We start from the raw sequence: 56,146 nt of genomic DNA on the forward strand, positions 1-56,146 counted from the left end.
TGGGCCACCGATAACAAAACGGCCCGTTGGGTTGATGTGGTACTTGGTGGAGGCATTCAGCCATTCTGCAGGCAGAACCGGCTTGATGATCTCTTCCATGACCGCTTCCTGCAGCGTTTTCAGCGAAACGTCTTCGGAGTGCTGAGTCGACAGTACGACCGCGTCGATACCGACGATTTTGCCGTCGTCATACTGGAAAGTGATCTGGCTTTTAGCATCCGGACGCAGCCACGGCAGCGCGCCGTTTTTACGCACTTCAGCCTGACGCTGCACCAGACGGTGCGCGTAAGTGATGGGGGCAGGCATCAGCACGTCGGTTTCGTTGGTCGCGTAGCCAAACATCAGGCCCTGGTCGCCAGCACCTTGCTCAAGCGGATCGGTACGATCGACGCCCTGATTGATGTCCGGGGACTGTTTGCCAATTGCGCTTAATACGGCGCAAGAGTTGGCATCAAAGCCCATATCAGAATGCACGTAGCCGATTTCACGCACGGTGTTACGGGTGATCTCTTCGATATCAACCCATGCACTGGTGGTGATCTCACCACCTACCAGAACCATACCCGTTTTGACATAGGTTTCGCACGCCACGCGCGCTTTAGGATCCTGCTCCAGGATCGCATCCAGCACTGCATCGGAGATTTGGTCAGCGATTTTATCAGGATGCCCTTCTGATACAGACTCGGACGTAAACAGGTGTTTTGCCATGTTTTATTTCACCTAAGGATAATTTGGTAAGCTCAAACTGCTGTGCGGAATGGCCGTAGAAGACGATTCTACCAAGACCGGCAGGTAAATGACACCGGCAGTCTGAGTGTTAATCAGTATAGATGGATTAACATCTGGACGGCTATTTTAGGTCACTTCTTCGCCCGATTTCCAGTTTTTTTTGACTAAGGTCTCACTGTGCTGAAAACGCAGGTGGAAATTTTTCCTGACGGGGCTGGCAAGGCGCGCATTTATACTTTGCATTTTGGGAGTGATGTGGGTATAAAACGCGGCGCGCGGCTCATACAAAAAAGCGCTCGATGATTTCATCGTGTCGCCACTTCCAGCCGGGTTGAGCAGTGAACACTTAGCTTTGGCTTGAGGTTCGTCTTCTGAAGGCGGCCGTGGAGGTGATACCCGATAATGAACTCTCGTTTTCCGCTAACTCAGTTACGCTGTTCTGGCGTGCATCTGTTTCCCGCAACTCGCATTTCTAATCTGCAAACCTGCCGATGTTATACCCATTTCGGTGCTTCTCAGGATTCCAGGGCCGGCCATCCGCTTTGTGAAAACTGAACAAGGGCGCTCTTGTTAATTCAGGAGTTATCTCGTGGTTTCGCCGAACCTTGTCATACAGAGTTCGGTTACGTGTTTTACAATGATATGAATAAGAAACCGGTCGCACGGTCTGAATTTCAGCACACTCTGCTGGAATGCGGGGCCGTTTATGGGTTGTTATCGCGGTGTGACACTGCGATAGTAGTCAACTGTTTTACACTTAATACAAAGAGTTGAGGTTCGCTATGTCTGACGACATGTCTTCGGTTTCGCCTTCGTCAGCGGGCGGACAGGGTGTACTACGTTCTATGCAGGAGGTTGCGATGAGCTCCGAAGAGGCCAGCAAGATGCTGCGCACATACAATATTGCCTGGTGGGGTAATAACTACTACGACGTCAACGAACTGGGCCATATCAGCGTTTGCCCTGATCCTGACGTACCGGAAGCTCGCGTGGATCTCGCCAAACTGGTGAAAGCGCGCGAAGCGCAAGGGCAACGTCTGCCTGCACTGTTCTGCTTCCCGCAGATCCTGCAACACCGTTTGCGCTCCATTAATGCGGCGTTCAAGCGCGCGCGTGAGTCCTATGGATACAAGGGCGACTACTTCCTGGTCTATCCAATCAAGGTAAACCAGCATCGTCGTGTTATTGAATCGCTGATCCATTCCGGTGAACCACTGGGTCTGGAAGCCGGTTCTAAAGCGGAACTGATGGCGGTACTGGCGCACGCCGGTATGACGCGCTCGGTGATCGTCTGTAACGGTTATAAAGACCGTGAATACATTCGTCTGGCGCTGATTGGCGAGAAGATGGGCCACAAGGTCTATCTGGTTATCGAGAAGATGACGGAAATCGCGATTGTGCTGGAAGAGGCCGAGCGTCTGAACGTGGTGCCGCGCCTGGGCGTGCGTGCGCGTCTGGCTTCGCAAGGCTCCGGTAAATGGCAGTCCTCCGGCGGCGAAAAATCCAAATTCGGTCTGGCGGCGGGTCAGGTTCTGCAGCTGGTGGAAATGCTGCGCGAACGCGGTCGCCTGGACAGTATCCAGCTTCTGCACTTCCACCTCGGTTCGCAGATGGCCAATATTCGCGATATCGCCACGGGCGTACGTGAATCGGCTCGCTTCTATGTCGAGCTGCATAAGCTTGGCGTCAACATTGAGTGCTTCGATGTCGGCGGCGGTCTGGGTGTGGACTACGAAGGAACGCGCTCGCAGTCTGACTGCTCCGTGAACTACGGTCTGAACGAGTACGCGAACAACATTATCTGGGCGATTGGTGATGCCTGTGAAGAGAACGGTTTGCCGCATCCAACGGTGATCACCGAGTCTGGCCGTGCGGTAACCGCGCACCATACGGTGCTGGTTTCCAATATCATCGGTGTTGAACGCAGCGAGAATACGGAAGCGACACCACCGCAGGACGATGCGCCGCGTGCTCTGCAAAACATGTGGGAAACCTGGCAGGAGATGCATGAGCCGGGCACCCGTCGCTCTCTGCGTGAATGGCTGCACGACAGCCAGATGGATCTGCATGACATTCACGTCGGCTATTCATCAGGCACCTTTAGCCTGCAGGAACGCGCGTGGGCAGAGCAGCTGTATCTGAATATGTGCCACGAAGTGCAGAAACAGCTCGACCCGAGCAACCGTGCGCACCGTCCGATTATCGACGAACTGCAGGAACGTATGGCGGATAAGATTTACGTCAACTTCTCGCTGTTCCAGTCGATGCCAGATGCCTGGGGTATCGATCAGCTGTTCCCGGTACTGCCGCTGGAAGGGCTGAATCATGCGCCGGAACGTCGCGCAGTGCTGCTGGATATCACCTGTGATTCCGACGGCGCTATCGATCACTACGTGGACGGCGACGGGATTGCCACCACCATGCCAATGCCGGAGTACGATCCTGAGAACCCGCCAATGCTGGGCTTCTTTATGGTCGGTGCGTATCAGGAAATTTTAGGCAACATGCACAACCTGTTCGGTGATACCGAAGCGGTTGACGTGTTTGTCTTCCCTGACGGCAACGTGGAAGTGGAGCTTTCCGACGAGGGCGACACCGTGGCGGACATGCTGGAGTACGTGCAGCTGGATCCGAAAAAACTGCTGACTCAGTTCCGCGATCAGGTGAAAAACACCGATCTGGACGCTGCGCTGCAGCAGCAGTTCCTGGAAGAGTTTGAAGCGGGTCTGTACGGGTACACCTATCTGGAAGACGAGTAACCGTTAATGCCCGGTGGCGCTGCGCTTACCGGGCCTACGGGATACTTGAACCTGTACGAATTAACGGCGATAATTCGCACCAACATGCAGTTTCCGAATCAATCCCTTCCTCGTCGGGTTTAACGACGCGGAGGGGATTTTTTTTCATCTATTTTTAATGCATCGACTCTACATGAGGTCAGGACATGAGCACTTTAGGTCATCAGTACGACAACTCTCTGGTATCTAACGCGTTTGGTTTTTTACGTCTTCCGATGAACTTCCAGCCGTACGACAGCGACGCTGACTGGGTAATCACCGGCGTTCCGTTTGATATGGCAACCTCCGGTCGTGCCGGTGGCCGTCACGGTCCGGCGGCCATTCGTCAGGTCTCGACCAACCTGGCCTGGGAGCACAACCGTTTCCCGTGGAACTTCGATATGCGTGAGCGCCTGAACGTCGTCGACTGCGGCGATCTGGTGTATGCCTTCGGCGACGCACGTGAAATGAGCGAAAAACTGCAGGCGCACGCAGAAAAACTGCTGGCTGCCGGTAAGCGCATGCTCTCCTTCGGCGGTGACCACTTTGTGACGCTGCCGCTGCTGCGCGCGCACGCGAAACATTTCGGTAAAATGGCGCTGGTGCATTTCGATGCCCACACGGACACCTACGCGAACGGCTGCGAGTTTGACCATGGCACCATGTTCTACACCGCGCCGAACGAAGGCCTGATCGATCCAAATCACTCTGTGCAGATCGGTATCCGTACTGAATTCGACAAAGACAACGGCTTCACCGTGCTGGACGCCTGCCAGGTGAACGATCGCGGCGTGGACGACATCATCGCGCAGGTGAAGCAGATTGTCGGCGACATGCCTGTCTACCTGACCTTTGATATCGACTGCCTGGACCCCGCGTTTGCACCGGGCACCGGTACGCCGGTCATTGGCGGCCTGACGTCTGACCGTGCGATCAAACTGGTTCGCGGTCTGAAAGACCTGAATATCGTGGGGATGGACGTGGTAGAAGTGGCGCCAGCGTACGATCAGTCTGAAATCACGGCTCTGGCCGCTGCAACACTGGCGCTGGAAATGCTGTACATTCAGGCAGCCAAAAAAGGCGAGTAATCGGGCTGTTTGACTCGCCATTTTGAAACCGGGCAGTGCCCGTCACCCTCACGTACTCCCGGGTGACGGTGCGCTGCCCGTGTCGTTACTGGCTTTTCTGAAGGGGATTATTTGATCCCGTCTGCCGCCATGCGATCGCGGATATGCTGCGCACGCTCTGCGGACGCCGGGTGATCGTCAAACATTGAGCTTTGACGGCCTTCTTCCAGTTTTGCCAGTTTCTCAAAGCTGGTGGCTAAGCCTGACGGATTGATTCCGCGTTTGCGCAACAGATCGTAGGAGTAGTCATCCGCTTCTGACTCCTGACGTTGGGAAAACTGGGAGTTAACCAGTTTTTCGCCCACATCGCCCAGCTGGGATTGGGACAGACTGCCAACGATACCGCCTGCAGAGGCAGCTGCCGCACGCACGGCATTGGTGCCGAGCGCCACCTGCATACCTTTCTTCACGTGGCCGAGTGCGACGTGGCCCATTTCATGGCCGATCACCGCTTCGACTTCGTTATCCGTCATCATGTCCATCAGCCCGCTGTAAACGCGGATACAGCCGTTCGCCATCGCAAACGCATTCACGTCTTTTGCCATATAGACTTTGTAATTCACTGCCTGGCCATTGATGTTATCGCCCAGCGCGGCGGCAATCTTGTTCAGACGCTGCGCGTAAGTGCTACTGGCCGGTGCGATGGTTGCTTTTCCGTCCATCTCTTTACACGCCTGGTCGCTCAGCGCGACGACCTGCGCATCGCTCAGGGAATAAGCCTGGAAGGCTTCTGCGCCAGAGCTCATCAGACCGTTTGAATCCATATTCTGACAACCGCTCAGCAGGAGCGTCGTACCCAGGGCCAGCACTATTGCACGCATTTTCATGATGTTGCTTCCGTACTCGTTAACTGAAAAAAGTCTGAAAAATGCTCCGGCAGCGAAGCCGCAGTCGCGCTAAGTATAAGGAATATCTGGAGCCCCGGGCGAGTAGATTGCGCAACATGCGAGCGTGATCCAGAGATTTCTTAAAGGGCAAAAGAATGCTCCATGTACATGCTTTGTCGCTTGGGTTACATTGTTGGCACTTTTTTCTGGCATAGCCCAAAACGCGCTGTCGTCAAGGGCGCGGCCTTTAACAGTCCGATCTGGAGTTAAAATGTCCTCACGTAAAGAGCTTGCTAATGCTATTCGTGCGCTGAGCATGGACGCAGTACAGAAAGCCAAATCCGGTCACCCGGGTGCCCCTATGGGTATGGCTGACATTGCCGAAGTCCTGTGGCGTGATTTCCTGAACCATAACCCGCAGAACCCATCTTGGGCTGACCGCGACCGCTTCGTGCTGTCCAACGGCCACGGCTCTATGCTGATCTACAGCCTGCTGCACCTCACGGGTTATGCGCTGCCAATCGAAGAGCTGAAGAACTTCCGTCAGCTGCACTCCAAAACCCCAGGTCACCCGGAAGTGGGTTATACCGCGGGCGTTGAGACCACAACCGGTCCACTGGGTCAGGGTATTGCGAATGCGGTCGGTATGGCGATTGCAGAGAAAACGCTGGCGGCGCAGTTCAACCGTCCAGGTCACGATATCGTTGATCACTTCACCTACGCTTTCATGGGCGACGGCTGCATGATGGAAGGCATTTCTCACGAAGTGTGCTCCCTGGCCGGTACTCTGAAACTGGGTAAACTGGTTGCGTTCTACGATGACAACGGCATCTCCATTGATGGTCACGTTGAAGGCTGGTTCACTGACGACACCGCAAAACGTTTCGAAGCCTACGGCTGGCACGTTGTGCGTGGCGTTGACGGCCACGATGCAGACGCGATTAAACGTGCAGTAGAAGAAGCGCGTGCCGTGACTGACAAACCATCCCTGCTGATGTGCAAAACCATCATCGGTTTCGGTTCTCCAAACAAAGCGGGTACTCACGATTCCCACGGCGCACCGCTGGGCGACGCAGAAATTGCACTGACCCGCGAACAGCTGGGCTGGAAATACGCGCCATTTGAAATTCCGTCTGAGATTTACGCTCAGTGGGATGCCAAAGAAGCAGGCCAGGCGAAAGAGTCCGTCTGGAATGAGAAATTCGCAGCTTACGCAAAAGCCTTCCCGCAGGAAGCGGCAGAATTCACCCGTCGTATGAAAGGTGACATGCCGGAAGATTTCGACGCGAAAGCGAAAGAGATCATCGCCAAGCTGCAAGCTAACCCGGCTAAAATTGCCAGCCGTAAAGCGTCTCAGAATGCGATCGAAGCTTTCGGTCCACTGCTGCCAGAATTCCTCGGCGGCTCTGCTGACCTGGCACCGTCTAACCTGACGATCTGGTCTGGTTCTAAAGCGATCAACGAAGATACCGCCGGTAACTACATCCATTACGGTGTGCGTGAATTCGGTATGACCGCCATTGCGAACGGTATCTCTCTGCACGGTGGTTTCCTGCCGTACACCTCTACCTTCCTGATGTTCGTAGAATATGCGCGTAATGCCGTGCGTATGGCTGCGCTGATGAAACAGCGTCAGGTAATGGTCTATACCCATGACTCTATCGGTCTGGGCGAAGATGGCCCGACTCACCAGCCGGTTGAGCAGGTGGCTTCTCTGCGCGTGACCCCGAACATGTCCACATGGCGTCCATGTGACCAGGTTGAGTCTGCGGTAGCGTGGAAATATGGCGTTGAGCGTCAGGACGGTCCAACCGCGCTGATTCTCTCTCGTCAGAACCTGGCACAGCAGGATCGTACCGAAGAGCAGCTGGCTAACATCGCTCGCGGTGGTTATGTGCTGAAAGACTGCGCAGGTCAGCCACAGCTGATTATTATCGCAACCGGTTCTGAAGTTGAGCTGGCGGTAGCTGCGTGGGATCAACTGTCTGCCGAAGGCGTGAAAGCGCGCGTGGTCTCCATGCCGTCTACCGACGCGTTCGACAAACAGGATGCGGCTTACCGTGAATCCGTACTGCCGAAAGCCGTTTCTGCGCGCGTGGCTGTGGAAGCCGGTATCGCTGACTACTGGTTCAAATACGTGGGCCTGAACGGCGCCATCGTCGGTATGACCACCTTCGGCGAATCTGCACCAGCAGAACTGCTGTTCGAAGAGTTTGGCTTCACCGTTGAGAACGTAGTCGCGAAAGCGAAAGAACTGCTGTAATCGCGTAAACGCCCGGCGGCGAGAGTCTTGCCGGACCCTATAAAAAACCAGGTGGGTAGCAATACCGCCTGGTTTTTTTATGGGGAAAAACTGCCGAAGGAAGAGAGTAGCCGTTAATTTGCGCACTGAGGGTCCAAACGTGGCGCCTGTACTTTGCGATAGTCGCACAGTGGACCTGACGCCACGGATGACGACCAGGGCGAATATGTTTGCGCCGGAGTGGAATAATTCCGCGGTAAATGGCTGAAGAAATGTGACGCAAGTCAGATAAATGGCGAATCCCTCCGGGCGAACGTTCCTTTTATTCCCCGTTTCGCTTATTCTTGCTGAAGCGTTTCAGTCGATTAAATGTTCGACAATTGACCAATCAGTCGCAGTTTGTGACAGGCAAGGATTCCCCTCTGAGCGTAGCTGGATTACTCTTTCAGCCACCTCAATCTCAGGGATAGCCTTGCAGGAGACCTATGACCGTACGCGTAGCGATTAATGGCTTTGGTCGCATCGGACGTAACGTGGTTCGTGCATTATATGAATCAGGACGTCGGGCGGAAATCACCGTAGTGGCTGTCAATGAACTGGCAGACGCGGCGGGTATGGCGCATTTGTTGAAATACGATACCAGCCATGGGCGCTTTGCCTGGGATGTACGCCAGGAAAGAGAGCAACTGTTCGTCGGCGATGATGTGATTCGCGTCCTGCATGAGCGCAGTATTGACGCGCTGCCGTGGCGTGAATTGGGTGTGGATGTGGTGCTGGATTGTACCGGCGTGTACGGCAATCGCGAACACGGCGAGGCGCATCTGGCAGCAGGCGCGAAGAAAGTCCTGTTTTCCCATCCCGGTGGTCACGATCTCGATGCAACCGTCGTCTACGGCGTGAACCATCTCGAGCTGCAAGCCGAACACCGTATTGTCTCTAATGCCTCCTGCACCACAAACTGCATTATTCCGGTCATCAAACTGCTAGACGATGCGTATGGCATCGAATCGGGCACAGTAACCACGATTCACTCCGCCATGCACGATCAGCAGGTTATCGACGCGTATCACCCGGACTTACGCCGCACGCGTGCAGCGAGCCAGTCAATCATTCCGGTGGATACGAAACTGGCGGCCGGAATTACCCGAATTTTTCCGCAGTTTAACGACCGTTTTGAAGCCATTGCGGTTCGCGTGCCGACCATAAATGTCACCGCGATTGACCTCAGTGTCACGGTTAAAAAACCGGTAAAAGCCAGTGAAGTCAACCTGTTGCTGCAAAAAGCGGCACAGGGTGCATTTCATGGTATAGTTGACTATACGGAATTACCGTTGGTCTCAGTAGATTTTAACCACGATCCGCACAGTGCCATTGTCGATGGTACACAGACGCGGGTCAGCGGTGCTCACCTCATCAAAACGCTGGTGTGGTGCGATAATGAATGGGGCTTTGCTAACAGGATGCTCGACACCACGTTAGCCATGGCCGCACAAGGTTTCAGGTAGGGCGCAAAGTGCGCATGCAAAACTTTAAGAATCAACGAGAGGATTCACCATGTCTGTAATTAAGATGACCGATCTGGATCTGGCAGGTAAACGCGTTTTCATCCGTGCCGATCTGAACGTACCTGTTAAAGATGGCAAAGTGACCAGCGATGCGCGTATTCGTGCTTCTCTGCCAACCATCGAACTGGCACTGAAACAGGGTGCGAAAGTGATGGTAACCTCTCACCTGGGTCGTCCGACCGAAGGCGAGTACAACGAAGAATTCTCTCTGCTGCCGGTTGTTAATTACCTGAAAGACAAACTGTCCAGCCCGGTACGTCTGGTTAAAGACTACCTGGACGGCGTTGAAGTGGCTGCAGGTGAACTGGTTGTTCTGGAAAACGTTCGCTTTAACAAAGGCGAGAAGAAAGACGACGAAGCACTGTCCAAAAAATACGCTGCACTGTGCGACGTCTTCGTGATGGATGCATTCGGTACGGCTCACCGTGCTCAGGCTTCTACCCACGGTATCGGTAAATTCGCAGACGTAGCTTGCGCAGGTCCACTGCTGGCTGACGAACTGGAAGCACTGGGTAAAGCACTGAAAGAACCCGCACGTCCAATGGTTGCTATCGTTGGTGGTTCTAAAGTGTCTACCAAACTGACCGTTCTGGATTCCCTGTCTAAAATCGCTGACCAGCTGATAGTTGGTGGTGGTATCGCGAATACCTTCGTTGCCGCTCAAGGTCACAACGTGGGTAAATCCCTGTATGAAGCAGACCTGGTTGACGAAGCTAAACGCCTTCTGACCACTTGCGATATCCCTGTCCCAACTGACGTGCGCGTAGCAACCGAGTTCTCTGAAACGGCGACCGCGACGCTGAAGTCTGTTAACGACATCAAAGATGAAGAGCAGATTTTGGACCTGGGCGACGTGTCTGCACAGAAACTGGCTGACATCCTGAAAAACGCGAAAACCATTCTGTGGAATGGCCCGGTTGGCGTGTTCGAATTCCCTAACTTCCGTAAAGGGACTGAAATCGTGGCTAACGCAATCGCAGACAGCGAAGCGTTCTCCATCGCAGGCGGCGGCGACACTCTGGCGGCAATCGACCTGTTCGGTATTTCCGACAAAATTTCCTACATCTCCACTGGTGGCGGCGCATTCCTCGAATTCGTGGAAGGCAAAGTTCTGCCAGCAGTAGCAATGCTCGAAGAGCGCGCTAAGAAGTAAGCCATTCATGGGCAGGGAAACCTGCCCAAATTTCAGCGTGCTTTTTAGAGCTCGCACCTTTTCTAACGGCCGAAGATACAGGACTACGTAACATGTCTAAAATTTTTGATTTCGTAAAACCTGGCGTGATCACTGGTGATGACGTTCAGAAAGTGTTCCAGGTAGCAAAAGAAAACAACTTTGCTCTGCCGGCAGTTAACTGCGTGGGTACCGACTCCATTAACGCCGTACTGGAAACCGCTGCAAAAGTTAAAGCTCCGGTTATCGTACAGTTCTCTAACGGCGGCGCAGCGTTCATCGCGGGTAAAGGCGTTAAAACTGATGTTCCTCAGGGCGCAGCAATCCTGGGCGCTATCTCTGGTGCGCACCACGTACACCAGATGGCTGAGCACTACGGTGTTCCAGTTATCCTGCACACCGACCACTGCGCGAAGAAACTGCTGCCATGGATCGACGGTCTGCTGGACGCGGGTGAAAAACACTTCGCAGCGACCGGTAAGCCACTGTTCTCTTCTCACATGATCGACCTGTCTGAAGAGTCACTGCACGAAAACATCGAAATCTGCTCCAAATACCTGGCGCGCATGTCCAAAATGGGCATGACCCTGGAAATCGAACTGGGTTGCACCGGCGGTGAAGAAGACGGCGTGGACAACAGCCACATGGACGCTTCTGCACTGTACACCCAGCCAGAAGATGTTGATTACGCGTACACCGAGCTGAGCAAAATCAGCCCACGTTTCACCATCGCGGCATCTTTCGGTAACGTACACGGCGTTTACAAGCCAGGTAACGTGGTTCTGACTCCAACTATCCTGCGCGATTCTCAGGAATATGTTTCTAAGAAACACAACCTGCCGCACAACAGCCTGAACTTCGTCTTCCACGGCGGTTCCGGTTCTTCTGCTCAGGAAATCAAAGACTCCGTAAGCTACGGTGTAGTGAAAATGAACATCGATACCGATACCCAATGGGCAACCTGGGACGGCATCCTGCAGTACTACAAAACCAACGAAGCTTACCTGCAAGGCCAGCTGGGCAACCCGAAAGGCGAAGACCAGCCGAACAAGAAATACTACGATCCACGCGTATGGCTGCGTGCTGCCCAGACTTCTATGATTACCCGTCTGGAGCAGGCATTCAAAGAACTGAACGCGGTTGACGTTCTGTAATTTGAGTTGCTGAAAAGCGTTAAAAAGGTCCGCATTTGCGGGCCTTTTTTTATGCCTTTTCAACGGGCTGCCACGGCCTATTGTGTGATCTGTTTGGCATAATCAGCACTTTTTGTTTACCCTTTACTGACCTGCCTGTCTCCCAGTGAGATGGATTTTTTGTCTGGATTAGCAAAAGGAAGAATGAATGGATGATCTCGGTGTAGTAGATGGCATCAACAACGCGGGCACCTGGCTGGTGCGCAACCAGGCGCTACTGCTGAGTTATGCGGTGAATATCGTGGCGGCGATTGCGATTATTATTGTCGGGATGATCGTGGCACGCGTGGTGTCCAATGCGATCAACCGCGTGATGCGCGCGCGTCAGATTGATGCCACGGTGGCAGATTTCCTCTCCGCGCTGGTGCGCTACGGCCTGATTGCCTTTACGCTGATTGCTGCGCTTGGGCGCGTCGGTGTACAGACGGCCTCCGTCATCGCGGTACTCGGTGCTGCGGGTCTGGCTATCGGTCTGGCCCTGCAGGGTTCACTGTCGAACCTCGCCGCAGGCGTGCTGCTGGTGACTTTCCGCCCGTTCCGCTCCGGTGAATACGTCGATTTAGGCGGCATTGCCGGGACCGTGCTGCAGGTGCAGATTTTCTCCACCACCCTGCGCACCGTTGATGGCCGTATCGTTGTGGTGCCGAACGGTAAAATCATCGCCGGAAACATCATTAACTTTTCCCGCGAACCGGTACGTCGCAACGAACTGTTGATCAGCGTGGCGTATGATTCCGATATCGATAAGGTGAAAGCGCTGCTGACGAATATCATTGAGTCGGATGTTCGTATCATCCAGGACCGCGAGAGAACTGTTCGTCTGAACGAACTCGGTGCTTCGTCGATCAATTTCGTGGTACGCATCTGGAGCAAAAGCAGCGATTTGCAGGAAGTTTACTGGGACGTGCTGGAGCGCATTAAGCGTGAATTTGACGCTAACGGTATTAGCTTCCCGTATCCGCAGATGGACGTGAACTTCAAGCGCGTGAAAGAACACGCGAGCGAATAAATCCGTTCTGACAAACAACGCCCGCGCGTGAATACCGGCGGGCGTTTTTTTATCTCAGTGTCTGGTTAATAATGCTGCTGACACCCTGCATCAACAGTCCCGCATCACTGATTCCTGTGTTTTCCTGCTGAGTGACCCATTCGGCCTGAACCTGCTGGTATCCGGTGGCGGTTTGCCAGGCTTTCAGCTCATCGTTTGTCAGATAATGAATGGTCGCGCCTTCCCGTTTCATCGCGTTGGTCATCTCGGCCAGATTAGCCTCTTGCGCTGCGCCAAGACGTTTCTGCGTAGCGGCGGCCGCACGTCTGATGGCACCGCGATCCTTGACGTCGAGGCTGTCCCACACCGCTTTATTCATCACCAGCAGATATACGTGTCCGAGCCACAGGGAAGGAGAAAGCTGAATATAAGGTGCGGCACGCTCGGCATGAATATCGTGCCCGCTGTCGAGGTTAACCATCAGGCCGTCGAGCTGCCCGTCCTTCAGCGCTTCGGTAATGTGCTCATTCCACGGCATATTCACCGGTTCGCCACCCGCGTTACGTAAAAATGACTGATGCCAGAAACTGGCCGTTCGCCATTTGCTTGCGTTCAACTGATCGAGTTTCACATTGGGTTGGGTGGTGAAAAAACCTACCGGATACCCAAGGAAAAACTGCAGGTTTATCACGTTATTTTTTTCAAGCTCGTTCCCGAACTGGCGATAATCCTTGAAGATGCGCTGAAAGGCTGCAGCCTGGGCATTACCGCTGGCAGGCCCAAGAGGGAAGCTTTTAAATATCTGGTGCCGTGGAAGGAGGTCGGGCGTGTATTCGGGGACGACAGTGCCCATATCCGCAACACCGCCCTGGCTGATGGTCGTTAGTGCGTTATAGCTGGTGGACAGCTCGCCGTTCCAGTGGGCGTCGATTTTCAGGCGACCGAGGGATTCCGTCTCAATCGCTCTAAAAAAAGTCTCTTTTATGAGCCGGGTACGCATGTTTCCGTACGGTTCGTGATCGGTATAGCGTAACGTAGTGGTCGCGCTTGCGGTGGCAGCCCACAAGCAGGTAAACACCCATGCGGCGCAGTAAAGTAAAGCCTTCGCGTTATGCTTCATATCCATTCCTTTGGTACGGTTGCTGATACCTTCAGCATACGCTAAATCCGGAGTTAAAACGTTTGTCAGAATCTCAATACGGCATCATTAGGGTAGCTAATTAGGGATTAATATTATCAATTTCCTCTAATGAAGATCTCGCAGTATAGTCTGCCGTAACGACAATCGCGTAAGAGTATTTCTCCATGTTATCTTATTACTTTCAAGGTCTTGCGCTAGGCGCAGCCATGATTTTACCGCTCGGTCCACAAAATGCGTTTGTTATGAACCAGGGGATTCGTCGACAGTATCACCTGATGATCGCCATGCTCTGCGCCGTCAGCGATTTGCTGCTCATTTGCGCCGGGATTTTTGGCGGCAGCGCGCTACTGATGCAATCGCCGTGGCTGCTGGCGCTGGTGACCTGGGGTGGCGTAGCGTTCCTGCTGTGGTACGGTTTTGGCGCTCTGAAAACCGCCATGAGCAGTAACCTGGAACTTGCCAGCGCCGAAGTGATGAAGCAGGGACGCTGGAAGATCATCGCCACCATGCTGGCGGTGACCTGGCTTAATCCACACGTTTATCTGGATACCTTCGTGGTGCTCGGCAGCCTGGGCGGTCAGCTGGATGTCGAACCTAAACGCTGGTTCGCGCTGGGAACCGTGAGCGCTTCCTTCCTGTGGTTTTTTGGTCTGGCGATACTTGCCGCCTGGCTTGCCCCGCGCTTACGCACCGCCAAAGCGCAGCGCATCATTAATATTCTCGTCGGCGTGGTGATATGGTTTATCGCGTTCCAGCTGGCGAAAGAGGGCATTAGTCACGTACAGGTATTGTTCAACTAAGCGTTGTCTTATGGACAACTGAAGCAGACGCGCTAAGCTTGCTGGCATGCGCCCTTAGGTGGGCACTTCGCAACATGGAGGAATAACAGTGAAGTTTAAAGTGATGGCCCTGGCGGCATTAGTCAGTTTTGGTGCAGTATCGGTACAGGCAAACGAGTTGCCAAATGGACCGCACATTGTCACTTCCGGTACAGCAAGCGTGGACGCTGCTCCCGATGTTGCAACCCTTGCGATTGAAGTGAACGTGGCGGCAAAAGATGCTGCGTCAGCCAAGAAACAGGCCGACGATCGCGTTGCGCAATATCTCTCTTTCCTTGAGCAGAACGGCGTTGCTAAGAAAGACATTAACTCGGCGAATCTCCGCACTCAGCCAGATTACGACTATCAGAATGGTAAAAGCATTCTGAAAGGCTATCGCGCCGTGCGTACGGTGGAAGTGACTGTACGTCAGCTCGATAAGCTGAACTCGCTGCTGGATGGCGCGCTGAAAGCGGGTCTGAACGAAATCCGTTCCGTGTCGCTGGGCGTTGCGCAACCGGAGAAATACAAAGACGAAGCGCGCAAAGCGGCGATTGACGACGCAGTACGTCAGGCAGAGCAGCTGGCTTCTGGCTTCAAATCGAAGCTCGGCCCGGTGTATAGCGTGCGTTACCACGTCTCTAACTACCAGCCAAGCCCGATGGTTCGCATGATGAAGGCCGATGCTGCACCGGTTTCCGCACAGGAAACTTACGAGCAGCCGACCATTCAGTTCGACGATCAGGTGGATGTGGTCTTCCAGCTGGAACCGGCACAGGGTCAGCAGCAACAGCAGGCGCCTGCGCAGTAATCAATGACAAAAAAGCCGGGGTAACCCGGCTTTTTTATTAATCCTGTCTCAACACCTTATGCCCGTAGGCCAGCAGTGCATCGGTGACGTTGCGCATCATGCGGCTCTCCGGCGCAAAACGGTGCCAGTACAACATCCGACGCTGATACAGCCCCGGCGTTAAGTCGATAAGTTCACCGCTCTTCAACTCTTTCTCAATCTGCAAATGCGGGATCATACAGCAGGTCGTCCCCTGACGGGCCAACTGCACGAAGGCTTCAGACGAATTCACGATATGACAGGGCACGCTGCCCGGCGGCAGATCGAAGTTCTGCTGCAAGAACGCCTGATGCATATCGTCGAGATGATCGAAGGCCACGGCAGGGGCTTTCAGCAGCGCGGCACGGGTGACGCCATTCGGGAAATAACGCTCAGCAAACTCTTTTGAGCCGACAAAAAGATAGTCCAGCGCGCCGAGCTGATCGACCAGGCAGCTTGGCAACGCCTGCGGCTGGATACTGACCGCACCCACCACTTCGCCACGACGCAGCCGCTCCTGAGTACGGGTTTCATCTTCCACCTGTAGATTGAGGCGGATAGGCGAATCAGCCAGCACCGAGGAGAGGGCGGGCAGCAGCCAGGTGGCCAGACTGTCGGCGTTCACCGCCAGCGAGAGCAGCAGCGGTGTGGAACCGGTCTGTTCATCGCCGAGCCACTCCTCTTCCAGCAGCTCAACCTGACGCAGCAGGGCCAGCAGCTTCTGCCCTTGTTCCGTCGGACGTGGCGGAACGGTACGCACCAGCAGCGGTTGTCCGAACATATTCTCAAGCTGTTTGATTCGCTGTGATACGGCGGATTGAGTGATGCACAGCTTCTGCGCTGCGCGCTCAAAACCTCGTTCACGAATGACGGCATCAAGCGCCTGTAGTGTTCTGTAATCCGGACGTTTCATTGCGGGGCAGTACTCCTGAATTTTGCTGATTCTGCACTATGACACAAATTTCCCTTTGTGACAGACCAATTCCGACCACATCGGATCTGTCAGGGCTTTGCTCGGTAATGTGACACCGGTCACAGGGACATTCCCTGCCTGCCTGTTCTATAATACGCCCTGAGTTTTCACACCACAGGCAAAAAGATCATGACGCAGGATGAACTGAAAAAAGCAGTAGGATGGGCCGCTCTCCAGTACGTACAACCCGGTACCATTGTCGGTGTCGGTACTGGCTCGACCGCCGCACATTTTATTGATGCGCTCGGCACGATGAAAGGGCAGATCGAGGGCGCGGTATCCAGCTCCGATGCTTCCACGGAAAAGCTGAAAAGTCTCGGCATTACGGTCTTCGATCTTAACGAAGTCGATCGTCTGGGGATTTACGTTGATGGCGCTGATGAGATCAACGGCCATATGCAGATGATCAAAGGCGGCGGTGCAGCCCTGACGCGTGAAAAGATCATCGCTTCCGTCGCGGATAAATTCATCTGTATCGCGGATGCGTCTAAGCAGGTGGATATTCTCGGTAACTTCCCGCTGCCGGTTGAAGTCATTCCGATGGCGCGCAGTGCAGTAGCGCGTCAGCTGGTGAAACTGGGCGGTCGTCCGGAATATCGCCAGGGCGTGGTGACAGACAACGGTAACGTCATCCTCGACGTTCACGGTATGGAGATTATGGACGCCGTGGCGATGGAAAATGCCATTAACGCCATTCCAGGCGTCGTGACGGTAGGGCTATTCGCCAACCGTGGCGCGGATGTGGCGCTGATTGGCACCGCTGACGGCGTGAAAACCATCGTAAAATGATCTGACGGGGGGAGCCTTCCCCCCGCTAAATATTTTTCAAAAGCGAAATTCGGTGACTTGTGTCACGTTTTTTGACCTGTTCTGACGATCCTGCCGCTTTCCTGATTATCCACAGCATTTTCCTCTGACATTTCGCCCTGGATGACTTTTCTTCAGAGTGACGACGCAAACGTTCATATTGCTGCAATAGTTTTTTTTGATATGTTGACGGGAGCGGATTTAAATCCAGCACAACATCAGTTCAGACAAAACAGGGTCGGGTAAATGGCAAAGGTATCACTGGAAAAAGACAAGATTAAGTTTCTGCTCGTCGAAGGGGTGCATCAGAAAGCACTCGATAACCTTCGTGCAGCAGGGTACACCAACATCGAATTCCACAAAGGCGCGCTGGATACTGAGCAGCTGAAAGAATCCATCCGTGATGCCCATTTCATTGGCCTGCGATCCCGTACTCACCTGACTGAAGAGGTTATTGCCTGCGCTGAGAAGCTGGTGGCTATCGGCTGCTTCTGTATCGGTACTAATCAGGTTGATCTGAATGCGGCAGCCAAACGCGGCGTGCCGGTCTTTAACGCACCTTTCTCCAACACCCGTTCCGTGGCGGAGTTAGTGATTGGCGAGCTGTTGCTCCTGCTGCGCGGTATTCCGGAGGCAAACGCCAAAGCCCACCGCGGTGTGTGGAACAAGCTGGCGTCCGGCTCGTTCGAAGCGCGCGGTAAAAAGCTGGGGATTATCGGCTACGGCCATATCGGTACGCAGCTGGGTATTCTGGCCGAATCCCTCGGCATGAATGTCTTCTTCTACGATATCGAAAACAAACTGCCACTCGGTAACGCGACCCAGGTGCAGCATCTTTCCGATCTGCTGAACATGAGCGATGTGGTGAGCCTGCACGTGCCGGAAAACGCCTCCACCAAAAATATGATGGGTGCGGAAGAGCTGGCGCTGATGAAACCGGGCGCACTGCTGATCAATGCCGCTCGCGGTACGGTAGTGGATATTCCTGCCCTGTGCGATGCCCTGAAGCGCAAGCATCTGGCGGGCGCGGCTATCGACGTCTTCCCGACAGAGCCGGCCACCAACAGCGATCCGTTTACCTCTCCGCTGTGTGAATTCGACAACGTGATCCTGACGCCGCACATTGGCGGTTCGACTCAGGAAGCGCAGGAGAACATCGGTCTGGAAGTGGCGGGTAAACTGAGCAAGTATTCCGATAACGGTTCTACGCTGTCTGCGGTGAACTTCCCGGAAGTGTCTCTGCCGCTGCACGGCGGTCGCCGTTTGCTGCATATCCACGAAAACCGTCCAGGCGTGCTGACCGCGATTAACCAGATTTTTGCCGAGCAGAGTGTCAACATCGCCGCGCAGTATCTGCAAACTAACTCGCAGATGGGCTATGTGGTTATTGATATCGAAGCAGATGAAGATGTGGCGGAGAAAGCGCTGCTGAGCATGAAGGCGATTCCGGGCACGATTCGCGCGCGTCTGTTGTACTAATCTGCGGTTTGCTGTGTCGGGTGGCGCTGACGCCTTTCCCGACCTCTCTGGCGAATCCAAATCGTAAGCCGGGTATGGCGTAGCCGCCACCCGGCTTTATTGTTTACCTCACCACTCCCACACTTTCGACGGCGTCACCACTGCGGGCAGCGGAATATCCCATTTCTCCACCGGCAACGCTTTTACGCCCTGACAATCATGGGCATAGCCCACCGGCTGCAAACCATACAGCTGCCAGTTTTGCAGCGTGCGATCGTAAAATCCTCCGCCCATTCCGAGACGCTGACCGCTTTCATCAAACGCCACCAGCGGCGTGATCAGCACGTCCAGTTCGCTTAAGGGGAGGACATCGCGCACGTCGAGTTTGGGTTCGCTAATTTTCAGACGGTTCACCACCAGTTCGCTGTGCGGATGGTAGTGCAAAAACAGCAAATTGCCCGGACTGAACGGGTGCAGCACCGGCAGATAGACCTTTTTCCCGGCGCGCCAGAGTTGTTCGATCAGCGGTTGGGTATCCAGCTCGCCGTCAAACGACAGAAACAGGGCGACGGTATGGGCCATAACCACAGGGGGATACGCCATCATACGGGCGGCAGCGAGCTGGGCGAAATGCGTTTGTTGTTCGGGCGAAAGCGCTCGACGATGTTTACGGATTAACTGACGGATATCTTGTCGGGAAGCAGGGACTTCAGGAAATTGAGTCATGATGCTTGAAGGTAGTAAAGAAGGGGAATCTCCGAGATGCCGCCGCAGGCTGTAACCCTTGAACCCTTGGTTCAAGGTGAATGTGTCGTCATAGTCTTAAGGCTTCTCGGACGAACCGAGCATGCTCACCGACCATGGAGCGCCACATTCTTGTGGTATGAAATATCGGCTCAGGGGACTGGCCCGCTTGCGAACATCTCAGAGAAATTTTGTCTTCACAGTCACTCTACCATAGTCAACTGCAAAGTGTTATTCAAACTTTTGCACCGGCCTTTCGGGGGTGCGACCCTGATCAAGCAGCGCTTGTTCAATGGTCTGTTGGAGCATTTTAATCCGTTGCTCCATGCTCGCCGCGTAGTCGCGGGTCTTCGCTTTTTCCTGAGTTAATTCATAGCTGATGTTCAACGCGGCGATGAAAACCAGCTGCTCAGTATTTGTGACTCTAGTGCGTTCTTTTAGATCTTGCAACCGCTGATTCAAATCATCCGCAGCCTGATTCAAAGCATCCCTTTGTTCAGGCGGACAATTCACTCGCAGCGAACGGCCAAAAATTTGGAGATCGACGGGTTGTGCAGACATGCCACCTTCCTGCTGATTGACTGCGCGACCTTCGCACATGGCCCGGGGGCTGCGAAGGGGCGACACTATAGCTACCCTGATATGAAGATACAAGCCCTTTTCTGGTATCTCCAGGGTCCAAAGTGGTAGCATATCATGAATATTCCTCCAACGATGACGAATGCGCATGTCTATACAGAACGAAATGCCTGGTTACAACGAAGTAAGCCAGTTACTTAACCAGCAGGGCGTGGGTTTGACCCCTGCTGAAATGCACGGTCTGATCAGTGGCATGCTGTGCGGCGGAAACAGCGACAGCTCATGGCAGCCGCTGCTTCATGACCTGACGAACGAAGGTCTGGCCTTTGGTCACGAGCTTGCTGAAGCCCTGCGCAAAATGCACTCGGCGACCAGTGATTCTCTGGAGGACGATGGCTTCCTTTTTCAGCTTTATCTGCCTGATGGCGACGACGTTAGCGTCTTCGATCGCGCCGATGCGCTGGCAGGCTGGGTAAACCACTATCTGCTGGGTCTGGGCGTTACGCAGCCTAAGCTCGATAAAGTTACCGGCGAAGCGGGTGAAGCGATCGACGATCTGCGCAACATCGCGCAGCTGGGCTACGACGAAGACGAAGATCAGGAAGAGCTGGAAATGTCCGTCGAAGAGATTATCGAGTACGTACGCGTCGCGGCGCTGCTGTGCCACGACACCTTTACGCGCTCACAGCCGACCGCACCGGAAGTCCGCAAACCGACCTTACATTAAAAAAAGAACGCACAGGAGGGTGTCATGACTCAACAGGAGTTTCTTCGCCGCCGCCAGGCGCTTTTAGCCCACATGCAGCCGGGCAGCGCGGCACTGATTTTTGCCGCACCGGAAGCCACACGCAGCAATGACAGCGAATATCCCTATCGCCAGAGCAGCGATTTCTGGTACTTCACCGGCTTTAATGAGCCTGAAGCGGTACTGGTGCTGATTAAGAGCGATGACACCCACAACCACAGCGTTCTCTTTAACCGCGTTCGCGATCTGACTGCCGAAATCTGGTTTGGCCGCCGCTTAGGGCAAGACGCCGCGCCAGAGAAACTCGGCGTGGAACGCGCGCTGGCCTTCAGCGAAATCAACGAGCAGCTCTATCAATTGCTCAACGGTCTGGACGTGGTGTATCACGCTCAGGGCGAATATGCTTATGCCGATGAACTGGTGTTTGCGGCGCTGGATAAACTGCGTAAAGGCTCTCGTCAGAATTTATCGGCACCCGCGTCCCTGACGGACTGGCGCCCAATCGTTCATGAAATGCGGCTCTTTAAATCGCCGGAAGAGCTGGATGTGATGCGCCGCGCGGGCGAAATCAGCGCGCTGGCCCATACCCGCGCCATGGAAAAATGCCGTCCGGGGATGTTCGAGTATCAGCTCGAAGGCGAAATTCTTCATGAATTCAACCGCCACGGGGCGCGCTTCCCGTCCTACAACACGATTGTGGGCGGCGGGGAAAATGGCTGCATCCTGCACTACACCGAAAACGAAAGCGAACTGCGTGACGGCGATCTGGTGTTGATCGACGCCGGGTGTGAATATCGCGGTTACGCCGGTGACATCACCCGCACCTTCCCGGTGAACGGCAAATTTAGCCCTGCGCAGCGCGCTGTTTACGACATCGTGCTGGAATCACTGGAAACCGCGTTAACGCTGTTCCGTCCGGGGACCTCTATTCAGGACGTAACTGGCTCGGTGATCCGCATCATGGTGAACGGGCTGGTGAAACTGGGTATCCTCAAGGGCGACGTGGAAGAGTTGATTGCCGACAACACCCACCGCGCGTTCTTTATGCATGGCCTGAGCCACTGGCTGGGGCTGGATGTCCACGATGTCGGCGGCTACGGTCCGGATCGTTCGCGCACCTTTGAGCCGGGGATGGTGTTAACCGTTGAACCGGGCCTGTATATCGCGCCCGATGCGGATGTCCCTGCCGAGTATCGCGGGATTGGTATTCGTATTGAAGACGACATTGTGATCACCGAAAACGGCAACGAAAACCTCACGGCTTCCGTGGTCAAAAAGGCCGATGAGATCGAAGCTCTGATGGCGGCGGCGCGCGTATGAGCGTGATTATTGTGGGCGGTGGCATGACGGGCGCGACGCTCGCGCTGGCCATCTCACAGCTGACGCACGGCCAGTTCCCCGTTCACCTGGTTGAAGCCGTTGCGCCGCAGACGGCGCAGCATCCAGGCTTTGATGCCCGCGCCATTGCGCTGGCGGAGGGGACCTGCCAGCATCTGTCGCGCCTGGGTATCTGGCAGGCGATTGCCGAGTGTGCGACGTCGATCAAAACCGTTCACGTCAGCGATCGCGGCCACGCCGGTTTTGTTACGCTCGATGCCCAGGATTACCACATTAATGCCCTCGGGCAGGTGGTCGAGCTGCACGACGTGGGGCAGCGCCTGTTCCGCTTATTGCAGGATGCGCCTGGCGTGACGCTGCACTGCCCGGCGCGTGTCGCAAGCTTTACCCGCAGTGAAGCGAGTGTGAGCGTGACGCTGGATAACGGCAACGTGCTGGATGGCAAACTGCTGGTGGCCGCAGACGGCTCCCGTTCTGCGCTTGCCACCCAATGCGGTATCGAATGGCAGCAGCAGCCTTACGGTCAGGCGGCGGTGATCGCTAACGTTTCCACCGCTGTGCCTCATCAGGGCCGCGCCTTTGAACGTTTTACCGAGCACGGCCCACTGGCGATGCTGCCCATGTCGGCTGGCCGCAGTTCGCTGGTCTGGTGCCACGCATTGGATGCAATGGATGACGTGATGGCCTGGTCAGATGCGCGTTTTTGCGATGAACTGCAAAAGGCCTTTGGCTGGCGTTTAGGGCGAATCACCCACGCCGGGAAACGCGCCGCCTATCCGCTGGCATTGACCACCGCGTCGCGCTCCGTTTCTCATCGTGTGGCGTTAGTTGGGAATGCGGCGCAAACCCTGCATCCGATTGCCGGGCAGGGGTTTAACTTAGGATTACGCGATGTCATGAGCCTGGCGGAGACGCTGGCGCAGGCATGGCAGGATCGCGACGATTGCGGTGCTTACTCCGTGCTTTGTCAGTATCAGAAACGCCGTCAGGCAGATAAAGAGGCGACCATCGGGGTGACCGATGGCCTGGTGCATCTGTTCGCGAATCGCTGGGCGCCGCTGGTAGCCGGGCGCAACGCGGGCTTGATGGCGATGGAACTATTCATTCCGGCACGCGACGTGCTGGCGCAGCGAACTCTCGGTTGGGTCGCTCGTTAAGGAGTTACTAAGTGCAGAATGTTGATGTTGCCATTGTCGGCGGCGGAATGGTGGGGCTGGCGCTGGCCTGTGGTTTACAGGGCAGCGGCCTGCGTGTGGCGGTGCTTGAATATAAGCCGCCGCAGCCTGTTGCGCAGGACGCACCGCCAGAGCTACGCGTGTCGGCCATTAACGCCGCCAGTGAAAAGCTGTTAACGCATCTCGGCGTCTGGTCAGAGATCACCGCGTTTCGCGCCAGCTGCTACCACGGGATGGAAGTGTGGGACAAAGACAGCTTCGGCCATATCGCGTTTGACGATGAGAGCATGGGCTACAGTCATCTGGGCCATATCGTTGAAAACGCGGTGATTCACCACGCTCTGTGGCGCAAAGCCCAGAGCTGTTCCGACGTCACCCTGATGGCACCCGCGCAGGTGCAACAGATCGCCTGGGGCGAAAACGAGGCGTTTCTGACACTGCAAAGCGGCGATATGCTGACCGCGCGGCTGGTTGTGGGTGCCGATGGCGCAAACTCCTGGCTGCGTAACAAAGCGGATATTCCGCTCACCTTCTGGGATTACCGTCATCATGCGCTGGTGGCGACGATCCGCACGACCGAACCGCACGGCGGTGTCGCGCGTCAGATTTTCCACAACGACGGCATACTGGCGTTTCTGCCGTTAAGCGATCCGCATCTGTGCTCTATCGTCTGGTCACTGGTGCCGGAAAAAGCACAGCAGATGGAGGCGGCGACGCCTGACGCGTTTAATCAGGCGCTGTGCATGGCCTTTGATAACCGTCTTGGGCTGTGTACGCTGGAAAGTGAACGCCAGCTCTTCCCGCTGACCGGACGCTACGCGCGGCAGTTTGCCTCGCACCGTCTGGCGCTGGTGGGCGATGCCGCACACACTATTCATCCGCTGGCCGGGCAGGGTGTGAATCTGGGCTTTATGGATGCCGCAGAGCTTATCGATGAGCTGCGTCGTCTGCATCGTGAAGGCAAAGACATTGGTCAGCATTTGTACCTGCGCCGCTACGAGCGCAGCCGTAAACACAGTGCGGCGATGATGCTGGCGGGGATGCAGGGCTTCCGCGAGCTGTTTGCCGGTAACCATCCGGCGAAAAAACTGCTGCGCGATGTTGGACTGAAACTGGCGGATACGCTTCCCGGCGTAAAACCGCAACTCCTTCGCCAGGCGATGGGGTTAAACGATCTCCCTGAGTGGCTGCGTTAAGCACTAAACGTTAAATTAGACCCCCATCACACTTTCCTCTCCCGGCCTTGGTGCCGGGATGTTTCCCTCGTTTGAAATATTCTAATTCCACGCCTCTTTTCGCATTAGATTATCTAATGTCGTGTTTTTTCCATGACGGAAATTAGCCGCGTTTTTCCACAGAAAATATCAGCCTGTGCTAAATATTGTGAAATTAAAGTTAATTTAATGCGGGGTAAATCGCATTTTGCCAGTGAATAACTCTGTAGGCTTTTCAGCGTTTTTTGGTCATAAGCTAATGTGATGACCCGCTTTAGCTTATGGTTAATCGCCGATTTCGGTGGTAAGTTCAGGGGAAAGAGAACGTTTGCGTCGGCGTCCAGGAGTGATACCGACGCCGGGTTTCGTGGTGAAATTTCGCGCGAAACACAAGATTGCCCCGCTCTGCTAAATCAACGAGGACAAGATGGCTCAACAGACTCCTTTGTACGAACAACACACGTTATGCGGCGCGCGCATGGTGGATTTCCATGGCTGGATGATGCCGCTGCATTACGGCTCGCAGATCGATGAGCACCACGCCGTGCGCACCGATGCCGGGATGTTCGACGTCTCCCACATGACCATTGTCGATCTCTGCGGCAGTCGCACCCGGGAGTTTCTGCGTTATCTGTTGGCGAACGATGTCGCCAAACTCAAAACGCCAGGCAAAGCGCTCTACACCGGGATGCTGAATGCCTCCGGCGGCGTGATTGATGACCTGATCGTTTATTACTTCACTGAAGATTTCTTCCGCCTCGTTGTTAACTCCGCCACCCGCGAAAAAGACCTCTCCTGGATTTCTGAACACGCCGCCAAATACGCCGTTGATATCACCGTACGTGACGATCTTTCCCTGATCGCCGTTCAGGGTCCTAACGCGCAGGCTAAAGCCACTTCTCTGTTCAGCGAAGAGCAGCGCAAAGCGACCGAAGGCATGAAGCCGTTCTTCGGCGTTCAGGCAGGCGATCTGTTCATCGCAACGACCGGCTACACCGGTGAAGCGGGCTATGAAATTGCGATGCCGAACGAGAAAGCCGCCGATTTCTGGCGTGCGCTGGTTGAAGCCGGTGTCAAACCTGCGGGCCTGGGCGCACGCGATACGCTGCGTCTGGAAGCCGGAATGAACCTCTACGGTCAGGAGATGGATGAAGGTATCTCTCCGCTGGCTGCCAATATGGGCTGGACCATCGCATGGGAACCGGCTGACCGCGATTTTATTGGTCGTGAAGCGCTGGAACTGCAGCGTGAGAAAGGCACCGATCAGCTGGTCGGCCTGGTGATGAAAGAGAAGGGTGTGCTGCGTAACGAGCTGCCTGTGCGTTTTACCGATGCCAGCGGCAATCTTCATGAAGGCATTATCACCAGCGGCACATTCTCACCGACGCTGGGCTACAGCATTGCGCTGGCGCGCGTACCGGCCGGGATTGGCGAGACTGCCGTGGTGCAGATCCGCAACCGTGAAATGCCGGTCAGCGTGACTAAACCGATTTTTGTTCGCGCCGGTAAACCGGTCGCCTAATCATTTTTTATCAGGAGAATTCCAATGAGCAATGTGCCAGCAGAACTGAAATACAGCAAAGAACACGAATGGCTGCGCAAAGAAGCCGACGGGACTTACACCGTTGGGATCACCGAGCACGCACAAGAGTTGCTGGGTGACATGGTGTTTGTGGACCTGCCGGACGTCGGCGCGACCGTGAGCGCGGGCGATGACTGCGCTGTTGCAGAGTCGGTGAAAGCCGCGTCTGACATCTACGCGCCAGTGGGCGGCGAAATCGTGGCCGTCAACGACGCCCTGAGCGACTCCCCGGAGCTGGTTAACAGCGAGCCGTACACCGGCGGCTGGATTTTCAAAATCAAAGCGAACGACGAAGCAGAAGTTGAAGCTCTGCTGGATGCAACCGCGTACGCAGCACTGTTAGAAGACGAGTAATTGCTTTTCACCCTCTCCCGAAAGGGGGAGGGGATCCTAATATCACCGCACGTTTAGGAACCATCGCTCATGACACAGACTTTAAGCCAGCTTGAAAACCGTGGCGCCTTCATTGAACGCCACATTGGGCCGGATGCTCAGCAACAGCAGGAGATGCTGAAGACAGTTGGCGCGGATTCGTTAAACGCACTGATCGGCCAGATCGTGCCCAAAGACATTCAGCTCGCCACGCCGCCGCAGGTAGGTGACGCGACCACTGAATACGCCGCGCTGGCAGAACTGAAGGCAATCGCCGGTCTCAACAAGCGCTTTAAGTCTTACATTGGCATGGGCTACACCCCTGTGCAGTTACCGCCGGTGATCCTGCGCAACATGCTGGAAAACCCAGGCTGGTACACCGCCTATACGCCTTATCAGCCGGAAGTTTCCCAGGGACGTCTGGAAGCGCTGCTAAACTTCCAGCAGGTGACGCTGGATCTGACCGGGCTGGATATTGCCTCCGCTTCTCTGCTTGACGAAGCGACCGCTGCTGCCGAAGCGATGGCGATGGCTAAGCGCGTCAGCAAGCTGAAAAACGCTAACCGCTTCTTCGTGGCGGCAGATATTCATCCCCAGACGCTGGACGTGGTCCGCACTCGTGCGGAAACCTTCGGGTTTGACGTGATTGTTGACGATGCGGAAAAGGTTCTGGATCACCAGGATGTGTTTGGCGTGCTGTTGCAGCAGGTTGGCACCACCGGTGAAGTTCACGACTACAGCAGCCTGATTACTGAGCTGAAATCCCGCAAAATTGTGGTCAGCGTGGCCGCTGATTTTATGGCGCTGGTGCTGCTCACCGCCCCTGGCAAACAGGGCGCAGATATTGTCTTCGGCTCAGCACAGCGCTTCGGCGTGCCGATGGGCTACGGTGGTCCGCACGCGGCCTTCTTCGCCGCGAAAGACGAATTCAAACGCTCCATGCCAGGCCGTATTATCGGTGTGTCGAAAGACGCTGCCGGTAACACCGCGCTGCGCATGGCGATGCAGACGCGCGAGCAGCATATCCGCCGCGAGAAAGCGAACTCCAACATTTGTACCTCTCAGGTGCTGCTGGCCAACATCGCCAGCCTGTACGCCGTGTTCCATGGCCCGGTCGGCCTGAAGCGCATCGCTACCCGCATTCACCGTTTTGCCGATATTCTGGCGGCGGGCTTGCAGCAGAAAGGCCTGAAGCTGCGCCATGCGCACTTCTTCGACACCCTGTGTGTGGAAGTGGCCGACAAAGCGGGCGTGCTGGCGCGTGCTGAAGCTGCCGAAATCAATCTGCGTAGCGATATTTTGAACGCAGTGGGTATCACCCTGAACGAAACCACTACCCGCGAAGACATCCAGGCGCTGTTCAGCGTACTGCTGGGTGATGACCACGGTCTGGACGTCGCTAACCTGGATAAAGAGGTGGCGCACGACAGCCGCTCCATTCAGGAAAGCATGCTGCGTGATGACGCGATCCTGACCCATCCGGTGTTTAACCGCTATCACAGCGAAACCGAGATGATGCGTTACATGCACTCTCTGGAGCGCAAAGATCTGGCGCTGAACCAGGCGATGATCCCGCTGGGCTCTTGTACCATGAAGCTCAACGCCGCTGCGGAAATGCTCCCGATTACCTGGCCTGAGTTCTCCGAACTGCACCCGTTCTGCCCGGCCGATCAGGCGGAAGGCTACCATCAGATGATCGGTCAGCTCTCCGACTGGCTGGTGAAACTGACCGGTTACGACGCACTCTGCATGCAGCCAAACTCCGGTGCGCAGGGTGAATACGCGGGTCTGCTGGCGATTCGTCACTATCACAAAAGCCGCAACGAAGGGCATCGTGATATCTGCCTGATCCCAAGCTCTGCCCACGGCACCAACCCGGCGTCTGCGCAGATGGCGGGAATGGAAGTGGTTGTCGTTGCCTGCGATAAAAACGGCAACATCGACCTGGCCGATCTGCGTGCGAAAGCAGAGCAGGCGGGTGATAAACTCTCCTGCATCATGGTGACTTACCCGTCCACTCACGGCGTGTACGAAGAGACCATCCGCGAAGTGTGCGAAGTGGTGCATCAGTTCGGCGGTCAGGTTTACCTCGACGGCGCAAACATGAACGCGCAGGTGGGCATTACTTCTCCTGGTTTCATCGGCGCGGACGTTTCGCACCTGAACCTGCATAAAACCTTCTGTATTCCGCACGGCGGTGGCGGCCCGGGTATGGGACCAATTGGCGTGAAAGCGCACCTGGCACCGTTCGTTCCAGGCCACAGCGTGGTGCAGATTGAAGGCATGCTGACCCGTCAGGGCGCGGTCTCTGCGGCACCGTTTGGTAGCGCATCCATTCTGCCAATCAGCTGGATGTATATCCGCATGATGGGCGCGGAGGGGCTGAAGCAGGCAAGCCAGGTGGCGATTCTGAATGCAAACTACATCGCAACTCGCCTGAAAGACGCTTATCCGGTGCTCTACACCGGTCGCGATGGCCGCGTGGCGCACGAATGTATTCTCGATATTCGTCCACTGAAAGATGAGACCGGGATTAGCGAACTGGATATTGCTAAACGCCTGATCGACTACGGCTTCCACGCGCCAACCATGTCCTTCCCGGTGGCGGGTACGCTGATGGTTGAACCGACCGAATCGGAAAGCAAAGTCGAACTGGACCGCTTTATCGACGCGATGCTGGCGATCCGCGCGGAAATCGACCGTGTGAAACAGGGTCAATGGCCGCTGGAAGATAACCCGCTGGTGAACGCCCCGCACACTCAAAACGAGCTGGTGGCCGAGTGGAACCACGGTTATACCCGTGAGCAGGCTGTCTTCCCGGCAGGCGTGGCGAACAAATACTGGCCGACCGTGAAACGTCTCGACGATGTCTACGGCGATCGTAATCTGTTCTGTTCTTGCGTGCCAATGAGCGAATATCAGTAATACTTAAGCTCTGACAGGAGGCCGGGTAAGGCGTAGCCGCCACCCGGCTTTTTTATTGGGAGAAATATATGGCAATTGCACTGGTTACCGGCGCGAGCCGGGGAATTGGCCGAGCGACAGCCCTGCAGCTGGCAGGCGAAGGCTACACCGTGGCGGTGAATTATCACCACAATATTAAGGCCGCGACGGATGTGATCGCTCAGATTACCGATGCAGGTGGCAAAGCCTTTGCCGTGCGCGCGGATATCAGCGACGAGACGCAGGTGCTGGCGATGTTTGACAGCATTGACCGCGAGGGAGAGCCGCTGGCGGCACTCGTCAACAACGCCGGGATTTTGTGTGAGCAGAGCACCATCGAAAATCTCTCCGCCGAGCGCATCAACCGCGTGCTGGCGACCAACGTTACGGGCTATTTCCTCTGCTGTCGCGAAGCGGTAAAACGCATGTCCTTCAAACATCACGGTAAAGGCGGGGCGATTGTGAATGTCTCCTCGGCAGCATCGCGTCTGGGGGCTCCGGGCGAGTACGTTGATTATGCGGCGTCAAAAGGGGCAGTGGATTCACTCACGACCGGGCTGGCGCTGGAGGTAGCGGCGTACGGTATTCGGGTCAACGGCGTGCGTCCCGGCCTGATTTACACCGATATCCATGCGTCCGGCGGTGAGCCAGGTCGTGTGGATCGGGTGAAATCCGCTTTACCGATGCAGCGCGGCGGCCAGCCTGAAGAGGTGGCGCAGGCGATTGTCTGGCTGCTCAGCGAGAAAGCGTCGTATGTGACGGGCAGTTTTATCGAGTTAGCGGGCGGGAAGTAGTGATAATGCCCGGCGGCGTTGCGCTGACCGGGCTGGAGAGTGCTGGTCGGCGCAAGCTAAGCGCCGACCGGGTATTTAGATGTTCTCGCCGTTGCTGGCAATCACCTCTTTGTACCACGCAAAGCTCTTCTTACGGGAGCGGGACATATCGCCCGTGCCGTCATCGTGCTTGTTCACATAGATAAAGCCGTAGCGCTTGCTGTACTGGCCGGTGGTGAAGGAGACGCAGTCGATGCAGCCCCAGGGGGTGTATCCCATCAGATCCACGCCATCATAGGTCACGGCTTTAATCATCTCTTCCACGTGTGCGCGCAGATAGTCGATACGGTAGTCATCATTGATACTGCCATCTTCTTCGACCTTATCGTATGCGCCAAAGCCGTTCTCAACGATAAACAGCGGTTTCTGATAGCGCTCATACAGCTCGCAAAGGGCATAGCGCAGGCCGACCGGGTCAATCTGCCAGCCCCAGTCGGAGGCTTTCACGTGCGGGTTCGGCACGCTGCCTTCGAAGCCGGAAATCGCGTCACCGGTTCCGCCTTCGGCTTTGACGGCGTTCGTCATGTAGTAGCTGAAACCTAAGTAATCGCAGGTGCCTTCACGCAGGATCTGCTCGTCACCCGCTTCCATGTTGATGGTAAAGCCACGGCGCTCCCACTCGTTCAGCACGTAGCTTGGGTAGTAGCCGCGCAGCTGTACGTCGGTGAAGACATAGCGCTCACGCATGGATTCCTGAGCGAACATCACATCTTCTGGTTTGCAGGAGAACGGATAGAGCGCCACCATCGCCAGCATGCAGCCGACTTTCATTTCTGGATTGATGCGACGCGCGGCCTTCACGGCCAGCGCGCTGGCAACGAACTGGTGGTGCAGCACCTGATACATGGTCTCTTCCGGGTTTTCATGCTCGGTATAGACCACGCCGGAGCAGCAGTAGCCGAACAGCGGTGCGCGCCAGTTACGCTGGTTGTTGATTTCGTTGAAGGTCATCCAGTATTTGACCTTGCTCTTGTAGCGCTCGAAGACCACTTCAGCAAAGCGTACAAAGAAATCAACCACTTTGCGGTTGGTCCACCCGCCGTACTCCTGCACCAGATGCAGCGGCATTTCGAAGTGGGAGAGGGTGATGACCGGTTCGATGTTGTACTTCAGCAGTTCATCGAACATGTCGTCGTAGAACTTCAGGCCTTCTTCATTCGGCTGAGTTTCGTCGCCTTTCGGGAAGATACGCGTCCAGGCGATAGAGGTACGGAAACATTTGAAGCCCATCTCGGCAAACAGCTTGATGTCTTCTTTGTAATGACCGTGGAAGTCGATGGCTTCGTGGTTGGGGTAATATTTGCCCGGTACCACTTCCTGAGTGATTTCACGCGGAACGCCGTGGGCGCCGCCGGTCAGCACGTCGCAAATGCTTGGCCCTTTGCCGCCTTTATTCCAGCCGCCTTCAACCTGGTGCGCCGCTACCGCGCCGCCCCATAAAAAATCTTTTGGTAAGGTGAGTTTTTTCATGTTTGCTATGCTCGTCTTAGGATCTAATGATTTCGAGTCTAGCAAAGCAGAATTAAATGTCACGATATAACAATTAGGCAGGAATGTAATATGTTACATCAAAAAAACAGGGCGTTTTATTCCGCCAGTTTCTTCGCCAGTTTACGGCCAATTGATTCAAGAATATAAATCACCGGAATTTGAGTCGTAATATCGTAGACGCCTGCAATACGGGTTTGCGGCACATGCCAGGAGAGATTAAAGTCCGCCAGTTTTGCCAGGCGCGAGTGCTCGTGGCTGGTGATAGAGAGCACTTTACAGTGATGCAGGCTGAACTGGCTGGCGAAGCGCAGGATCTCTTCCGTTTCGCCTGAGACGGACAAGACAATCGCCAGCGCATTTTTCGCCATATCGTTCGTTACCGGAAAATAAGGATCGTCGATATGGTTACTGAATTTACCGATGTTTGAGAAGAATCTCGCACCATATTTCGCAAGCGATCCGGACGTGCCCGCGCCGACAAAAATAATACGCTCTGACGATAATATAATATCGACCGCCTGCTCTAATAACGCATCAAATTCTTCGTTGTTAACGCTTTTAAAAAAGCTGATAATTTCACTGGTGCCGAAATTCGCCTGCTGCGGTTCGTTTTGTTCTAAATATAATTTAAACCGCACGCGGAATTCGGAATAGCCGTCACAGTTGAGCTTGCGACAAAAACGCAGCACGGTGGTGGTGGACACGCCAGCCGCATCCGCCAGCTCGCGGATGGTCATGTAGGTCACCTTGTCGCGGTTTTTGATGACATAGTTGTAGACCATCATCTCCAGATTGTTGAGACTGGCAATGGCGGAATGGGAGAACATGCTCACAGTGGCTAAACTCACTCATCAGACTTCATCTTCAGGGAATAATAACATGCAGCCTAACGACATCACTTTTTTTCAGCGCTTCCAGGATGACATTCTGGCCGGACGTAAAACCATCACCATTCGTGACGAGTCTGAATCACATTTTAAAACGGGCGATGTTTTGCGCGTCGGACGCTTTGAAGACGACGCCTATTTTTGCACCATCGAAGTGGTGGGAACATCGACCGTCACGCTGGATACGCTAACGGAAAAACATGCTCAGCAGGAGAATATGTCCCTTGAGGCGCTTAAACAGGTGATTGCAGAGATCTATCCGAATCAAAGTCAGTTTTATGTGATTGATTTTAAATGCCTTTGATTAAAACTCACACCTGTTAGGTGAAAATCGTTTTTAATTTAATGATTTTTAAGGACTAATGTGGGATTTGGATTTATTTTAGCTAACAGGTGTTCACTGAAATCATTCTCAGTTAGCATAGTTAAGCGATACATCATGATCTTATGTTTTCCCGGAGTCCTCTATGGTTAGCAAACCATTAACTGCGCAGGGATATTCACTGGCTGAGGAAATAGCCAACAGTATCAGCCATGGCATCGGCCTGGTGTTTGGCATTGTGGGCCTGGTGTTGTTGTTGGTTCAGGCCTTCGACACAAACGCGAACGCGATGGCGATCACCAGCTACAGCTTGTATGGCGGGAGTATGATCCTGCTTTTCCTCGCCTCGACCCTGTATCACGCCATTCCGCATCAGCGGGCAAAACGATGGCTGAAGAAATTCGACCACTGCGCGATCTATCTGTTGATTGCCGGGACGTACACCCCGTTTTTACTGGTAGGGTTAAACTCGCCTCTGTCGCGCGGCCTGATGATTGTCATCTGGAGCCTGGCGCTGCTGGGGATCTTGTTTAAGCTCACCATTGCGCACCGTTTTAAAGTGCTTTCACTGGTGACCTATCTGACGATGGGCTGGCTGTCGCTGATTGTGGTCTATCAGCTGGCGGTGAAGTTAGCGGCGGGCGGCGTAACGCTGCTGGCGGTGGGCGGTGTGGTCTATTCCCTGGGCGTGATTTTCTACGTCTGCAAACGCATTCCTTACAACCACGCTATCTGGCACGGCTTTGTGTTAGGCGGCAGCGTGTGTCACTTCCTGGCGATTTATCTGTACGTCGGACAGGTTTGATTTTTGCCCGGCGGCGTTACGCTTGCCGGGCAAAAAAACTAAACACTCACTCTTCTAACGAATACGGCAGCGGCTCAATGCTCAGGGTGTTGGCATCGTCACGCACGCGGAACACGCTGTCCGGCTCCATGTCGTTATTCATCACCACCTGCACCAGCAGACGACCATCATCCAGCTGTACAGCGGCCAACACAGTGCCCGTACGACGCCAGTTGTCGCCCATTTTCAGCTCCAGATCTTCTCCGGCTTCCGGTACGCGGCTGGCGTGGCCTGCCAGATACCAGAGGGCGCGTTTGTTGGCCCCGCGGAATTTCGCACGCGCCACCATCTCCTGACCGGTGTAGCAGCCTTTCTTAAAGCTGATGCCGCCCAGCGCCTGCAGGTTCGTTGCCTGCGGGATAAACTGCCCGCTGTTAACGGCATCGATAACCGCCAACCCGGCTTCGATGTTCAGGGCCAGCCACTGCTGGCTGTTGTTGAGCTGTGCTTCACCGCGCAGTGCTTCCGTGACGCGCTCGGCGGTGGCCACATCGGTGACCAACAGGAAGCGTTCGGCAGGGTGTTCAAACCACAGAATCGAGGTGGCGCCTTCGCTCACCAGCTGTTTTTCCGCATCCGGCAGTTCATTGAACAGATTTTTCAGCGCCGCGCGCGCCTGGAAACCGGCAACACCCAGCAGAACGTGTTCGTCATCTGCGGCGATAGTAACCTTGGAAAACACCGCATATTTCTTCAGCTCAGTGAGCTGGGCATCGCGCAGGCTGCGGCGTTCGATCAGGGCGAAACCGTCCTGACGACGGAACAGGCGCAGATTGCTCCACATCTTACCTTTAGGATCGCAATGCGCCGCCAGCAGATGCTGGTGCTCAGTCATCTGGCTCACGTCGGCGGTCACCTGGCCTTGCAGATACTTTTCGGCATCCGCGCCGGTGAGGGTCGCCAGCGCCCAGTCATCAAGAGAAATCAGCGTCAGCGGCAGACGCGCAGAGGCGACAGGCTGGCGAGGAGAAAATGGAGTAAAAGCCATAGTGATATCCTGAATTGCATAACGCTTCGATAATGCCTAATGGTAAAAGAGACTGTAGTCATTGCAAGTGCTTTCAGCAGCCCAATTGTGCCTTATCGCTGTTCTTGCGTAGCGCTACGTAGAACAGAGTAATCCGCTTAGATTGCAGGGTTTATTCTGGAAGCGTGCTTCCAGTTGTTCATATTCCAGTAATGAAACAGCAAAAAACACGTTACACTAGAAATCGTCCCTCTTAGAGGTAGAAGAAACGTTAAGCAGGAAATCGACATGGACATTAACAACAAGGCCCGTATCCACTGGGCGTGCCGTCGCGGCATGCGTGAACTTGATATTTCCGTCATGCCCTTCTTCGAATATGAGTACGACAGCTTAAGCGATGATGATAAACGTCTGTTTATCCGCCTGCTGGAGAGTGACGATCCGGATTTATTCAACTGGCTGATGAATCATGGCAAACCCGCCGACACCGAGTTGCAGCGGATGGTGCAATTAATTCAAACACGGAATCGGGAACGTGGTCCTGTGGCAATCTGATCTGCGCGTCTCGTGGCGCTCACAGTGGATGTCTCTTTTACTCCACGGCATTGTGGCGGCTTTTATTTTGCTGATGCCGTGGCCGCTTAGCTATACACCGCTCTGGATGCTGCTTCTTTCGCTGGTGGTGTTCGACAGTGTGCGCAGTCAGCGGCGTATCAACGCCCGTCAGGGTGAGATCAAACTGCTGATGGACTCGCGGTTGCGCTGGCAGGGCAAAGAGTGGGAGATCGTCGGCACACCCTGGATGCTGAATTCCGGGATGATGTTTCGTTTGCGTAAAGAGGAAGGGGCGCGTTGCCAGCATCTTTGGCTGTCAGCAGACAGTATGGATGCCAGCGAGTGGCGTGATTTGCGCCGGATGGTGATGCAGCAGCCGACGCCAGGACGCTAAGAAATCAGCTAAACTTCTCTGCCATTTCGCCCAGAATTTGCTCGCACCAGTTTTGCAGGCGATCTTCACTGAGATCGTACTGGTTGGTTTCATCCAGCGCCAGTCCGACAAAGAGTTCGCCATCAGCGATGATCGGTTTGACGCTTGTGAACTCGTAGCCTTCTGTCGGCCAGTAGCCGATAAACGTGACGCCCTTCGGCGCGAGTTTATCGTGCAGCATCCCGAGCGCGTCCAGGAACCATTCGCCATAACCCAGCTGATCGCCCATGCCGTACAGCGCAATGATTTTGCCTTCAAGATTAAGCGAATCGAGCTGATCCCAGATGGCTTCCCAGTCTTCCTGTAATTCACCAAAATCCCAGGTCGGAATGCCAAGAATCAGAACGTCGTACTGCTCCATCTCTGTGGGCGCGTCGTCTTTAAGATTGTGCAGAGTCACCAGTTCCGGGCCAATGATGTCGCGAATTTTCTCCGCGGCCATTTCGGTGTAGCAGGTGCTGGAACCATAAAACAGACCAATATTCATCGCGTAAACTTCTCAATACTTGCTTTGACTTTGCGCGTAGTGTACCAGAAACCTGTACCATTACGTCATAATGGCCGATAGCAGAATCACAGGAGCAGACGTGGAAAAGGATCTCGCCCTCATCGAACAATTTCTCGATGCGCTGTGGCTGGAAAAAAATCTGGCGGAAAATACGCTCAGCGCTTATCGCCGCGATTTAACCCTGCTGGTGGAGTGGCTGGCGCACCGTGACCTGTCTCTTGAACAGGCGCAGCATGACGATCTCCAGGCCTTATTGGCCGAACGCATGGAGGGCGGCTATAAAGCCACCAGCTCTGCCCGCTTGCTGAGTGCGATGCGCCGCCTGTTCCAGCATATGTATCGCGAGAAGCTGCGCGCCGACGATCCCAGCGCGCTGCTGGCGTCGCCCAAGCTTCCGCAGCGTCTTCCGAAAGATCTCAGCGAGGCCCAGGTCGATCGGCTTTTACAATCCCCGGCGGTTGACCTGCCGCTGGAGTTACGCGATAAAGCCATGCTTGAGGTGTTGTATGCTACCGGGCTGCGCGTCTCGGAACTTGTCGGTTTAACCATGAGCGACATCAGCCTGCGTCAGGGCGTGGTGCGGGTGATCGGTAAGGGAAATAAAGAACGGCTGGTGCCGCTCGGCGAAGAGGCGGTCTACTGGGTGGAAAACTACCTGGAGCACGGACGCCCGTGGCTTCTGAATGGTGTGTCGATTGATGTTCTGTTCCCCAGCCAGCGCGCGCAGCAGATGACGCGACAAACCTTCTGGCATCGCATTAAACATTACGCCACACTGGCAGGCATCGACAGTGAAAAACTTTCGCCGCACGTTCTGCGTCATGCCTTCGCGACGCATTTGCTCAACCATGGCGCCGATTTGCGCGTGGTGCAGATGCTGCTGGGGCACAGCGATCTTTCTACGACGCAAATCTACACCCATGTAGCGACAGAACGCTTGCGGCAGCTACACCAACAGCACCACCCACGAGCGTGAGTGCCGAACCATAGTGATAGGATTGAAAATGAAAAAATCTTTAGTGCTGTTCTCCCTGCTGGCAGCCTCTTTTACCGGTTTTGCCCATGCTGATGACGCAGCGATCAAACAGTCGCTGGCAAAACTCGGCGTGACCAGCAGCGATATTCAGCCTGCGCCCGTTGCCGGAATGAAAACCGTGCTGACCAACAGCGGTGTGCTGTATGTGACCGAAGACGGCAAGCACTTCATTCAAGGCCCAATGTATGACGTGAGCGGCGCGCAGCCGGTGAACGTGACCAACCAGCTGCTGATGAAAAACCTGAACGCGCTGGAAAAAGAGATGATCGTTTACAAAGCGGCGCAGGAAAAACACGTGATCACCGTGTTCACTGATATCACCTGTGGCTACTGCCACAAGCTGCATGAAGAGATGAAAGACTACAACGCGCTGGGGATCACCGTGCGTTATCTGGCGTTCCCGCGCGCGGGCGTGCAGAGCCAGCCAGAGCAGGATATGAAAGCCATCTGGTGTGCTAAAGATCGTAACAAAGCCTTTGATGACGCCATGAACGGCAAAGGCGTGAAACCGGCCTCCTGCGATATTGATATCGCCAATCATTACGCGCTGGGCGTGCAGTTTGGCGTCACCGGCACGCCAGCCATTGTGCTGAGCAACGGTTACGTCGTGCCGGGCTATCAGGGACCAAAAGAGATGAAAGAGTTTCTCGACGCCCACCAAAAACAGTTTGGCGGTAAATAATCCGCGTGAAAACTAAGACAAAATTGCGCCGCCGCGAGGTGGATGAAAACGTTGATTTACCTGCCGACCTGTCGCCGCTTCTTCGCCGTCTGTACGCGGGGCGCGGCGTTCGCACGGCCAGTGAACTGGAGCGCAGCGTCAAAGGGATGCTGCCGTGGCAGCAGCTCAGCGGCGTCGAAAAAGCGACAGAATTGCTCTATGACGCGCTGCGTGAAGGGACCCGTATTGTCGTGGTCGGCGATTTTGACGCCGATGGCGCGACCAGTACCGCCCTGAGCGTCCTCAGCCTGCGCGCGCTGGGCTGCGATAACGTCACCTATCTGGTGCCAAACCGTTTTGAAGACGGTTATGGTCTCAGCCCGGAAGTGGTCGATCAGGCGCACGCGCGCGGCGCGCAGATGATCCTGACCGTCGATAACGGGATCTCATCCCATGCCGGCGTCGATCGGGCACACGATCTCGGGATCCCGGTTATCGTCACCGATCACCACCTGCCGGGTGAAACGCTGCCGGCAGCTGAAGCCATCATTAACCCCAATCTGCGCGACTGTGATTTTCCGTCGAAATCGCTGGCAGGCGTGGGCGTGGCTTTTTATCTGATGCTGGCCCTGCGCACGCTGCTGCGTGATAAGGGCTGGTTTGAGGCGCGCGGAATTGCGATCCCGAATCTGGCCGAATACCTCGATTTGGTGGCGCTCGGCACGGTGGCGGACGTGGTGCCGCTGGATACCAATAACCGTATTTTGACCTGGCAAGGGCTGGGGCGTATCCGGGCGGGGAAATGCCGTCCGGGAATTAAAGCGCTGCTTGAAATTTCCAATCGCGATCCCCTCAAGCTGGCGGCAAGCGATCTCGGTTTTGCGCTCGGCCCGCGTCTTAATGCGGCAGGGCGGCTCGATGATATGTCCGTTGGCGTGGCGCTTCTGCTCTGTGACAACATCGGCGAGGCACGCGTGCTGGCCAATGAGCTGGATGCGCTGAACCAGACGCGCAAAGAGATCGAACAGGGGATGCAGGCCGAAGCCCTGACCCTGTGCGAAAAACTCGAGCGCAGCACCGAGACGCTACCCGGCGGCCTGGCGATGTATCACCCGGAGTGGCATCAGGGCGTGGTCGGGATTTTGGCCTCGCGCATCAAAGAGCGTTTTCACCGTCCGGTGATCGCGTTTGCACCTGCGGGAGACGGCACGCTGAAAGGCTCTGGGCGTTCCATCCAGGGGTTGCACATGCGCGATGCGCTGGAGCGCCTCGACACGCTCCATCCCAATTTGATGATCAAGTTTGGCGGCCACGCGATGGCGGCCGGTTTATCGCTGGAAGAGGCGAAATTCGACGAATTTCAGCGCCTGTTCAGCGCGCTGGTGACCGACTGGCTGGATCCGTCACTGCTGCAGGGTGAAGTGGTCTCTGATGGCGCGCTGTCTGCGGCGGAGATGACCATGGACGTGGCGCAGATGCTGCGCGACGCCGGGCCGTGGGGGCAGATGTTCCCGGAGCCGCTGTTCGACGGGCGTTTTCGCCTGCTGCAACAGCGTCTGGTGGGTGAGCGTCATCTGAAAGTGATGGTCGAGCCGGTGAACGGCGGTCCGCTGCTGGATGGCATAGCCTTTAACGTCGATACCACCGTCTGGCCCGACAGCGGCGTGCGCGAGGTCGAACTGGCCTACAAACTGGATATTAACGAGTTTCGCGGCAATCGCAGTTTGCAGATTATCATCGATCATATCTGGCCAATTTAGCGTCACTATTCTCTATAAAAAAGGGCGTGGATTCGGTACAATCCCGCTCTTATCACCGCATTTTGACTAGTCCAATAAAGAAAAAAGACCATGTTTGAAATTAATCCGGTAAAAAACCGCATTCAAGACCTCACGGAGCGCTCCAGCGTTCTTCGGGGGTATCTTTGACTACGATGCCAAGAAAGAGCGTCTTGAAGAAGTAAACGCCGAGCTGGAACAGCCCGACGTCTGGAACGAACCTGAACGCGCACAGGCGCTGGGTAAAGAGCGTTCCTCCCTCGAAGCCATCGTTGAAACCCTGGATCAAATGTCTCAGGGGCTGGAAGATGTGTCCGGCCTGCTGGAATTAGCCGTCGAAGCCGACGACGAAGAGACCTTTAACGAAACCATCGCCGAACTCGACGTGCTGGAAGATAAACTGGCGCAGCTCGAATTCCGCCGCATGTTCTCTGGCGAGTACGACAACGCCGACTGCTATCTCGATATCCAGGCCGGTTCTGGCGGGACCGAAGCCCAGGACTGGGCGAGCATGCTGATGCGTATGTATCTGCGTTGGGCGGAAGCGCGCGGTTTCAAAACCGAAATCATTGAAGAGTCTGAAGGTGAAGTCGCGGGTATTAAATCTGTGACCATCAAAATCATCGGTGATTACGCTTACGGCTGGCTGCGTACCGAAACGGGCGTTCATCGCCTGGTGCGTAAAAGCCCGTTCGATTCCGGCGGCCGTCGTCATACCTCTTTCAGCTCCGCGTTTGTTTATCCGGAAGTGGAAGATGATATCGACATCGAAATCAATCCGGCCGATCTGCGTATCGACGTTTACCGCGCATCCGGTGCGGGTGGTCAGCACGTTAACCGTACGGAATCTGCGGTGCGTATCACCCACATTCCAACCGGGCTGGTGACACAGTGCCAGAACGACCGTTCGCAGCATAAGAACAAAGACCAGGCCATGAAGCAGATGAAAGCGAAGCTTTATGAGCTGGAAATGCAGAAGAAGAATGCTGAGAAACAGGTGATGGAAGATAACAAATCTGACATCGGCTGGGGCAGCCAGATTCGTTCTTACGTCCTCGATGACTCCCGTATCAAAGATCTGCGTACCGGGGTTGAAACCCGCAACACGCAGGCGGTGCTGGACGGCAGCCTGGACCAATTTATCGAAGCAAGTTTGAAAGCAGGGTTATGAGGAACCAACATGTCTGAACAACAAGCACAGGGCACTGACGCGGTAGTCGATCTTAATAACGAACTGAAAACCCGTCGCGAGAAGCTGGCTGCACTGCGTGAGCAGGGTATCCCATTCCCGAACGATTTTCGTCGCGATCATACCTCAGACCAGCTGCACGCTGACTTCGACGCGAAAGAAAACGAAGAGCTGGAAGCGCTGAACGTAGAAGTGTCCGTTGCAGGCCGCATGATGACTCGTCGTGTGATGGGTAAGGCGTCTTTCGTGACTTTACAGGACGTCGGCGGCCGTATTCAGCTGTACGTTTCCCGTGACGATCTGCCAGAAGGCATCTACAACGAGCAGTTCAAGAAGTGGGACCTGGGCGATATCCTGGGCGCGAAAGGCAAGTTGTTCAAGACCAAGACGGGCGAGCTGTCTATCCACTGTACCGAACTGCGTTTGCTGACCAAAGCATTGCGTCCGCTGCCGGATAAATTCCACGGTCTGCAGGATCAGGAAGCGCGTTACCGTCAGCGTTACCTGGATCTCATCTCTAACGATGAATCCCGTAAAACCTTCAAAATCCGTTCCCAGATTATGGCGGGTATCCGTCAGTTCATGGTTGGCCGTGATTTTATGGAAGTTGAAACGCCAATGATGCAGGTGATCCCAGGCGGCGCGTCTGCGCGTCCGTTCATCACCCATCACAACGCGCTGGATCTGGACATGTACCTGCGTATCGCGCCGGAACTGTACCTGAAACGTCTGGTGGTTGGCGGCTTCGAACGCGTGTTCGAAATCAACCGTAACTTCCGTAACGAAGGCATCTCCGTTCGCCATAACCCAGAGTTCACCATGATGGAACTCTATATGGCTTACGCAGATTACAAAGATCTGATTGAACTGACCGAGTCACTGTTCCGTACCCTGGCGCAGGATATTCTCGGCACCACTGAAGTGCCTTACGGCGACGAAGTGTTCGACTTTGGTAAGCCGTTCGTCAAACTGACCATGCGCGAAGCTATCAAGAAGTACCGTCCAGAGACCAACATGGCCGATCTGGATAACTTCGATTCCGCTAAAGCTATCGCTGACAGCATCGGTATTAAGGTTGAGAAGAGCTGGGGTCTGGGCCGTATCGTGACCGAGATCTTCGAAGAAGTGGCCGAAGCGCACCTGATTCAGCCAACCTTCATCACTGAGTATCCGGCAGAAGTCTCTCCGCTGGCGCGTCGTAACGACGAAAACCCGGAAATCACCGATCGCTTTGAGTTCTTCATCGGTGGCCGCGAAATCGGTAACGGCTTTAGCGAGCTGAACGATGCGCAGGATCAGGCGCAGCGCTTCCAGGATCAGGTTGATGCGAAAGCCGCAGGCGACGACGAAGCGATGTTCTTCGACGAAGACTACGTGACCGCGCTGGAACACGGTTTGCCGCCAACGGCAGGTCTGGGTATCGGTATCGACCGTATGGTCATGCTGTTCACCAACAGCCACACCATCCGCGACGTGATTCTGTTCCCGGCGATGCGCCCGGTAAAATAAGTCTCTGAGATGCAAAAAGCCCCGGCGTTCATCGCGTCGGGGCTTTTTTTATGATGTTTGCTCGGCGGCAAACTGCCTGAGTGCTTTATGGGCGATGGCGACCTGCGACACCATCCATGGGCTAAAGGCCCACGGCGTCGCGCCGACAGCGTGGAACAGCGACTCCAGATCAACCCACTGAACCGCCATCACTTCATCGGGATTGAGATTGAGCGGGCTGACCAGCTTTGCGGCATATACCGGGCAAATTTCGTTTTCGACGATCCCTGAGGGGTCTGTTTCGCAGTAGCGAAAATCCAGCGCGATGGGCGTCAGATCTGTGATTTCGGCGCCAATTTCATACCGACAGCGGCGAATAAGCGCGTGTTCGGTACGTTCGCCGGTTTGCGGGTGGCCGCAGACGGAGTTGGTCCAGACGCCGGGCCAGGCTTTTTTGCTCAGGGCGCGACGTGTGACAAGGCACTCCCCCTGGGTGTTAAACAACCACGAAGAGAAAGCCAGATGCAGAGGGGTATGCGATGTGTGGGCGGCATACTTTTCCTGAGTGCCGATGACCTCTCCCTGGGCGTTAACCAAAATGACGTGTTCTTGTGTGCTCATTCCGACTCCAGTACCCGAACGACGGGATGGCAACATTATATCTCACTCTTTGGCTGGCGGCTTGAATGCTGAATGCGGAAAGAGTCTTTACAGCAAAGATTGGCAACAGAATTCAGGCTGCTATCATAGGACGCCATTTACGCTGACCGAGGAGCCGCTTTGTTTGCAGGAAGCCTGACAAGAAATCCCCTGATTGCCCTTTTTTGCCTGATGCTGACGCTCATGCTGGCAGGCTGTTCGGGCAGTAAATCAGCGGATTCGGGAAGCTACTCCGGCGCGGTCTACACCGTTAAGCGCGGCGACACACTCTATAAAATCTCGCGCTCAACCGGAACGAGCGTGAAAGACCTGGCTCGCCTGAACAATATTTCTGCACCTTATACCATCGAGATAGGGCAAAAGCTCAGGCTCAATAGCGGTAGCTCGACGGCGAAAAAATCCTCTTCCTCGAAAGGTAAAACCGCCAAAGTGACGCCGTCTTATGCGGTGCCGCAATCGTCCTGGCCGCCGGTCGGGCAACGCTGCTGGGTGTGGCCTGCCAGTGGGAAAGTGATTATGCCGTACTCCACCGCCGAAGGTGGCAACAAAGGCATTGATATTGCGAATGCGCGCGGAACGCCAGTCTATGCGTCGGGTGCAGGGAAGGTGGTTTACGTGGGCGACCAGCTGCGCGGTTACGGCAACCTGATCATGATTAAGCACGGTGAGGACTACATTACCGCTTACGCGCACAACGATACGCTGCTGGTGAATAACGGACAAAACGTAAAAGCCGGACAGAAAATCGCGACCATGGGCAGCACGGGAGCCAGTTCCGTTGCGCTGCATTTCCAGATTCGCTATCGCGCAACGGCGATTGATCCTCAGCGCTACCTTCCGGCGCAGGGCAGCAAACCGAAATGCTAAGCGGTTAATTATTCACCGGTTAGCAGTCGGGAGGCTTGTGTGAACATGCGTAAGGTCTATAATGCCTTACGCACCTCAAAGCGGGCGTAGTTCAATGGTAGAACGAGAGCTTCCCAAGCTCTATACGAGGGTTCGATTCCCTTCGCCCGCTCCAGCTCTACCCCACCCAGTCCAAAATACTCACACCAATATCAATTACTGTCCTGCAGATGTATTCCCAGTCCCGTTTTTCCTTTCGCAAGGTCCGGACGCAGGGTTAACGCAGGAATCTCATAATCTCCGGCGTTCTGACGACGATAATTCAGCGGCGCTGTGTGCCACAAACTGTCCAGCCTGTCAGTCAGCTGCTGGCGGTAATTGGCATACTTCGCGTCGTCGGTTTTCCCGGTGCGGTAAATCAGCATTGGCGGCAGCACCGTAAAGCCTGGGTAGAAAAGCATCCCGTGCTGGATTGGAAACAGAATGTCGTCGATAGCACCGTTTATGCCACGCGGAGCATAGTGCGATTCCCAGCCGCCGGTGGTGACCAGCAGCATCGCGCGTTTACCGGACAGATTCCCCTCGCCGTAACGATCGCCCCAGTGGTGGTCGCTGTGCTCGCCCACGCCGTAGGCAAAACCGTTGGCGTACACCCGGTCAAACCAGCCTTTCATGATGGCAGGCATGGAGAACCACCACAGCGGAAACTGGAAAATCACGGCATCGGCCCAGCGTAATTTTTCCTGCTCAGCGGCGATATCCGCTGCTTGTAGGGCGTTGTCGTAGGCAAAGCGGGAGTCTACGGAAGGGTCAAAACGTTCACCGCGCAACGGGGCGAGTGAATCATCGGTATCCAGGACGGTCTTCCACTTCATGCCATAGAGATCAGAAACGTGCACCTGATGACCGGTCTGCTGCAGATGTCTGACAGCCTCATCTTTCAGCTGTCCGTTAAGCGAGCGGGGTTCGGGATGGGCAAAGACAATTAATACATTCATGAGCGATTCCTGATAGAGAAAGTCCCGTCAGAATAGGGAAATCTCCGTTATAGTAAAAATTGATTACCGCAATGACAGGTATTGCCATGATTAATTTCTCGCAGCTCGATCTCAATCTCCTCCTCACGCTGCAGGTACTCCTCGACGAGCTAAATGTGACTCGGGCAGCGAGGCGCTTGAACCTCTCCCAGCCCTCCGTCAGCGTCCAGCTGGCGCGGTTACGGGAAGTTTTTAACGATCCGCTGCTTCTGCCGGGGCCGCGCGGGATGAGGCCAACGGCCCGAGCCGACGCCCTGCGGGAACCGCTGCGTCAGGCGCTGGCGGCTCTGGAGTCGGTGGTCGCCCCGGCGGCATCATTCGAACCAGAGAAATCAGAAAATACCTGGCGCGTGGCGGCAACGGACTACATGGCGACGGCAATCCTGCTGCCCGCGCTGGAAGCGCTCCGCCAGGCGGCGCCGCTCTCGCGCCTTGCCGTGTATGAGCTTAATCCGCAGCGGATTTTGCGGCAGGCTGAGCAGGGCGATATCGATCTGATTTTTCATACCCGGGAGGGGGCGCCCGCGTCATTACATCAGCGGGTGATCTTCAGCGAGCGCTATGTTCTGGCAGGCCGTCGCGACCATCCGGCGCTCCGAACGGGCGTCACGGCAAAGGAGTTTTCACAGCTCGAACACGCGATAGTCTCCCCGGATGGCGGCGGCTTCTGGGCTGCTACTGACGTGGCGTTGGCCCGCAGCGGGCTGGCGCGAAAAGTCGTACTGTCGGTGCCGCATTTCCTGTTCCTGGTCGAAGCGCTGTTGAAAACCGATCTGGTGGCGGTGGTGCCGGAAAGGCTCACGCGTAATGTGGCGGGATTAACTGTCTCAGCGCCGCCTGTCGACGTGGAAGGCTTTGATATGCTGATGCTTTGGCATGAACGGTTGCATCGCGATGCGGGCCACGTCTGGCTGCGTCAGATGCTGATGACACAGCTCGGCTGAGCCATAGTCACCTCGTGATATCAGCGCTATGCTTATCCCGAACGCATAACAATAACAGAGGCAATGTCATGGATAAGGATTTACTGGACGCGGGGTACCGGGCCTATACCGGGGAAAAGATCGATGTCTACTTCAATACGGGGATATGCCAGCACTCAGGAAACTGCGTGCGCGGCAGCAGCAAGCTGTTTAATCTGAAGCGTAAGCCGTGGATCATCCCCGATGAAGTGGATATCGAGACGGTCAAGAGAGTGATTGATACCTGCCCGAGCGGTGCCCTGAAGTACCGCCAGAAATAAGCGAGGAACCATGGATATTCTGGAAGGCCATAACAAGTTTTACGTCAACGATGCACAAGGGAATCAGGTTGCTGAAATTGTGTTTGTTCCGACCGGGGAGCATCTGAGCATTATCGAGCACACGGACGTCGATGCCAGCCTGAAAGGGCAGGGCGTAGGAAAACAGCTGGTGGCGAAAGTGGTCGAGAAAATGCGCGCGGAGAACCGCAAAGTTATCCCGCTGTGCCCGTTCGCCAAACACGAGTTTGATAAAACGCGCGAATACGACGATATCCGCGCCTGACTTCAGCACCGGCTCCCGCCGGTGTTTTTTTATCTGAGCTGTCCGTAAATCAGAATGACGGATATGACCACCATCACCCCACCTGAAATCATGCCCACTACCCGCGCCGCCTGAGGGCGTGTGGCTAATAGCGCCCGTGAACCGTAGCCCACCAGCAGGTAGATCAGCGTGCAGGTGAGCAGGTGCATCATCGCCAGCGCGGACATCTGCACAGGCACCGACCAGCTGCCTTTGGGGTCGGTAAATTGCGGAAGCAGTGCCAGAAACAGCAGGAACACTTTCGGGTTCAGTCCGCTGATACAAAGCCCTTTTAGCGCCCACTGGTTCCAGCTTCCGTCCTGCTGCTCAGCGGCGCTGACCGTGGCCGGATGGCGCAAAATCGTCACGCCCAGCCACAGCAAATAGACGGCACCCAGGACGGTCAGCAGCGACAGCGCCAGGGGATGCCCGGCGATCAACACCCCGACACCCGCCACCACAATAACCGTCGCCAGCAAATGCCCGGACATCAGCCCCATCACTGCCGGTACCACGCGCCGCCCGTTGATCCCCGCGCTGATGGCATAAGCCCAGTCGGCGCCTGGCGTCATTATCAGCAGAAAAGAGACCAGCCAGAACCCGACGACGATACTCATTTCCATTCTTTGATCACCCTTCCAAAACGACATTAGCGGAAAGAAAGAATATCGACATCCAGGCGAAATGAGCTTCCAATGTTATGCTGAAAACAGGGCTAAAATGAGAAACTCTTCTAAATGGATAGCATCGATCGAAAAATACTTGCTGAGCTGCAGGTGGATGGCCGTCTGTCGCTTACGGAACTGGCCGAACGGGTAAACTTAAGCCTCTCGCCCTGTCACCGACGCGTGCGCGCCCTGGAGCAGAGCGGGGCGATTACGGGCTATCGCGCAAATCTCGATCCCGCGAAAATGGGCTTCAATTTTGTGGCGATTGTTTTTGCGACGTTAAAAGAGGGCGACAAGCGGGCCGTCAGCGCCTTTGAGGCGGCGGTGGAAGAGATCCCGCAGATCGTACTGGCGCAGCGTCTGTTCGGCGATCCTGACTATTTAATGCATGTGGTCACGCGCGATCTCCCCGCGTTCCAGAAACTGTACGATGAGAAATTGTCGGCAATGCCTGGCGTGCAGCATTTGCGCTCGACGCTGGTGATGAAAACCGTCGTGCAGGATCGGCCATTCCCCCTCGACACCTTAAAACAAGGATAACCCGATGATAGAGACACCACGACTGCTGCTCCGGCAGTGGAGGCCAGAAGATCTCGCCCCTTTTGCGGCACTCAATGGCGACAGCGACGTCATGCGATTTTTCCCGGCGACCTTGACGCGGGAAGAGAGCGACAATCTTGCCGCGCGATTTCAGGAAGGCATCGCCGAACGCGGCTGGGGATTTTGGGCCATTGAGTTAACCGCGACGGGGGAGTTTATCGGTAGCCTGGGGCTGCACCCTCAGCCTGACCGTTTTGCCTTTTCACCCTGCACGGAGATTGGCTGGCGTCTGGCAAAACCGTTCTGGCATCAGGGGCTGGCGTACGAGGCGGCCACGGCGGCGCTGGAGTATGGCTTTAAAACGCTGGGGCTGAGCGAGGTGGTCTCATTTACCTCGGTGCTGAATGCGCCGTCAGAGAACCTGATGAAACGCCTGGGGATGATAAAAGAGGGCGAGTTTTTGCATCCTGCGCTCGCCCCCGATCATCGTCTCGCGGAGCATGTACTCTATCGCATAGCGCGGCAAGTGTAGCCCGGAAAGCGAAGCGCTCACCGGGCCTGCATGAGGGCTAACCGACAAACATGACCGACACGCACAGCACGCCGACGATCAGCGTCAGCAGATTGCCGAAAGAGCGATAAGGTTTCAGCGTCGGGATAAGATAGGTGGAGAGCGTCGGCATGATGAACAGAATCATGGCGATCAAAGGCCCGCTGATGGCGTAAATCATCGAAATCGCGTTCGGGTTGATGAAACAGACCACGAAGGTAATAAACGACACCACCATGATCGATACCGCGCGATTAAAGGCGCGGCTTTTCTTAATGCCCACCTGATGCAGCGACGATTTAACGATCTCCGTCGCCCCTTCAATGACCCCAAAATAGGTGCCGAGGAAAGATTTCGACATCGCCACAATCGCCACCACAATGCCCGAAATACCCAACCATGCCGGGGAAGATGGCATCATCGAGAGGGCCGAGAGAATTGTCACGCCCTCTTCTTTGGCCGCCACGATGTACGACGGCGGAATCGACAGTAGGCAGCTGAAGACAAAGAACAACACGCTCAGGCAAATAATCAGGTACGCGACCTTCATGATTTTTTTGCATTTACCCATGGCCGCATCACCGTACTTTTCACGTCTGTCGACGGCGAAAGTAGAGATGATTGGCGTATGGCTAAAAGCGAAAACCATCACTGGAATAGAAATCCATACCTGGTGCAGCGTGTGCTGATCGAACGCCATCTGGCTGGTCAACAGCGACGGCTGCCAGCTGCCGGTGAGATACAGGGACACAAACAGGAAGTAGGCGATCAGCGGGAAGACCAGAAAACCCATCACCTTGAGGGTGATATGACGGCCCGTTAAGAAGATCAGATTCAGCACCATCACCACGCCAAGACTCACCAGCACGCGCACGGTGGTGTCAACGGTGAGATGCTTCGCCAGCTGTTCTGTTATCGAGTTGGTGATCGCCACGGCGTAAATCAGCACCACCACGAAGAAGGCGACAAAATAGAGGGTGGTGATCAGGTTGCCGATCTTTTTGCCGTAGTAGTGCGCCACCGCGCTGGTGATCCCTTCACTGCCTTTGGCGTTCGACGACAGGATAAACTGGGCCAGCGCTTTGTGCGGCCAGTAGGTTAAAGGATAAGCCACGAGGGCCGTAATGAGCAGGACAATCGCGCCTGCGGAGCCGAGCTGAATGGGCAAGAACAGGGTTCCTGCGCCCACGGCAGTGCCGTAGAGGGCGAAACTCCAGAGAGTCTCTTCTTTTGACCAAATTTTCGACATTAGAGCAACGTATCAACTATAAAACGAACAAAAAGGAGGGTAATTTACCATAATTATGCGTTGAAGGCGCAGTTGACGTCGCAGGTAAGGCCGGAAGAGGGTTCCGGCCTTAGAGGGATCAGTTCGCCAGGGCGCGTCGTTGCTGGCGGCGCTTGATGACTTTTTCGCGCAGCGTATCGTACGCCCAGTTATAGAACATGGTGTACGGCAGGAAGAACAGGAAGAAACCGATCTCCAGGGTAAATGCCTGCAGGAGCGTTACGCCGAGCACCGCCGAGACGATCGACACCCCGATTACGATAAAGCCGCACTCAAAGCCCAGAGCATGGAACGCACGCACTTTTGCCGTGCGGGTTACGCGGTGAACGGGCCACAAACGGTCAAATCCATAGTTATAGATAATGTTCCAGACCATCGCTGTGGTCGCCAGGATGATGGTGAGTCCACCCATCTCCACCATCGAACGCTGCATTAACCAGGCGGCGGTAGGCGCCAGAATTGCCGTGGCAATCCCTTCGAAGCACACCGCGTGGAAGATACGCTCCGGCAGTTTTCGTTTTTGTACATTGTGTTGCATAACCTGACCTCATGAATTCGCCGGAATGGGCGTTGATGTGGCCTATTTTTATCGTAATTTGTGATATATAAAAGATACTATCCATCGATAAAATAGATACATCATGCGCTACTCTCCCGAAGCCCTTACCGCTTTTGTCGAAACCGTGGCTACCGGTTCGTTCTCCGCTGCGGCGCGGCGCCTGCGTAAAAGCCAGTCCACTGTCAGCACCGCGATTGCCAATCTGGAAGCAGATCTGGGGTTTGCCCTGTTTGACCGATCCGCCCGTCAGCCGGTGTTAACCGAACAGGGCGAGCAGGTGCTGGGTTACGTGCAGTCGATTCTGGCCGCCAGTGCGCGGCTGGATGAACTGGCCGTCTCCCTGACCGCCCAGACGGAAGCGCGGCTGACCTTTGTGCTCTCGGACACGCTCAACCCGGACGTGCTGGAGGATCTGATGATCCAGTTCGACAAGCGTTTCCCACATACGGAATTTGAGTGTTTGATTGGCGAGGAAGAGGATGTCATCGATCTGCTGCAAAAAGAGCGTGCGCAGGTCGGTCTTACGGAAGCGCGCGATATTTACCCCACCGGGATCGGCGTGATCCGCCTGCCGATGCAAACCCAGATGGCGATCTATGTTGCCACCACCCACCCGCTAGCGGCGCAGGGAAGAGTGGAGGTGGATGAGCTGCACGGCTGGCGCGAACTGCAGCTGAGCACTTATCTGGAACGGGAAACCACCCAGGTGCGCGGCCCCATCTGGTCTGCGCCTAACTATTTGCTGCTCCTCAGCATGGCGGTGCAGGGCTTCGGCTGGTGCGCGCTGCCCTGTGCGCTGGTGGAAGAGTTCGCCGCGGCGAAAAGCCTGGTACAAATCAACGTTCCCGGCTGGCCGCGCACCATCGCCATCGATCTTCTGTGGAACAAACGAAGCCCGCCAGGCGTCGCCGGAAGCTGGCTGCGCCAGTATCTGCAGGACGCGCGCTAATCCTGTGACAAAACTCACTTATTTTAAACAATTACGTTAATTGTTGATAACAATGCATCTACTATCAGCGGTGTCATTTTGCGCAGAGGTAGAGATGAAAGAGGTCGTGATCGTGGGGGCGTTGCGTACGGCAATCGGCTGTTTCCAGGGCGCGCTGGCTCGCCATTCTGCAGTGGAGCTGGGGAGCGTGGTCGTCAGGGCGCTGGTCGAACGCAGTGGAATTCCCGCCCATGAAATAGATGAAGTGATCCTGGGCCAGGTGCTGACGGCGGGCGCCGGGCAGAACCCTGCGCGTCAGGCGGCACTGAAAGGCGGGCTGCCGAATACTGTGTCGGCGATCACGATCAACGACGTCTGCGGTTCGGGTCTGAAAGCGCTGCATCTGGCGACGCAGGCGATCCAGTGCGGCGAGGCCGATGTGATCATTGCCGGCGGCCAGGAGAACATGAGCCGCGCGCCGCACGTCCTGACGGACAGCCGCACCGGCGCACAGCTCGGCAACAGCCAACTGCTTGATAGCCTGGTGCATGACGGCCTGTGGGATGCGTTCAACGATTACCATATGGGCGTGACCGCAGAAAACCTGGCGCGGGAATATGGCATCAGCCGTGAGCTTCAGGATGCCTATGCGCTCAGTTCACAGCAAAAAGCGCGTGCCGCCATCGACTCAGGGCGTTTTCGTGATGAAATCGTGCCGGTGGACACCCTGCGCCACAACGGCGAGCTGCTGATTATCGATACGGATGAACAGCCGCGCACGGATGCCAGCGCGGAAGGGCTGGCTAAACTCAATCCTGCCTTTGAAACGCTCGGTTCGGTGACGGCGGGCAACGCCTCGTCGATCAACGACGGCGCAGCGGCGGTGATGATGATGAGCGAAAGCAAAGCCGAAGAGTTGAATCTGCCGGTGCTGGCGCGCATCAAAGCGTTCGCCAGCGTGGGCGTCGATCCTGCCCTGATGGGCATCGCTCCCGTATATGCCACGCGCCGCTGTCTTGAGCGCGCGGGCTGGCAGCTCAGCGACGTGGATCTGATTGAAGTGAATGAAGCGTTTGCCGCACAGGCGATATCGGTGGGGAAAATGCTGGAGTGGGATCCGAGCCGGGTGAACGTCAACGGTGGGGCGATTGCGCTTGGGCACCCGATTGGCGCATCCGGCTGCCGTATTTTAGTTTCGCTGGTGCATGAGATGACCAAGCGCAATGCCCGCAAAGGGCTAGCGACCTTGTGCATTGGTGGCGGGCAGGGCGTGGCGCTCGCCATCGAAAGATAACCGGACTGAAATAGGTCTCTTTTTAGAAGCCTCCTTATTGGAGGCTTTTTTGTGTGCGCTGAAATCTATTTTTACGCTTATGAGATGATTCTAAAGCCTCCAGTAAAATCCAGAAACTTCATATTCTGATCAAATATCCTCTTTTTGTGATCTTACACCTGAAATTCCCTTTTAATGCCCGATGTTTGTTGATGGGTGTCACGTCGATCTTTGCCAAAAAAATTGAAACAAATAATTACGATCTCGATCACTAAAATATCGTTATTTAAAAAATAAAATGCAATTTCATAAAAACGAAACATAATTTTATTTGAGGGTTTTGTCATGTTTAAAAAATCTCTGGTCCTTGCTTCTCTCGTTGGTGCGTCTTTCGCAGCTCAGGCTGTTACCGTTGATTTACGTCACGAATACATCGACAGCGGCTCTAACGCCGACCGTGTTTCCGTGTCACACCGCTTCGCCAATGGCTTAGGTTTTTCCGTTGAAGCAAAATGGAAATCAGGCGGCGATAAAGCCGACCAGCCTTTTGCGGATGTCGTCGGTAACGGCCACGAAGACCAGATTAGCTGGCGCTGGAAAGCCACCGACAATATTGCGCTGACACCGGCATTTACCATCGAAAGTAATGACAGCCGCACCATCTATAAACCGAATCTTCATTTGCAATACAGTTTCGACAGTGGCTTCTATGTGGCTGCACGTTATCGTTACGAATATACGCGCTATCCTTCAAGCTCAAATAAAGACGACGATAAAGTTAACCGTGGCGATGCGTGGGTAGGCTGGGTAATGGGTGATTTCCGTACCGAGCTGAACTATGTCTACGCGAAGAGTTCAGAAGGGATGATTCGTAATAATAATAAAGATTATTCCAACGAATATAACGCTAAGCTGGCATACAAATGGGATAAAAACTGGGCGCCGTATGTGGAAGTGGGCAACGTGGGCGTGAAAGAGACCGACGAACGTCAGACGCGTTTCCGTTTAGGTGTGGCATATTCCTTCTAAATAATAATAAACAGTACCTCCGGGAAAAAGCCGGCTCGCATGAGCCGGCTTTTTTATGCCTGTCGGCAGGGGGTATTCGCCTGGTCGGGTCGAAATCACGAGCAAACAGATGTTCTTCAAACCAAAAAAAAGCCCTCCAGGAGGAGGGCAAGGCCAGTTACAGAAACACTAACTTAAATCATGCATGCAACATTTCAGGTTGCTCGGGGAGTTTCGCGATATAGAGAGCGGGTTTGCCGTCTTTATCGGAACTGAACAGCACCGCTTTATCATCCGGAGTAAAGGATGGATGCGGATGGGTCACCTGACGGCTGTTTGCCACGGTGGCCCAGGAGGTATCGTGACGGGCGATGCGGAAGTGCGCTTTTTTCGCCACGTCAAAGGCGTACAGATAAGGATCGTTATCGATGGTGTAACCGCTGGTGTCTTTCACATCCACCGGCGTACCAGAACCGTCGCCGACCAGCAGCGTGCCGTCAAAGTTGCTCATCAAATGAGAACAGGCTGGCATCTGCATGACCGCGTCGTTGACGCCGGTGTCCGGGTTAAAGCTGTAAATGGTGCGGCCCTGCTGACCTTTCAGATACGAGACATACACCAGCGCGGAGCCGTTTGGCACCCAGAATTCGTGCGTGCAGCTTTCGCCTTCGGCGTGCTCTTTCACTTTGCGCACATTGCTGCCGTCTTCGTTCACCATCCACATCCGCGCATCCACCAGGTCGTGCGGGCCTTCGTGGCAGAAGGCGACGGTATTGTCGTCGAACGGGCGATAGATAGGGTGGCCGAGCCAGTTTTTCTCTTCGTGAATGGTCGCGCTTTCACCGGTTTTCAGATCCACGCGCAGCAGGCGGCAGTGTGGCCCTTTGTGGAAGAAGTCGTGGAAAATTTTCCAGTCGTTCAGTGGCGTCCAGTCGCTTTTGGCGATCTCGATCCCGACCAGTTTGGTGCAATCGCTGTTGGCGACCCAGGTGCCGTAGCCGACCCACTCGTCGGAGACGCGATACACTTCGCGCTCGACCAGCGTGTCCAGATTCACTTCCAGTAGAGTGCGGTCGTTTTTGACGTAATAAAGGGACTTATCATCCGGCGAGAGAAAACCGCCAAACGTATTGTCACCCGCGCCTTCCGTCAGCTGCACCGCTTCGGCTTTTTTCAGATCCAGCAGATAGTAGTTCCAGTGGCCGTCGAACTCTCCGGCGAACAGCAGATGGCTGCCATCATTAAAGAAGCACTTCTGATAAAAGTAGTTTCGATGACAGGTTACTTCCGGTGGGGTCAGGCGAGTGATTTCCACGCCTGTATCCGGATCGCGGCTGACGTCATAGTTCAGCTTGACCCGCATACCTTTAGCCATGATGCGCTCCTTTAATATGACCGCAGGATACTTTCTGCCAGTCAGATCTGAATGTGAGATAAGTTAAAAACTGAGTGTTAAATTATCAAAACATCGTTTCAATGTGTGTGACTGATGGCGCACTTTGTAAGAATAATTGTTTGTCGTCAGGGCTATCTTTGATTTTGAACGTGGAATGTTTTCTCTGCGGTCAAATCTTAAAGGTTTTATAATTGATTGTTTACTATGATAAATATTCTGCACCTGTTTTCCGTATGCCACCTTTGCATCCCTGTCAACGCTTAACAATCGTGATCCAAACTACACTTCTGTTATTAAGATGCAGAAAAAGTGAAACATCGTTTTAAATGTAATTGAAAACCCATTTCGCAGCGGATACTATGTGCTCATAGAGAAAACGGAACGTTGTTTCGTTAATCATCCTTGCCCTCGGGCACGATCAATTCTGGAGGTAAATGTGGACGTCAGACAAAGCATCCACAGCGCGCACGCTAAAACACTGGATACTCAGGGTCTGCGCGATGAGTTTTTAGTTGAGAAGGTGTTTGTAGCTGATGAATACACCATGGTGTACAGCCACATCGACCGCATCATCGTCGGCGGGATCATGCCAACCACTAAAACCGTTTCCGTGGGTGGCGAAGTGGGTAAACAGCTGGGCGTCAGCTACTTCCTGGAGCGTCGCGAGCTGGGTGTGATTAACATCGGCGGGCCGGGCACTATCACGGTAGACGGCACCTGCTATGAAATCGGTCATCGCGATGCCCTCTATGTCGGCAAAGGCGCGCAGGAAGTGGTATTCGCAAGCATCGATAGCAGCAAACCGGCGAAGTTCTACTATAACTGCGCACCGGCGCATACGGCATACCCAACCAAAAAAGTCACTCCAGCGGATGTTGCGCCAGTCACCCTCGGTGACAACCTCACCAGCAACCGCCGCACCATCAACAAATACTTCGTTCCTGATGTGCTGGAAACCTGCCAGCTCAGCATGGGCCTGACCGAACTGGACCCAGGCAACCTGTGGAACACCATGCCGTGCCATACCCATGAGCGCCGCATGGAAGTGTATTTCTATTTCAACATGGACGAAGACGCCTGCGTGTTCCACATGATGGGGCAGCCACAAGAGACGCGCCATATCGTGATGCAAAACGAGCAGGCCGTGATTTCGCCGAGCTGGTCCATTCACTCCGGTGTTGGCACCAAAGCCTATACCTTCATCTGGGGTATGGTCGGTGAAAATCAGGTCTTCGATGACATGGACCACGTCGCTGTTAAGGATCTGCGCTAGTCGCGGGCAGTGAAGCATAAACCTGCCTGTTCGTGACAGGCTCTGAAAGATTAAGGAACAAACATGATTCTGGATGCATTTTCTCTGCAGGGTAAAGTAGCGGTCGTAACCGGGTGTGACACCGGCCTGGGCCAGGGTATGGCGCTGGGTCTGGCGGAAGCGGGCTGCGATATCGTGGGGATCAACATTGTTGAACCGACTGAAACCATCGAGCGCGTGACTGCGCTGGGTCGTCGCTTCCTGAGCC

Annotated in this window: 57 protein-coding genes, 1 tRNA gene and 1 other RNA gene (2 of these 59 only partly in view); 42 read left to right on the plus strand and 17 right to left on the minus strand. The window is 55.0% G+C overall.

The annotated features are described in order from the left end of the window. Positions 1 to 708, minus strand: partial view of a methionine adenosyltransferase gene (gene metK, locus OVA10_RS06275; RefSeq protein ID WP_102104710.1) — the 5' portion only. It extends 444 nt beyond the left edge of the window; the window shows 708 of its 1,152 coding nt (coding positions 1-708); its start codon is at positions 706 to 708; the stop codon falls past the left edge of the window. A 423-nt stretch (positions 709 to 1,131) separates the two neighbouring features. Here metK and OVA10_RS26050 point away from each other — a divergent pair, with 423 nt between their 5' ends. The 4 genes from OVA10_RS26050 to speB all read left to right on the plus strand — a co-directional run bounded on the left by OVA10_RS26050 (position 1,132) and on the right by speB (position 4,594). Next, the gene (locus tag OVA10_RS26050) at positions 1,132 to 1,284 is read left to right on the plus strand and encodes a hypothetical protein (RefSeq protein ID WP_442787092.1); all 153 of its coding nucleotides are present in this window, start codon (positions 1,132 to 1,134) and stop codon (positions 1,282 to 1,284) included. An 87-nt stretch (positions 1,285 to 1,371) separates the two neighbouring features. Then, positions 1,372 to 1,503 (plus strand): acid stress response protein YqgB, encoded by a 132-nt coding sequence (gene yqgB, locus OVA10_RS06280; protein WP_129035190.1) that lies wholly within the window; start codon positions 1,372 to 1,374, stop codon positions 1,501 to 1,503. A gap of 8 nt (positions 1,504 to 1,511) precedes the next feature. Further along, positions 1,512 to 3,488, plus strand: coding sequence for a biosynthetic arginine decarboxylase (gene speA / locus OVA10_RS06285; RefSeq protein ID WP_100779009.1), 1,977 nt, complete (start codon positions 1,512 to 1,514; stop codon positions 3,486 to 3,488). Between the two features lie 185 nt (positions 3,489 to 3,673). Beyond that, on the plus strand, positions 3,674 to 4,594 hold the full coding sequence (gene speB, locus OVA10_RS06290; RefSeq protein ID WP_002434404.1) for an agmatinase: 921 nt from the start codon (positions 3,674 to 3,676) through the stop codon (positions 4,592 to 4,594). Positions 4,595 to 4,701: 107 nt separating this feature from the next. On the opposite strand, the gene OVA10_RS06295 is transcribed toward speB, so the two are convergent. Further along, positions 4,702 to 5,460, minus strand: a complete 759-nt coding sequence (locus OVA10_RS06295; protein WP_100779010.1) for a M48 family metallopeptidase — start codon at positions 5,458 to 5,460, stop codon at positions 4,702 to 4,704. 271 nt (positions 5,461 to 5,731) lie between these two features. Here OVA10_RS06295 and tkt point away from each other — a divergent pair, with 271 nt between their 5' ends. The 5 genes from tkt to mscS all read left to right on the plus strand — a co-directional run bounded on the left by tkt (position 5,732) and on the right by mscS (position 12,640). Next, complete coding sequence (tkt, locus tag OVA10_RS06300) at positions 5,732 to 7,723, plus strand: transketolase (RefSeq protein WP_102104709.1); 1,992 nt, start codon at positions 5,732 to 5,734, stop codon at positions 7,721 to 7,723. 464 nt (positions 7,724 to 8,187) lie between these two features. Beyond that, the gene (gene epd / locus OVA10_RS06305; RefSeq protein ID WP_102104708.1) at positions 8,188 to 9,207 is read left to right on the plus strand and encodes an erythrose-4-phosphate dehydrogenase; all 1,020 of its coding nucleotides are present in this window, start codon (positions 8,188 to 8,190) and stop codon (positions 9,205 to 9,207) included. A gap of 49 nt (positions 9,208 to 9,256) precedes the next feature. Continuing rightward, entirely contained in the window at positions 9,257 to 10,420 is a 1,164-nt protein-coding gene (gene pgk / locus OVA10_RS06310) for a phosphoglycerate kinase (protein ID WP_100779013.1), read from the plus strand. A 92-nt stretch (positions 10,421 to 10,512) separates the two neighbouring features. Beyond that, entirely contained in the window at positions 10,513 to 11,592 is a 1,080-nt protein-coding gene (fbaA, locus tag OVA10_RS06315) for a class II fructose-bisphosphate aldolase (protein WP_100779014.1), read from the plus strand. Positions 11,593 to 11,779: 187 nt separating this feature from the next. Then, positions 11,780 to 12,640, plus strand: a complete 861-nt coding sequence (gene mscS, locus OVA10_RS06320; protein ID WP_100779015.1) for a small-conductance mechanosensitive channel MscS — start codon at positions 11,780 to 11,782, stop codon at positions 12,638 to 12,640. Between the two features lie 49 nt (positions 12,641 to 12,689). Here mscS and dctP read toward each other — a convergent pair whose 3' ends face one another. Beyond that, positions 12,690 to 13,739: a TRAP transporter substrate-binding protein DctP gene (gene dctP / locus OVA10_RS06325; RefSeq protein ID WP_268195639.1), complete on the minus strand. Its 1,050-nt coding sequence runs from the start codon at positions 13,737 to 13,739 to the stop codon at positions 12,690 to 12,692. A gap of 185 nt (positions 13,740 to 13,924) precedes the next feature. Here dctP and argO point away from each other — a divergent pair, with 185 nt between their 5' ends. Then, positions 13,925 to 14,560: an arginine exporter ArgO gene (gene argO, locus OVA10_RS06330; protein ID WP_268195640.1), complete on the plus strand. Its 636-nt coding sequence runs from the start codon at positions 13,925 to 13,927 to the stop codon at positions 14,558 to 14,560. A gap of 88 nt (positions 14,561 to 14,648) precedes the next feature. Further along, a complete protein-coding gene (locus OVA10_RS06335; protein WP_100779018.1) occupies positions 14,649 to 15,389 on the plus strand; it encodes an oxidative stress defense protein in 741 nt (246 codons plus the stop codon). 37 nt (positions 15,390 to 15,426) lie between these two features. Here OVA10_RS06335 and argP read toward each other — a convergent pair whose 3' ends face one another. Beyond that, positions 15,427 to 16,320 (minus strand): DNA-binding transcriptional regulator ArgP, encoded by an 894-nt coding sequence (argP, locus tag OVA10_RS06340; RefSeq protein WP_100779019.1) that lies wholly within the window; start codon positions 16,318 to 16,320, stop codon positions 15,427 to 15,429. 189 nt (positions 16,321 to 16,509) lie between these two features. On the opposite strand from argP, the gene rpiA reads away from it, so the two are divergent. Both rpiA and serA read left to right on the plus strand, forming a co-directional pair. Further along, entirely contained in the window at positions 16,510 to 17,169 is a 660-nt protein-coding gene (rpiA, locus tag OVA10_RS06345; RefSeq protein WP_100779020.1) for a ribose-5-phosphate isomerase RpiA, read from the plus strand. A 264-nt stretch (positions 17,170 to 17,433) separates the two neighbouring features. Next, positions 17,434 to 18,666 carry a phosphoglycerate dehydrogenase gene (gene serA, locus OVA10_RS06350; protein ID WP_100779021.1) on the plus strand — a complete coding sequence of 411 codons (1,233 nt, stop codon included), beginning with the start codon at positions 17,434 to 17,436 and terminating at the stop codon, positions 18,664 to 18,666. 108 nt (positions 18,667 to 18,774) lie between these two features. Here the strand turns inward: serA and OVA10_RS06355 are convergent, their stop codons facing one another. The 3 genes from OVA10_RS06355 to zapA all read right to left on the minus strand — a co-directional run bounded on the left by OVA10_RS06355 (position 18,775) and on the right by zapA (position 19,950). Next, positions 18,775 to 19,371, minus strand: coding sequence for a 5-formyltetrahydrofolate cyclo-ligase (locus OVA10_RS06355; RefSeq protein WP_181826819.1), 597 nt, complete (start codon positions 19,369 to 19,371; stop codon positions 18,775 to 18,777). Positions 19,372 to 19,395: 24 nt separating this feature from the next. Next, positions 19,396 to 19,579, minus strand: a non-coding RNA gene (gene ssrS / locus OVA10_RS06360) — 6S RNA. Positions 19,580 to 19,620: 41 nt separating this feature from the next. Next, positions 19,621 to 19,950: a cell division protein ZapA gene (zapA, locus tag OVA10_RS06365; protein ID WP_100779023.1), complete on the minus strand. Its 330-nt coding sequence runs from the start codon at positions 19,948 to 19,950 to the stop codon at positions 19,621 to 19,623. Positions 19,951 to 20,116: 166 nt separating this feature from the next. Here zapA and OVA10_RS06370 point away from each other — a divergent pair, with 166 nt between their 5' ends. The 8 genes from OVA10_RS06370 to OVA10_RS06405 all read left to right on the plus strand — a co-directional run bounded on the left by OVA10_RS06370 (position 20,117) and on the right by OVA10_RS06405 (position 30,131). Then, positions 20,117 to 20,695 (plus strand): YecA/YgfB family protein, encoded by a 579-nt coding sequence (locus OVA10_RS06370; protein ID WP_123428885.1) that lies wholly within the window; start codon positions 20,117 to 20,119, stop codon positions 20,693 to 20,695. 24 nt (positions 20,696 to 20,719) lie between these two features. Then, positions 20,720 to 22,033, plus strand: a complete 1,314-nt coding sequence (gene pepP / locus OVA10_RS06375) for a Xaa-Pro aminopeptidase (protein WP_268195641.1) — start codon at positions 20,720 to 20,722, stop codon at positions 22,031 to 22,033. Further along, positions 22,030 to 23,208 (plus strand): 2-octaprenyl-6-methoxyphenyl hydroxylase, encoded by a 1,179-nt coding sequence (gene ubiH, locus OVA10_RS06380; RefSeq protein ID WP_268195642.1) that lies wholly within the window; start codon positions 22,030 to 22,032, stop codon positions 23,206 to 23,208. The genes pepP and ubiH overlap by 4 nt, the downstream gene beginning before the upstream one ends. A gap of 11 nt (positions 23,209 to 23,219) precedes the next feature. Then, on the plus strand, positions 23,220 to 24,422 hold the full coding sequence (ubiI, locus tag OVA10_RS06385) for an FAD-dependent 2-octaprenylphenol hydroxylase (RefSeq protein WP_268195643.1): 1,203 nt from the start codon (positions 23,220 to 23,222) through the stop codon (positions 24,420 to 24,422). Between the two features lie 445 nt (positions 24,423 to 24,867). Next, the gene (gcvT, locus tag OVA10_RS06390) at positions 24,868 to 25,962 is read left to right on the plus strand and encodes a glycine cleavage system aminomethyltransferase GcvT (RefSeq protein ID WP_268195644.1); all 1,095 of its coding nucleotides are present in this window, start codon (positions 24,868 to 24,870) and stop codon (positions 25,960 to 25,962) included. Positions 25,963 to 25,986: 24 nt separating this feature from the next. After that, entirely contained in the window at positions 25,987 to 26,376 is a 390-nt protein-coding gene (gene gcvH / locus OVA10_RS06395) for a glycine cleavage system protein GcvH (RefSeq protein ID WP_100779029.1), read from the plus strand. A 69-nt stretch (positions 26,377 to 26,445) separates the two neighbouring features. Then, entirely contained in the window at positions 26,446 to 29,319 is a 2,874-nt protein-coding gene (gene gcvP, locus OVA10_RS06400) for an aminomethyl-transferring glycine dehydrogenase (protein ID WP_268195645.1), read from the plus strand. A 68-nt stretch (positions 29,320 to 29,387) separates the two neighbouring features. Beyond that, entirely contained in the window at positions 29,388 to 30,131 is a 744-nt protein-coding gene (locus OVA10_RS06405; protein WP_100779031.1) for an SDR family oxidoreductase, read from the plus strand. Between the two features lie 75 nt (positions 30,132 to 30,206). Here the strand turns inward: OVA10_RS06405 and bglA are convergent, their stop codons facing one another. Both bglA and OVA10_RS06415 read right to left on the minus strand, forming a co-directional pair. Further along, the gene (bglA, locus tag OVA10_RS06410) at positions 30,207 to 31,640 is read right to left on the minus strand and encodes a 6-phospho-beta-glucosidase BglA (protein ID WP_181826813.1); all 1,434 of its coding nucleotides are present in this window, start codon (positions 31,638 to 31,640) and stop codon (positions 30,207 to 30,209) included. 116 nt (positions 31,641 to 31,756) lie between these two features. Continuing rightward, entirely contained in the window at positions 31,757 to 32,488 is a 732-nt protein-coding gene (locus tag OVA10_RS06415) for a MurR/RpiR family transcriptional regulator (protein ID WP_102104699.1), read from the minus strand. Between the two features lie 52 nt (positions 32,489 to 32,540). Between OVA10_RS06415 and yqfB the strand changes: the two genes are divergently transcribed. Together yqfB and trhA are read left to right on the plus strand one after the other, a co-directional pair. Further along, the gene (gene yqfB, locus OVA10_RS06420; protein WP_194512121.1) at positions 32,541 to 32,852 is read left to right on the plus strand and encodes a N(4)-acetylcytidine aminohydrolase; all 312 of its coding nucleotides are present in this window, start codon (positions 32,541 to 32,543) and stop codon (positions 32,850 to 32,852) included. A gap of 163 nt (positions 32,853 to 33,015) precedes the next feature. Then, positions 33,016 to 33,675, plus strand: coding sequence for a PAQR family membrane homeostasis protein TrhA (gene trhA / locus OVA10_RS06425; RefSeq protein WP_100779034.1), 660 nt, complete (start codon positions 33,016 to 33,018; stop codon positions 33,673 to 33,675). Between the two features lie 46 nt (positions 33,676 to 33,721). Here the strand turns inward: trhA and ygfZ are convergent, their stop codons facing one another. Continuing rightward, positions 33,722 to 34,702, minus strand: coding sequence for a tRNA-modifying protein YgfZ (gene ygfZ / locus OVA10_RS06430; RefSeq protein WP_231276052.1), 981 nt, complete (start codon positions 34,700 to 34,702; stop codon positions 33,722 to 33,724). 267 nt (positions 34,703 to 34,969) lie between these two features. Between ygfZ and sdhE the strand changes: the two genes are divergently transcribed. Beyond that, positions 34,970 to 35,236: an FAD assembly factor SdhE gene (gene sdhE / locus OVA10_RS06435; RefSeq protein ID WP_095283258.1), complete on the plus strand. Its 267-nt coding sequence runs from the start codon at positions 34,970 to 34,972 to the stop codon at positions 35,234 to 35,236. Then, positions 35,217 to 35,630, plus strand: coding sequence for a protein YgfX (locus OVA10_RS06440; RefSeq protein WP_100779036.1), 414 nt, complete (start codon positions 35,217 to 35,219; stop codon positions 35,628 to 35,630). The genes sdhE and OVA10_RS06440 overlap by 20 nt, the downstream gene beginning before the upstream one ends. 4 nt (positions 35,631 to 35,634) lie before the next feature. On the opposite strand, the gene fldB is transcribed toward OVA10_RS06440, so the two are convergent. Beyond that, positions 35,635 to 36,156 (minus strand): flavodoxin FldB, encoded by a 522-nt coding sequence (gene fldB / locus OVA10_RS06445; RefSeq protein ID WP_100779037.1) that lies wholly within the window; start codon positions 36,154 to 36,156, stop codon positions 35,635 to 35,637. Between the two features lie 100 nt (positions 36,157 to 36,256). Between fldB and xerD the strand changes: the two genes are divergently transcribed. From xerD to lysS, 5 genes are all read left to right on the plus strand, one after another. Continuing rightward, positions 36,257 to 37,153 (plus strand): site-specific tyrosine recombinase XerD, encoded by an 897-nt coding sequence (gene xerD / locus OVA10_RS06450; protein WP_100779038.1) that lies wholly within the window; start codon positions 36,257 to 36,259, stop codon positions 37,151 to 37,153. A gap of 28 nt (positions 37,154 to 37,181) precedes the next feature. After that, entirely contained in the window at positions 37,182 to 37,895 is a 714-nt protein-coding gene (gene dsbC, locus OVA10_RS06455) for a bifunctional protein-disulfide isomerase/oxidoreductase DsbC (RefSeq protein ID WP_107702898.1), read from the plus strand. Positions 37,896 to 37,900: 5 nt separating this feature from the next. Next, positions 37,901 to 39,634 carry a single-stranded-DNA-specific exonuclease RecJ gene (gene recJ / locus OVA10_RS06460; RefSeq protein WP_268195646.1) on the plus strand — a complete coding sequence of 578 codons (1,734 nt, stop codon included), beginning with the start codon at positions 37,901 to 37,903 and terminating at the stop codon, positions 39,632 to 39,634. A 90-nt stretch (positions 39,635 to 39,724) separates the two neighbouring features. Further along, positions 39,725 to 40,823 (plus strand): peptide chain release factor 2 gene (prfB, locus tag OVA10_RS06465; protein ID WP_100779041.1). Its coding sequence is split into 2 segments (ribosomal slippage): positions 39,725 to 39,799 and positions 39,801 to 40,823, totalling 1,098 coding nucleotides; the frame shifts between segments, so codons are not numbered across the junction. Positions 40,824 to 40,832: 9 nt separating this feature from the next. Beyond that, positions 40,833 to 42,350 (plus strand): lysine--tRNA ligase, encoded by a 1,518-nt coding sequence (gene lysS / locus OVA10_RS06470; RefSeq protein WP_100779042.1) that lies wholly within the window; start codon positions 40,833 to 40,835, stop codon positions 42,348 to 42,350. A gap of 48 nt (positions 42,351 to 42,398) precedes the next feature. Here lysS and idi read toward each other — a convergent pair whose 3' ends face one another. Continuing rightward, positions 42,399 to 42,950: an isopentenyl-diphosphate Delta-isomerase gene (gene idi, locus OVA10_RS06475; RefSeq protein ID WP_231276055.1), complete on the minus strand. Its 552-nt coding sequence runs from the start codon at positions 42,948 to 42,950 to the stop codon at positions 42,399 to 42,401. A 159-nt stretch (positions 42,951 to 43,109) separates the two neighbouring features. Here idi and actS point away from each other — a divergent pair, with 159 nt between their 5' ends. Both actS and OVA10_RS06485 read left to right on the plus strand, forming a co-directional pair. Further along, on the plus strand, positions 43,110 to 43,856 hold the full coding sequence (gene actS / locus OVA10_RS06480) for an amidase activator ActS (protein WP_255409576.1): 747 nt from the start codon (positions 43,110 to 43,112) through the stop codon (positions 43,854 to 43,856). An 80-nt stretch (positions 43,857 to 43,936) separates the two neighbouring features. Continuing rightward, positions 43,937 to 44,010: transfer RNA gene (locus OVA10_RS06485), tRNA-Gly, on the plus strand. 37 nt (positions 44,011 to 44,047) lie between these two features. Here OVA10_RS06485 and OVA10_RS06490 read toward each other — a convergent pair. After that, a complete protein-coding gene (locus OVA10_RS06490; RefSeq protein WP_181826809.1) occupies positions 44,048 to 44,833 on the minus strand; it encodes an NAD(P)H-dependent oxidoreductase in 786 nt (261 codons plus the stop codon). Between the two features lie 86 nt (positions 44,834 to 44,919). Between OVA10_RS06490 and OVA10_RS06495 the strand changes: the two genes are divergently transcribed. From OVA10_RS06495 to OVA10_RS06505, 3 genes are all read left to right on the plus strand, one after another. Beyond that, on the plus strand, positions 44,920 to 45,816 hold the full coding sequence (locus OVA10_RS06495; protein ID WP_181826808.1) for a LysR family transcriptional regulator: 897 nt from the start codon (positions 44,920 to 44,922) through the stop codon (positions 45,814 to 45,816). Positions 45,817 to 45,884: 68 nt separating this feature from the next. Next, positions 45,885 to 46,115, plus strand: coding sequence for a 4Fe-4S mono-cluster protein YjdI (yjdI, locus tag OVA10_RS06500; RefSeq protein WP_123428592.1), 231 nt, complete (start codon positions 45,885 to 45,887; stop codon positions 46,113 to 46,115). Positions 46,116 to 46,125: 10 nt separating this feature from the next. Then, entirely contained in the window at positions 46,126 to 46,398 is a 273-nt protein-coding gene (locus tag OVA10_RS06505; protein ID WP_100779048.1) for a GNAT family N-acetyltransferase, read from the plus strand. Between the two features lie 29 nt (positions 46,399 to 46,427). Here OVA10_RS06505 and OVA10_RS06510 read toward each other — a convergent pair whose 3' ends face one another. Further along, complete coding sequence (locus OVA10_RS06510) at positions 46,428 to 47,039, minus strand: LysE family translocator (RefSeq protein WP_268195647.1); 612 nt, start codon at positions 47,037 to 47,039, stop codon at positions 46,428 to 46,430. Positions 47,040 to 47,153: 114 nt separating this feature from the next. Here OVA10_RS06510 and OVA10_RS06515 point away from each other — a divergent pair, with 114 nt between their 5' ends. Both OVA10_RS06515 and OVA10_RS06520 read left to right on the plus strand, forming a co-directional pair. Continuing rightward, positions 47,154 to 47,624: an Lrp/AsnC family transcriptional regulator gene (locus tag OVA10_RS06515; RefSeq protein WP_100779050.1), complete on the plus strand. Its 471-nt coding sequence runs from the start codon at positions 47,154 to 47,156 to the stop codon at positions 47,622 to 47,624. Positions 47,625 to 47,628: 4 nt separating this feature from the next. Beyond that, positions 47,629 to 48,156 (plus strand): GNAT family N-acetyltransferase, encoded by a 528-nt coding sequence (locus OVA10_RS06520; protein ID WP_268195648.1) that lies wholly within the window; start codon positions 47,629 to 47,631, stop codon positions 48,154 to 48,156. A gap of 37 nt (positions 48,157 to 48,193) precedes the next feature. On the opposite strand, the gene OVA10_RS06525 is transcribed toward OVA10_RS06520, so the two are convergent. Then, a complete protein-coding gene (locus tag OVA10_RS06525) occupies positions 48,194 to 49,423 on the minus strand; it encodes an amino acid permease (protein WP_123428598.1) in 1,230 nt (409 codons plus the stop codon). Positions 49,424 to 49,541: 118 nt separating this feature from the next. Further along, positions 49,542 to 50,000: a multidrug/biocide efflux PACE transporter gene (locus tag OVA10_RS06530; protein WP_100779053.1), complete on the minus strand. Its 459-nt coding sequence runs from the start codon at positions 49,998 to 50,000 to the stop codon at positions 49,542 to 49,544. A 103-nt stretch (positions 50,001 to 50,103) separates the two neighbouring features. Between OVA10_RS06530 and OVA10_RS06535 the strand changes: the two genes are divergently transcribed. The 3 genes from OVA10_RS06535 to OVA10_RS06545 all read left to right on the plus strand — a co-directional run bounded on the left by OVA10_RS06535 (position 50,104) and on the right by OVA10_RS06545 (position 53,251). Continuing rightward, positions 50,104 to 50,970, plus strand: a complete 867-nt coding sequence (locus tag OVA10_RS06535) for a LysR family transcriptional regulator (protein WP_100779054.1) — start codon at positions 50,104 to 50,106, stop codon at positions 50,968 to 50,970. Positions 50,971 to 51,064: 94 nt separating this feature from the next. Then, complete coding sequence (locus OVA10_RS06540) at positions 51,065 to 52,243, plus strand: acetyl-CoA C-acetyltransferase (RefSeq protein ID WP_100779055.1); 1,179 nt, start codon at positions 51,065 to 51,067, stop codon at positions 52,241 to 52,243. Positions 52,244 to 52,567: 324 nt separating this feature from the next. Continuing rightward, on the plus strand, positions 52,568 to 53,251 hold the full coding sequence (locus OVA10_RS06545) for an oligogalacturonate-specific porin KdgM family protein (RefSeq protein WP_100779056.1): 684 nt from the start codon (positions 52,568 to 52,570) through the stop codon (positions 53,249 to 53,251). 178 nt (positions 53,252 to 53,429) lie between these two features. On the opposite strand, the gene OVA10_RS06550 is transcribed toward OVA10_RS06545, so the two are convergent. After that, positions 53,430 to 54,605: an oligogalacturonate lyase family protein gene (locus OVA10_RS06550; RefSeq protein WP_100779057.1), complete on the minus strand. Its 1,176-nt coding sequence runs from the start codon at positions 54,603 to 54,605 to the stop codon at positions 53,430 to 53,432. Positions 54,606 to 55,062: 457 nt separating this feature from the next. Between OVA10_RS06550 and kduI the strand changes: the two genes are divergently transcribed. Both kduI and kduD read left to right on the plus strand, forming a co-directional pair. Next, positions 55,063 to 55,899, plus strand: coding sequence for a 5-dehydro-4-deoxy-D-glucuronate isomerase (gene kduI / locus OVA10_RS06555; RefSeq protein WP_100779058.1), 837 nt, complete (start codon positions 55,063 to 55,065; stop codon positions 55,897 to 55,899). Positions 55,900 to 55,962: 63 nt separating this feature from the next. After that, positions 55,963 to 56,146 carry the 5' end (the start) of a 2-dehydro-3-deoxy-D-gluconate 5-dehydrogenase KduD gene (gene kduD / locus OVA10_RS06560; RefSeq protein WP_100779059.1) on the plus strand. Its footprint extends 578 nt past the window's final position, so 184 of the gene's 762 nt are visible here — the first part of the coding sequence; its start codon is at positions 55,963 to 55,965; its stop codon lies beyond the right edge, outside the window.

This window comes from Lelliottia sp. SL45 (genome assembly GCF_026672535.1).
Taxonomy (GTDB): Bacteria; Pseudomonadota; Gammaproteobacteria; order Enterobacterales; family Enterobacteriaceae; genus Enterobacter; species Enterobacter nimipressuralis.

What these genes read in the sequence shown, in the direction of transcription:
- idi (WP_231276055.1), bottom strand. Translation starts at nt 42,950, where the DNA reads ATGAGCACACAAGAACACGTCATTTTGGTTAACGCCCAGGGAGAGGTC.
- OVA10_RS06355 (WP_181826819.1), bottom strand. Translation starts at nt 19,371, where the DNA reads ATGACTCAATTTCCTGAAGTCCCTGCTTCCCGACAAGATATCCGTCAG.
- bglA (WP_181826813.1), bottom strand. Translation starts at nt 31,640, where the DNA reads ATGAAAAAACTCACCTTACCAAAAGATTTTTTATGGGGCGGCGCGGTA.
- yqfB (WP_194512121.1), top strand. Translation starts at nt 32,541, where the DNA reads ATGCAGCCTAACGACATCACTTTTTTTCAGCGCTTCCAGGATGACATT.
- dsbC (WP_107702898.1), top strand. Translation starts at nt 37,182, where the DNA reads ATGAAAAAATCTTTAGTGCTGTTCTCCCTGCTGGCAGCCTCTTTTACC.
- speA (WP_100779009.1), top strand. Translation starts at nt 1,512, where the DNA reads ATGTCTGACGACATGTCTTCGGTTTCGCCTTCGTCAGCGGGCGGACAG.
- OVA10_RS26050 (WP_442787092.1), top strand. Translation starts at nt 1,132, where the DNA reads ATGAACTCTCGTTTTCCGCTAACTCAGTTACGCTGTTCTGGCGTGCAT.
- OVA10_RS06545 (WP_100779056.1), top strand. Translation starts at nt 52,568, where the DNA reads ATGTTTAAAAAATCTCTGGTCCTTGCTTCTCTCGTTGGTGCGTCTTTC.
- OVA10_RS06520 (WP_268195648.1), top strand. Translation starts at nt 47,629, where the DNA reads ATGATAGAGACACCACGACTGCTGCTCCGGCAGTGGAGGCCAGAAGAT.
- fbaA (WP_100779014.1), top strand. Translation starts at nt 10,513, where the DNA reads ATGTCTAAAATTTTTGATTTCGTAAAACCTGGCGTGATCACTGGTGAT.
- OVA10_RS06525 (WP_123428598.1), bottom strand. Translation starts at nt 49,423, where the DNA reads ATGTCGAAAATTTGGTCAAAAGAAGAGACTCTCTGGAGTTTCGCCCTC.
- OVA10_RS06535 (WP_100779054.1), top strand. Translation starts at nt 50,104, where the DNA reads ATGCGCTACTCTCCCGAAGCCCTTACCGCTTTTGTCGAAACCGTGGCT.
- OVA10_RS06510 (WP_268195647.1), bottom strand. Translation starts at nt 47,039, where the DNA reads ATGGAAATGAGTATCGTCGTCGGGTTCTGGCTGGTCTCTTTTCTGCTG.
- OVA10_RS06515 (WP_100779050.1), top strand. Translation starts at nt 47,154, where the DNA reads ATGGATAGCATCGATCGAAAAATACTTGCTGAGCTGCAGGTGGATGGC.
- zapA (WP_100779023.1), bottom strand. Translation starts at nt 19,950, where the DNA reads ATGTCTGCACAACCCGTCGATCTCCAAATTTTTGGCCGTTCGCTGCGA.
- argO (WP_268195640.1), top strand. Translation starts at nt 13,925, where the DNA reads ATGTTATCTTATTACTTTCAAGGTCTTGCGCTAGGCGCAGCCATGATT.
- OVA10_RS06295 (WP_100779010.1), bottom strand. Translation starts at nt 5,460, where the DNA reads ATGAAAATGCGTGCAATAGTGCTGGCCCTGGGTACGACGCTCCTGCTG.
- sdhE (WP_095283258.1), top strand. Translation starts at nt 34,970, where the DNA reads ATGGACATTAACAACAAGGCCCGTATCCACTGGGCGTGCCGTCGCGGC.
- gcvT (WP_268195644.1), top strand. Translation starts at nt 24,868, where the DNA reads ATGGCTCAACAGACTCCTTTGTACGAACAACACACGTTATGCGGCGCG.
- mscS (WP_100779015.1), top strand. Translation starts at nt 11,780, where the DNA reads ATGGATGATCTCGGTGTAGTAGATGGCATCAACAACGCGGGCACCTGG.
- OVA10_RS06370 (WP_123428885.1), top strand. Translation starts at nt 20,117, where the DNA reads ATGTCTATACAGAACGAAATGCCTGGTTACAACGAAGTAAGCCAGTTA.
- OVA10_RS06415 (WP_102104699.1), bottom strand. Translation starts at nt 32,488, where the DNA reads ATGTTCTCCCATTCCGCCATTGCCAGTCTCAACAATCTGGAGATGATG.
- OVA10_RS06550 (WP_100779057.1), bottom strand. Translation starts at nt 54,605, where the DNA reads ATGGCTAAAGGTATGCGGGTCAAGCTGAACTATGACGTCAGCCGCGAT.
- gcvP (WP_268195645.1), top strand. Translation starts at nt 26,446, where the DNA reads ATGACACAGACTTTAAGCCAGCTTGAAAACCGTGGCGCCTTCATTGAA.
- pgk (WP_100779013.1), top strand. Translation starts at nt 9,257, where the DNA reads ATGTCTGTAATTAAGATGACCGATCTGGATCTGGCAGGTAAACGCGTT.
- trhA (WP_100779034.1), top strand. Translation starts at nt 33,016, where the DNA reads ATGGTTAGCAAACCATTAACTGCGCAGGGATATTCACTGGCTGAGGAA.
- OVA10_RS06495 (WP_181826808.1), top strand. Translation starts at nt 44,920, where the DNA reads ATGATTAATTTCTCGCAGCTCGATCTCAATCTCCTCCTCACGCTGCAG.
- ygfZ (WP_231276052.1), bottom strand. Translation starts at nt 34,702, where the DNA reads ATGGCTTTTACTCCATTTTCTCCTCGCCAGCCTGTCGCCTCTGCGCGT.
- rpiA (WP_100779020.1), top strand. Translation starts at nt 16,510, where the DNA reads ATGACGCAGGATGAACTGAAAAAAGCAGTAGGATGGGCCGCTCTCCAG.
- OVA10_RS06505 (WP_100779048.1), top strand. Translation starts at nt 46,126, where the DNA reads ATGGATATTCTGGAAGGCCATAACAAGTTTTACGTCAACGATGCACAA.
- argP (WP_100779019.1), bottom strand. Translation starts at nt 16,320, where the DNA reads ATGAAACGTCCGGATTACAGAACACTACAGGCGCTTGATGCCGTCATT.
- ubiH (WP_268195642.1), top strand. Translation starts at nt 22,030, where the DNA reads ATGAGCGTGATTATTGTGGGCGGTGGCATGACGGGCGCGACGCTCGCG.
- gcvH (WP_100779029.1), top strand. Translation starts at nt 25,987, where the DNA reads ATGAGCAATGTGCCAGCAGAACTGAAATACAGCAAAGAACACGAATGG.
- OVA10_RS06490 (WP_181826809.1), bottom strand. Translation starts at nt 44,833, where the DNA reads ATGAATGTATTAATTGTCTTTGCCCATCCCGAACCCCGCTCGCTTAAC.
- epd (WP_102104708.1), top strand. Translation starts at nt 8,188, where the DNA reads ATGACCGTACGCGTAGCGATTAATGGCTTTGGTCGCATCGGACGTAAC.
- pepP (WP_268195641.1), top strand. Translation starts at nt 20,720, where the DNA reads ATGACTCAACAGGAGTTTCTTCGCCGCCGCCAGGCGCTTTTAGCCCAC.
- tkt (WP_102104709.1), top strand. Translation starts at nt 5,732, where the DNA reads ATGTCCTCACGTAAAGAGCTTGCTAATGCTATTCGTGCGCTGAGCATG.
- OVA10_RS06405 (WP_100779031.1), top strand. Translation starts at nt 29,388, where the DNA reads ATGGCAATTGCACTGGTTACCGGCGCGAGCCGGGGAATTGGCCGAGCG.
- fldB (WP_100779037.1), bottom strand. Translation starts at nt 36,156, where the DNA reads ATGAATATTGGTCTGTTTTATGGTTCCAGCACCTGCTACACCGAAATG.
- serA (WP_100779021.1), top strand. Translation starts at nt 17,434, where the DNA reads ATGGCAAAGGTATCACTGGAAAAAGACAAGATTAAGTTTCTGCTCGTC.
- yqgB (WP_129035190.1), top strand. Translation starts at nt 1,372, where the DNA reads ATGAATAAGAAACCGGTCGCACGGTCTGAATTTCAGCACACTCTGCTG.
- OVA10_RS06540 (WP_100779055.1), top strand. Translation starts at nt 51,065, where the DNA reads ATGAAAGAGGTCGTGATCGTGGGGGCGTTGCGTACGGCAATCGGCTGT.
- lysS (WP_100779042.1), top strand. Translation starts at nt 40,833, where the DNA reads ATGTCTGAACAACAAGCACAGGGCACTGACGCGGTAGTCGATCTTAAT.
- speB (WP_002434404.1), top strand. Translation starts at nt 3,674, where the DNA reads ATGAGCACTTTAGGTCATCAGTACGACAACTCTCTGGTATCTAACGCG.
- yjdI (WP_123428592.1), top strand. Translation starts at nt 45,885, where the DNA reads ATGGATAAGGATTTACTGGACGCGGGGTACCGGGCCTATACCGGGGAA.
- OVA10_RS06530 (WP_100779053.1), bottom strand. Translation starts at nt 50,000, where the DNA reads ATGCAACACAATGTACAAAAACGAAAACTGCCGGAGCGTATCTTCCAC.
- dctP (WP_268195639.1), bottom strand. Translation starts at nt 13,739, where the DNA reads ATGAAGCATAACGCGAAGGCTTTACTTTACTGCGCCGCATGGGTGTTT.